The 57,671-nt window shown below is 62.6% G+C and carries 20 protein-coding genes (2 of these 20 only partly in view); 11 read left to right on the forward strand and 9 right to left on the reverse strand.

Annotated features, from left to right (window positions below):
* Nucleotides 1–1,109, reverse strand: partial view of a cupin-like domain-containing protein gene (locus tag LOY38_RS10050; RefSeq protein ID WP_258699887.1) — the 5' portion only. It extends 25 nt beyond the left edge of the window; 1,109 of the gene's 1,134 nt are visible here — the first part of the coding sequence; the start codon lies at nucleotides 1,107–1,109; its stop codon lies beyond the left edge, outside the window.
* A 141-nt stretch (nucleotides 1,110–1,250) separates the two neighbouring features.
* Between LOY38_RS10050 and LOY38_RS10055 the strand changes: the two genes are divergently transcribed.
* The 5 genes from LOY38_RS10055 to LOY38_RS10075 all read left to right on the forward strand — a co-directional run bounded on the left by LOY38_RS10055 (nucleotide 1,251) and on the right by LOY38_RS10075 (nucleotide 34,258).
* The gene (locus LOY38_RS10055) at nucleotides 1,251–1,988 is read left to right on the forward strand and encodes a thioesterase II family protein (RefSeq protein ID WP_258699888.1); all 738 of its coding nucleotides are present in this window, start codon (nucleotides 1,251–1,253) and stop codon (nucleotides 1,986–1,988) included.
* 319 nt (nucleotides 1,989–2,307) lie between these two features.
* Nucleotides 2,308–14,688, forward strand: a complete 12,381-nt coding sequence (locus tag LOY38_RS10060) for a non-ribosomal peptide synthetase (protein ID WP_258699889.1) — start codon at nucleotides 2,308–2,310, stop codon at nucleotides 14,686–14,688.
* A complete protein-coding gene (locus LOY38_RS10065; protein ID WP_258699890.1) occupies nucleotides 14,688–28,205 on the forward strand; it encodes a non-ribosomal peptide synthase/polyketide synthase in 13,518 nt (4,505 codons plus the stop codon). Before LOY38_RS10060 ends, LOY38_RS10065 begins: the two co-directional genes overlap by 1 nt.
* Nucleotides 28,202–31,435, forward strand: a complete 3,234-nt coding sequence (locus LOY38_RS10070) for an amino acid adenylation domain-containing protein (RefSeq protein WP_258699891.1) — start codon at nucleotides 28,202–28,204, stop codon at nucleotides 31,433–31,435. The genes LOY38_RS10065 and LOY38_RS10070 overlap by 4 nt, the downstream gene beginning before the upstream one ends.
* Before the next feature lie 342 nt (nucleotides 31,436–31,777).
* Nucleotides 31,778–34,258, forward strand: a complete 2,481-nt coding sequence (locus LOY38_RS10075; RefSeq protein WP_258699892.1) for a TonB-dependent siderophore receptor — start codon at nucleotides 31,778–31,780, stop codon at nucleotides 34,256–34,258.
* Nucleotides 34,259–34,427: 169 nt separating this feature from the next.
* On the opposite strand, the gene LOY38_RS10080 is transcribed toward LOY38_RS10075, so the two are convergent.
* From LOY38_RS10080 to pvdM, 5 genes are all read right to left on the reverse strand, one after another.
* A complete protein-coding gene (locus LOY38_RS10080) occupies nucleotides 34,428–38,603 on the reverse strand; it encodes a non-ribosomal peptide synthetase (RefSeq protein ID WP_258700692.1) in 4,176 nt (1,391 codons plus the stop codon).
* Nucleotides 38,604–38,739: 136 nt separating this feature from the next.
* Nucleotides 38,740–40,398, reverse strand: coding sequence for a cyclic peptide export ABC transporter (locus tag LOY38_RS10085; RefSeq protein WP_258699893.1), 1,659 nt, complete (start codon nucleotides 40,396–40,398; stop codon nucleotides 38,740–38,742).
* Nucleotides 40,399–40,529: 131 nt separating this feature from the next.
* The gene (locus tag LOY38_RS10090) at nucleotides 40,530–41,417 is read right to left on the reverse strand and encodes a formylglycine-generating enzyme family protein (RefSeq protein WP_258699894.1); all 888 of its coding nucleotides are present in this window, start codon (nucleotides 41,415–41,417) and stop codon (nucleotides 40,530–40,532) included.
* Between the two features lie 161 nt (nucleotides 41,418–41,578).
* Nucleotides 41,579–42,859, reverse strand: coding sequence for an aminotransferase class V-fold PLP-dependent enzyme (locus LOY38_RS10100; RefSeq protein ID WP_258699895.1), 1,281 nt, complete (start codon nucleotides 42,857–42,859; stop codon nucleotides 41,579–41,581).
* Nucleotides 42,856–44,226, reverse strand: a complete 1,371-nt coding sequence (gene pvdM, locus LOY38_RS10105; RefSeq protein WP_258699896.1) for a pyoverdine-tailoring dipeptidase-like protein PvdM — start codon at nucleotides 44,224–44,226, stop codon at nucleotides 42,856–42,858. Before pvdM ends, LOY38_RS10100 begins: the two co-directional genes overlap by 4 nt.
* Before the next feature lie 327 nt (nucleotides 44,227–44,553).
* Between pvdM and LOY38_RS10110 the strand changes: the two genes are divergently transcribed.
* Nucleotides 44,554–46,182: a PvdJ/PvdD/PvdP-like protein gene (locus tag LOY38_RS10110; protein WP_258699897.1), complete on the forward strand. Its 1,629-nt coding sequence runs from the start codon at nucleotides 44,554–44,556 to the stop codon at nucleotides 46,180–46,182.
* A 187-nt stretch (nucleotides 46,183–46,369) separates the two neighbouring features.
* Here LOY38_RS10110 and LOY38_RS10115 read toward each other — a convergent pair whose 3' ends face one another.
* From LOY38_RS10115 to LOY38_RS10125, 3 genes are read right to left on the reverse strand one after another with little or no spacing between them, the layout of a single operon-like run.
* Complete coding sequence (locus LOY38_RS10115; RefSeq protein WP_258699898.1) at nucleotides 46,370–47,764, reverse strand: efflux transporter outer membrane subunit; 1,395 nt, start codon at nucleotides 47,762–47,764, stop codon at nucleotides 46,370–46,372.
* A 7-nt stretch (nucleotides 47,765–47,771) separates the two neighbouring features.
* Nucleotides 47,772–49,745 carry a MacB family efflux pump subunit gene (locus LOY38_RS10120; RefSeq protein ID WP_258699899.1) on the reverse strand — a complete coding sequence of 658 codons (1,974 nt, stop codon included), beginning with the start codon at nucleotides 49,743–49,745 and terminating at the stop codon, nucleotides 47,772–47,774.
* Complete coding sequence (locus LOY38_RS10125) at nucleotides 49,746–50,918, reverse strand: efflux RND transporter periplasmic adaptor subunit (protein WP_258699900.1); 1,173 nt, start codon at nucleotides 50,916–50,918, stop codon at nucleotides 49,746–49,748.
* Nucleotides 50,919–51,251: 333 nt separating this feature from the next.
* Here LOY38_RS10125 and LOY38_RS10130 point away from each other — a divergent pair, with 333 nt between their 5' ends.
* The 5 genes from LOY38_RS10130 to LOY38_RS10150 form a co-directional block, all read left to right on the forward strand.
* The gene (locus tag LOY38_RS10130) at nucleotides 51,252–51,734 is read left to right on the forward strand and encodes a sigma-70 family RNA polymerase sigma factor (protein WP_309475868.1); all 483 of its coding nucleotides are present in this window, start codon (nucleotides 51,252–51,254) and stop codon (nucleotides 51,732–51,734) included.
* 130 nt (nucleotides 51,735–51,864) lie between these two features.
* A complete protein-coding gene (locus LOY38_RS10135) occupies nucleotides 51,865–53,202 on the forward strand; it encodes a lysine N(6)-hydroxylase/L-ornithine N(5)-oxygenase family protein (RefSeq protein ID WP_258699901.1) in 1,338 nt (445 codons plus the stop codon).
* Nucleotides 53,203–53,726: 524 nt separating this feature from the next.
* Nucleotides 53,727–56,444 (forward strand): magnesium-translocating P-type ATPase, encoded by a 2,718-nt coding sequence (gene mgtA, locus LOY38_RS10140; RefSeq protein WP_258699902.1) that lies wholly within the window; start codon nucleotides 53,727–53,729, stop codon nucleotides 56,442–56,444.
* A 221-nt stretch (nucleotides 56,445–56,665) separates the two neighbouring features.
* Nucleotides 56,666–57,118, forward strand: a complete 453-nt coding sequence (locus LOY38_RS10145) for a response regulator (protein ID WP_258699903.1) — start codon at nucleotides 56,666–56,668, stop codon at nucleotides 57,116–57,118.
* 153 nt (nucleotides 57,119–57,271) lie between these two features.
* Nucleotides 57,272–57,671: the 5' portion of a response regulator transcription factor gene (locus LOY38_RS10150; RefSeq protein ID WP_258699904.1), read on the forward strand. Its footprint extends 221 nt past the window's final position; the window shows 400 of its 621 coding nt (coding positions 1–400); the start codon lies at nucleotides 57,272–57,274; its stop codon lies beyond the right edge, outside the window.

A 57,671-nucleotide genomic window follows, 5' to 3' on the forward strand; every position in this document is an offset into this window, starting at 1 on the left:
CAGAAATTCACCGACAACGACGTCGAGACCGACTCCACCTGATGGAACCAGCCTTCGGGTAGAAACAGCAGGTCGCCGGCCTCCAGGGTCACCCGCAGAAACGTCACGTCTTGCGCGCCGGGGAAGCGCTGGTAATCCGGCGCATCCGGGTTGAAATCACAACCGTCGAGCCCGCCCTGGGGGGCCGTCGACCAGGTGCCGAGGGCTTCGCGGTGATGGGGCGCGGCGAGGGTGAAGGTTTTCTGGCCCCAGACTTGAGCGAACAGGTTGTCGGTATCGTCGCGATGCAGCGGTGTCAGCGTGCCTTTGGGGCCGATCCAGATGCGTGGCGGGATGAACAGCGCTTGATCGAAATAGGGCGGGTACTTGATCTGCTCCATCAACTGCGCGGGCAGGATGTTGTTGCCCATGTAAGCCGGTGGTTCGCCATCGGCGCTTTTAACCGCCGGGGTGTCCAGGGAGGCGATGAACTCGGCCATGGAGGTGGAGCGGAAATCCCGTTCAGTAGAGAAGGTTTTCTTCACGTAATCGCCGTGGCGGGTGATGCCTTGCAGTTCGGCGAAATGCACCAGTGACTCTTCGCGGCCGAGCTTGAACAGGGGCCAGTCTTGCAGGGCATCGCTGATCACCAGCGGAATGCCGTGGGGCAGATAGCGCGTCTCGAACTCCAGCACCGACAGCTCGCTGCGTGGCCGGCGCTCCACCGCGCGTTGGGGCGGCAGGCTCGCAGAGACCTTTTCGCTGAAACGCGGCGGGGTCGGGTAGCGCTTGTTCATGTCGACCTTTTCCACCACGCCGCCACCATGGCGGGCGTGATCGATGATCTGCGGCAGCATCGTCGCCAGGCCCATGTTGCCGCCGATTTTCAGGCGGCCGCTGGCGAACAGCTCCTCGACGTTGGCGATGCCGCCCATGATCCCGAGAAAATCCTTTTCCGCGACTTCGATGGTCACGTCGGGGCTGGCATGACGGCCGGCTGCGGTGCGGCTGCTGGCCTTGACCTCGGACCAGTACGCCTGGTGCGGGCCGAACACGAATTGAAAAACCCCTTCGATGCCGACGGCACCGGCATTGGCAAACAGTTTGCCCAGGATGGTCTGCAGGTCCACGGCGATGCCCCTTGTTGGTCGGTCTGAGCTATTTTTAGTCTGAACAAGGGACGAGCACCTGCAACGGAAATTTAACCGGCGCTGACTAATTTTCGCCGCTTGCGGGCCGTCCTCCCTTACAGACGACTTTTTGAGGTAAACGTGGTGACCAAGCTGACCCTGCTGTGCCTGCCGTATTCTGGCGCCAGTGCCATGGTCTACAGCCGCTGGCGGCGCAAATTGCCGCAGTGGTTGCAGTTGCAGCTGGTAGAGCTGCCGGGGCGGGGCGCACGGTTCGGCGAACCGCTGCACACCGACATGCGCGCACTGGCGATGCAATTGGCCAGGGAGCTGAGTTCGACGCTCAAGGCGCCCTACGCCTTGTTTGGTCATAGCCTGGGGGCCTTGCTGGCATGCGAGATGGCCCACGCCTTTCGTGAGCTGGGCTGCCCGGAACCGGTGGCCCTGTTTGCCTCGGGAACGGCGGCGCCCACGATGCGGGCCGACTACGACCGTGGCTTTGCCGAACCGAAAACCGATGCGCAGTTGATCGAGCAGCTGCGAACACTCAATGGCACCCGCGAAGAGGTGCTGGCCAATGAAGAGCTGATGAGCCTGACACTGCCGATTCTGCGCGCGGACTTTCTGCTGTGCGGACGTTTTCAGCCGGTGCAGCGGCCATTGCTCAAGTGCCCGGTGCACGTGCTGGGTGGCAAGTCCGACAAGGCCACCACCGAGCAGTTGATCGGCTGGAGCAAGGAAACCCATGGCAGCTTTTCGGTGGACATGCTGGCCGGCGGGCACTTCTTCATTCATGAGCATGAAGCCAAGGTGCTGCGGGTGATCAAGGATCAGCTGGAGGTTCACCATCGGCGGCATGCCTTGGCGGCTGTCGGTTAACACGATGCTTCAGTTTGGTGATCTCTGTGGCGAGGGAGCTTGCTCCCGCTCGGCTGCGCAGCAGTCGTAAACCAGCGAATGCGGTATTCCTGATACAGCGAGGTCGCAGGTTTTAGGGTCGCTTCGCAACCCAGCGGGAGCAAGCTCCCTCGCCACAGGTCTGTGTCCGGCCTTCATTCCTTCGCTACACCGCCGATTCCAGCCGCTTCGACCTCCCTTCCTGATACTTGTTCTCAAACGCTAATTTTTCCGGTCTGCATTCGTTTTATAGGGACGACGTGCCTTTGTGCTTCCTGCCTACTGATCCGGATGCTAAGAAATGAATGCTGAAGACTCCTTGAAACTTGCTCGCCGGTTTATCGGGTTGCCCCTGGAAAAGCGCCAGATGTTCCTTGCGGCCTTGCACAAGGAGGGCGTGGACTTCGCCCGTTTTCCGATTCCGCAAGGGGTCGAGGCCCAGGACCGGCAAGCGCTGTCCTACGCCCAGCAACGCATGTGGTTTCTCTGGCAGCTGGACCCGCACAGCGGCGCCTACAACTTGCCGGGCGCGGTACGCCTGACCGGGCGGTTGAACCTGCCGGCCCTGGAGCAGGCGTTCGCCAGCCTGGTGGCGCGTCATGAAACCCTGCGCACGGTGTTCCAGCGTCAGGCCGACGAGACTCTGCAACAAGCGCCGACCCGTGCGCCGCTGGTGATCGAGCAGGTCGATTTCAGCGCGCTGCCAGCCCTTGAGCGCGAGCAGGCCGTGGCCGAGGCCGCCCAGCAGCAATCGTTGCTGCCGTTCGACCTGGCCGTCGGGCCGCTGCTGCGGGTCAAGCTGCTCAAGCTCGCCGAGCAGGAGCACGTGCTGCTGCTGACCCTGCACCACATCGTTTCCGATGGCTGGTCGATGAACGTGTTGATCGATGAGTTCATCCGCTGCTACGACGCCCATGATGCAGGCGCGCTACCGCAGCTCGCACCGCTGCCGATTCAGTACAGCGACTATGCCTTGTGGCAACGCCGCTGGCTGGAAGCCGGGGAGCAGGCGCGGCAACTGGAATACTGGCAAGCCCAATTGGGCGACGAGCACCCGGTGCTGGAGTTGCCCACCGATCGCCCGCGCCCGGCGATGCCCAGCTATCGCGGCACGCGTTATGAGTTCGGCGTTGATGGCCAACTGGCCGAGCAACTGCGAGCCACCGCGCAGAAGCACAACATCACCTTGTTCATGCTGTTGCTTGGCGCTTTCAACGCCTTGCTGCACCGTTACACCGGGCAGACCGACATCCGCGTCGGCGTGCCGATCGCCAATCGCAACCGTGGTGAAATCGAAGGCTTGATCGGTTTCTTCGTCAACACCCAAGTGCTGCGCACCCGGCTCGACGGCCAGACCCGCGTGGCGGATTTGCTCAGTGACATCAAGGAAACCGCCCTCGACGCCCAGGCCCATCAGGACTTGCCGTTCGAGCGGCTGGTGGAAGCGTTGAAGCTGGAGCGCAGCCTCAGCCACACGCCGTTGTTCCAGGTGATGTACAACCATCAGCCACAGGTGGCGGACATTTCCACGGTGACCACCGCCTCGGGCCTGGAATTGGGCGTGATCGAATGGGAAGGGCGCACCACCCAGTTCGACCTGACCCTGGACACCTATGAAAAGGCCGGCACACTGCACGCCGCGCTGACCTATGCCAATGACTTGTTCGACGCGCCGACCATCGCCCGTATGGCTCGGCACTGGACCCATCTGCTGCACGGTATGGTCAACGACAGCCAGCAGCGCATCAGCGATTTGCCGCTGCTTGAAGCTGCGCAATACCAGCGCATCGTCCATGACTGGAACCGCGCGGACCCAGGCTTCGCCGATGATCTGTGTATTCATCAGTTGATCGACCGCCAAGTCGCCGCCCAACCGGACGCGCTGGCGGTCACCTTCGCCAGCCAACAGCTGACTTACGCCGAACTCGATAGCCGCGCCAACCGTCTCGCCCACAAGCTGATCGAGTTGGGCGTGGGCCCGGAAGTGCGGGTCGGCGTGGCGATGCAGCGTTCCGACAGCTTGCTGGTGGCGCTGCTGGCGGTACTCAAGGCCGGCGGCGCCTACGTGCCGTTGGACCCGGACTACCCGACCGACCGCGTGGCCTACATGCTTGAAGACAGCCGCGCTTTGGTGCTGCTGACCGAGCAGGCCGTTGCGGCAATCTTGAACGTGGCGGTAGGCACCCAAGTGCTGCTGATGGACACCGCCGAGCCGTGGCTGGCCGCTTACTCGAGCCGTGCGCCGGTGACCCGCGTCACGCCGGATAACCTGGCTTACGTGATCTACACCTCCGGCTCCACCGGCAAACCCAAAGGCGTGGCCATCGCCCATCGCAACGTGCTGGCGCTGATCGACTGGTCGCAGTCGGTGTACAGCCGCGACGATATTCAAGGTGTGCTGGCGTCGACCTCGGTGTGCTTCGACCTGTCGGTGTGGGAGCTGTTTGTCACCCTGGCCAACGGCGGTTCGCTGATCATCGCCCGCAACGCCCTGGAGCTGCCGCAGCTGCCGGCCCGCGATCAAGTGCGCCTGATCAACACCGTGCCCTCGGCGATCAATGCGTTGCAGCGCGACGGGCAGATCCCGCCGAGCGTGCGCATCATCAACCTCGCCGGTGAGCCGCTGAAGCAGAGCCTGGTGGAGGCGCTGTATCAGCAGCCGACTATCGAGCACGTCTACGACCTCTACGGTCCGTCGGAAGACACCACGTATTCCACCTGGGCTCGCCGCCAGGCCGGCGGCAGCGCCAACATCGGTCGACCGCTCAAACACACCGCCAGCTATTTGCTCGACGCCGATCTGCAACCGGTGCCGCAGGGCGTATCGGCCGAGCTGTACCTGGCCGGCGCAGGCATCACTCGGGGTTACCTGGCGCAGCCGGGCATGACCGCCGAGAAGTACGTGCCGAACCCGTTTGCCAGCAACGGCGAGCGCCTGTATCGCACCGGTGACCTGACCCGCTATCAGGCAGACGGCGCGCTGCAATACGTCGGTCGCATCGACCACCAGGTCAAGGTTCGTGGTTTCCGGATCGAGCTGGGTGAAATCGAAGCGCGGCTGTTGCAGCAGGACGCGGTACGCGAACTGGCGGTGCTGGCTCAGGATGGCGTTAGCGGCCAGCAACTGATCGCCTATATCGTGCCGACCGATGCCGCGGTGTTGGCGGGCAATGCCGATGCTCAAGCGAACCTGCGCGATACCCTGAAAGCCGCGCTGCGCCAACATTTGCCGGACTACATGGTCCCGGCTTATCTGCTGTTCCTCGAACAATTGCCGTTGACCCCCAACGGCAAGCTCGACCGCAAGGCCTTGCCTGCGGTCGACGGCACCCGGCAGCAACGCGAGCACGTGGCGCCACGCACGGCCCTGGAAAAGTCGCTGGCGGCGATTTGGCAGGACGTCCTGGCCATCGACAACGTCGGCCTGGAAGACAACTTCTTCGAGCTGGGCGGCGATTCCATTGTGTCGATGCAAGTGGTCAGTCGCGCGCGTCAGGCGGGCATCCTGTTGAGCCCCAAAGACCTGTTCCAGCACCAGACCATCCGCAGCCTGGCGCAAGTGGCCCGCAGCGGCGAGCAGAACCTGATCGATCAAGGTCCGGCGGTTGGCGCAGTGGCCCTGGCACCGGTGCAGCACTGGTTCTTCGATCAAACCATTGCGCAGCGTCATCACTGGAACCAGTCGCTGCTGCTGGTCCCGCGCGAAGCGCTGGATGCCGGGGCGCTGGATCAAGCGTTGGCGCAGTTGCTCACGCATCACGACGGTTTGCGTCTGCGTTATGAAAAAACCGACGCCGGTTGGCAGCAGGCTTATGGCGCAGCGTCCGTTGAGTCGGTGTTGTGGCAACGCTCGGCGCAATCGCTCGAAGAACTGAATGCGTTATGCGACGAAGCCCAGCGCAGTCTTGATCTAAACAACGGCCCATTGCTGCGAGCGTTGTCGGTGGACATGGCCGATGGCACCCAACGGCTGCTGCTGGTCATTCACCACTTGGCGGTGGACGGTGTGTCGTGGCGGGTATTGCTGGAGGATCTGCAGCAGTTCTATCGCCAGGCACGCGACGGCTCGACGCTGATGACGGCGGCGAAAACCAGTGCCTACCAACGCTGGGTGGCGCGTCTGCAAAGCCACCTGCCAACGTTCCACAACAGTGTCGATTATTGGCAGGCCGAATTGCGCGATGCGCCGCAAAACGATTTGCCGTGCGACCGCCCTGACGGCGCACTGCAAAACCGTTTCGAGCAGAAAGTCGAACTGACCTTCGATGCCGAACAAACCCGCAAACTGCTGCAACAGGCGCCGGCGGCTTATCGCACTCAGGTCAATGATCTGCTGCTGACCGCATTGGCGCGGGCCGTGTGCCGCTGGACCGGGCAGGGCAGCACGCTGATCCAGCTCGAAGGGCATGGCCGCGAAGACCTGTTCGACGACATTGATTTGACCCGTACCGTCGGCTGGTTCACCAGCCTGTTCCCGGTCAACCTGATCCCGGCCGGCGATCTCGGCGCATCGATCAAGACGGTCAAGGAGCAACTGCGCGCGGTGCCGGACAAAGGCCTGGGCTACGGCGTGCTGCGCTACTTGGCCGATTCGCAAACGAGCACCGCGTTGGCGGCCCTGCCGCAACCGCGCATCACCTTCAACTACCTGGGGCAGTTCGACCGCCAGTTCGACGAAGCGGCGTTGTTTGTGCCGTCCAGCGAAGGCAGCGGCGCGGCCCAGGATCCGTCGGCGCCGTTGGCCAACTGGCTGACGGTCGAAGGCCAGGTGTACGGCGGTGAGCTGTCGATGAGCTGGGGCTTCAGCCGTGAGATGTTCGACACGGCGACCATTGAGCAGTTGGTTGATCAATACGCTGTCGAACTCAACGGGTTGATCGAGCATTGCTGCACCCTCGAGGCCCCACAGGCCACGCCGTCGGACTTCCCGCTGGCGCGCATCACCCAGGCGCAACTCGATGCACTGCCGGTGGCCGTCGGCCAACTCGACGACCTCTATCCACTGTCGCCGATGCAGCAGGGGCTGTTGTTCCACACCCTGTACGAGCAGGCGGCGGGCGAGTACATCAATCAGCTGCGGGTGGATGTGCAAGGCCTCGAGCCCGAGCGTTTCCGCGCGGCCTGGCAGGCCACGGTCGATGCTCAAGACATTCTGCGCACAGGTTTTGTCTGGCAGGGCGAACTGGAACAACCGGTGCAGATCGTCCACAAACAGGTGCAGTTGCCGTTCACCGTGCTCGACTGGCGTGAGCGTGGCGATCAGGTTCAGGCCCTGAGTGAACGGGCCGATGCTGAACGCCAACAAGGGTTCGACCTGAGCCAGGCGCCGTTGCTGCGACTGGTGCTGGTGCAAACCGCCTCTGATAGTTGGCACCTGATTTACACCCACCACCACATCCTGATGGACGGCTGGAGCAACTCGCAGTTGCTCGGCGAAGTGTTGCAGCGTTACTGCGGTCGCGCGCCGATGGCCACCGGCGGGCGCTATCGCGATTACATCGGTTGGTTGCAGCGTCAGGATGCGCAATCGAGCCAGGACTTCTGGCGTGAGCCGTTGGCCTCCTTGCAAGAGCCGACCCGACTGGCGCGGGTGGTGTTCGGCAACGAAACCCTGAGCGGGCATGGCGACCACTTCCAGACCCTGGACGTCAGTCGCACCCAAGGCCTTGAAACCTTTGCCCGGCAACAGAAAGTCACCCTCAACACCCTGGTGCAAGCCGCGTGGCTGCTGTTGCTGCAACGCTACACCGGTCACGAAACCGTGGCCTTCGGCGCCACGGTGGCCGGGCGCCCGGCAGACTTGCCCGGCATCGAGCAAGCTGTCGGCTTGTTCATCAACACTTTGCCGGTGATCGGCGCGCCGCGTCCGGACCAGAGCGTCGGCCACTGGTTGCAAGCGGTACAGGCGCAAAACCTCAGCCTGCGCGAGTTCGAACACACGCCGCTGGCGGACATTCAGCGTTGGGCCGGGCAGGGTGGCGAAGCGCTGTTCGACAACATTCTGGTGTTCGAGAACTACCCGATTGCCCAGGCGCTGCAACAGGGCGCGGAGCAAGGCGTGGTGTTCGGTGAAGTCGCCAACCTTGAGCAAACCCATTATCCGTTGAGCGTCGCCGTGACATTGGGCCAGACCCTGGCGCTGCATTACAGCTTCGACCGGGCGCATTTTTCCATGCCGGCGATCGAACGCATCAGTGCGCACCTGCTGCAACTGCTGGAGCAGTTCGCCGAGTCGGCCGCACGCAACCTCGGTGAAATCGCCCTGGCCAGCGCCGCCGAACTCGCGCAGCAACAGGCCGATAACCAGCCGCAACCGTACCCGGTGAATGTCGCCGTGCACCAGCGCATCGCCGAACTCGCCGCCCAGCGCCCGGAGCGCACGGCGGTGATCTTCGCTGGCCAGCGGTTCAGCTATGGCGACATCGACCAACGCGCTAATCAATTGGCCCACGCCCTGATCGCGCGGGGTGTCGGCCCGGAAAGCCGGGTCGGCGTGGCCTTGCCGCGCAGCGAAGGGGTGATTGTCGCGCTGCTGGCGGTGCTCAAGGCCGGCGGCGCTTACGTGCCGCTGGACACCAGCTACCCGCGCGAGCGCCTAGCCTATCTGATCGAGGATTCGGGGCTGGCGTTGTTGCTCACCGATTCGTCTGTTTCTGCGCAGTTGCCGGTGGAGGACTCGGTCCCGGTGCTGGAACTCGACCGTCTCGATCTGCGCAGCCAATCCCTCACTGCGCCCAAGGTGCCGCTCGATCCGCAGAACCTCGCTTACGTCATTTACACCTCCGGTTCCACCGGTAACCCCAAAGGCGTGAGCGTTGCCCATGGCCCGCTGGCGATGCATTGCCAGGCCATCGGCGAGCGCTATGAAATGCGCGACAGCGACTGCGAATTCCACTTCATGTCCTTCGCCTTCGACGGCGCCCACGAGCGTTGGCTCACCAGCCTGACCCACGGCGCCTCGCTGCTGATTCGCGACGACAGCCTGTGGACGCCGGAACAGACCTGTAACGCCATGCGCGAACACGGCGTGACGGTGGTGGCGTTCCCGCCGGTCTACCTGCAACAACTGGCCGAACACGCCGAGCGTGAAGGCCACCCGCCGAAGGTGCGGATCTACTGCTTCGGCGGCGATGCCGTGCCCAACGCCAGTTTCGAGCGGGTCAAACGCGCGCTCGATCCGGACTACATCATCAACGGCTACGGCCCGACCGAAACCGTGGTCACGCCGTTGATCTGGAAGGCCGGGCGCGACGTGCAGTGCGGCGCGGCCTATGCGCCGATCGGCAGTCGCATCGGTGACCGCAGCGCTTACGTGCTGGACGCCGACCTGAACCTGCTGCCCCAAGGCATGGCCGGTGAGCTGTACCTGGGCGGCACCGGCCTGGCCCGGGGTTACCTGAACCGTCCCGGGCTGACGGCAGAACGCTTTGTCGCCGATCCGTTCAGCGCGGTCGGTGGCTTGCTGTACCGCACCGGCGACCTGGTGCGGCAGCGTGCCAATGGCACGTTCGATTACCTGGATCGCATCGACAACCAGGTGAAAATTCGCGGTTTCCGTATTGAACTGGGGGAAATCGAAGCGCGCCTGCAAGCCCTCGACGGGGTACGCGAAGCGGTGGTGGTCGCCCAGGAAGGCACCGCCGGCAGCGGCAAGCGCCTGGTGGCTTATGTGGTCGCCGATGCGCTCAATGCCGAACGGGCTGATTTCGCCGACAGCCTGCGCGAGCAACTTAAAGCCGCGCTGCCGGCGCACATGGTCCCGGCGTATTTGCTGCTGCTTGAGCGCCTGCCGTTGACCCCCAACGGCAAACTCGACCGCAAGAACCTGCCCAAGCCGGACGTCAGCCAATTGCAGCAAGCCTACATGGCGCCGCAAAGCGCGCTGGAGCAGCAACTGGCGACGATCTGGCAGGACGTGCTGAAGCTCGATCAGGTCGGTTTGAGCGACAACTTCTTTGAGTTGGGCGGCGATTCGATCATCTCGATTCAAGTGGTCAGCCGCGCCCGACAGGCCGGTATCCGCTTCACGCCCAAAGACCTGTTCCAGCACCAGACCATTCAGGCACTGGCCACGGTGGCGCGGCTTGGCGAACAGGCTCAGGTCATTGATCAAGGGCCGGTGACTGGCGAACTGGCGTTGTTGCCAGTGCAACAGGTGTTCTTCGGACAGGCCATCCCCGAGCGCCAGCACTGGAACCAGGCGGTGATGCTCAAGCCGACGCAAACTCTGGAGGCTGCGCTGCTTGAGCAGGCGTTGGGCGCGCTGGTTACGCACCACGATGGCTTGCGCTTGAGCTTCGTCGAGCAGGCCGAGGGCTGGCAGGCGCAATACCGCGCGCCGGGCAGCCAGACCGAGGCGTTGGTCTGGGCGGTCGACGTCGCCGACGCCACGGCACTGGAAGCGGTGGCCAACGAAGCGCAACGCAGCCTGAACCTGCAACACGGGCCGCTGCTGCGCGCAGTGCTGGCGAACCTTGATGACGGCACTGCGCGACTGTTGCTGGTGATCCACCATTTGGTGGTGGACGGCGTGTCGTGGCGGATTCTGTTTGACGATCTGCAAACCGCTTACCGTCAGCTGTTGACCGGCGAGCCCCTGCAATTGCCGGCCAAAACCAGTGCGGCCAAAGTCTGGGCCGAGCACCTGCAAACCTACGCCCGCCGTGCGGAACTGCGCAGCGAACTGGCCTGGTGGCAACAGCAATTGCAAGGCGCCGACGTGGCGTTGCCGGCGGATAACCCCGAAGGCGGGCAACAGAACAAGCACGCACTGACGGTGCGCACGCAACTTAACAAGGCACTGACCCGGCAACTGCTGCAAGAAGCCCCGGCGGCTTATCGCACCCAGGTCAACGACCTGCTGCTCACCGCTCTGGCCCGGGTCATGGTGCGCTGGACCGGCACCGAAAGCGCGTTGATCCAGCTCGAAGGCCATGGCCGTGAAGAGCTGTTCGACGGCGTTGACCTGACCCGCACCGTCGGCTGGTTCACCAGCCTGTACCCGGCAAAACTGACGCCGGTCGCGGACCTCGGCGGTTCGCTGAAACAGATCAAGGAACAGCTGCGCGCGATCCCGAACAAGGGCCTCGGTTTTGGTGCCCTGGCCCATCTGGGAGACGACGCCGCACGTCAAACCCTCAGCCAATTGCCGGTCCCGTGCCTGACCTTCAACTACCTGGGCCAGTTCGACGGCAGCTTCAGCGCAGCCGACGGCGCCTTGTTCGTACCGTGCAGTGACGCGGCCGGCGATGAACTGGACGCCCGTGCGCCATTGGCCAACCAGTTGGCCCTCAATGGTCAGGTGTATGGCGGCGAACTGAACCTGGGCTGGACCTTCAGCCGCGAACGGTTCAATGAGGCGACCATTCAAGCGCTGGCCGATGATTACGCGCAGGAACTGCAAGCGCTGATCGCCCATTGCTGCGAGGCCGGGCAGCACGGCGTTACCCCGTCGGACTTCCCGCTGGCGCGCTTGAGCCAGGCACAGCTGGACGGCTTGCCGCTGGCGCCGCAGTCGATCGAAGACCTGTATCCGCTGTCGCCGATGCAGCAGGGCATGTTGTTCCATGCCGTGTACGAAGAAACCACCGGCGATTACATCAACCAGATACGCCTGGACGTCGACGGGCTCGACCCCGAGCGTTTCCATCAGGCCTGGCAAGCGGCGGTGGATGCCCACGACATTCTGCGCACGCGTTTTGTCTGGCAGGGCGAACTGGAAAACCCGGTGCAAGTGGTCAGCAAACACGCGCAGTTGCCTTACAGCCTGCATGATGTGCGCAGGCATCCGCAGCGCGATCAGGCCTTGCAGACGCTTGCCGACTCTGAACGCCAAAGCCTGAACTTGAACGCGTCGACCTTGTTGCGGCTGGTGATTGCGCGCATCGACGACCACCGTCATCACCTGATCTACACCAACCATCACATCCTGATGGATGGCTGGAGCAACTCGCAGTTGCTCGGCGAAGTGCTGCAGCGTTACAGCGGCCAGTTCAACGCCGCTCACAGCGGACGTTACCGCGATTACATCGCCTGGCTGCAACGCCAGGACTCAGCCGCCAGCGAAGCGTTCTGGACCCCGGCGCTGCAGGCGCTGGAGGAGCCGACGCGCCTGGCCCAGACAGTCGCGAAGCCTCAAGCGTCTATCGAAGCCCAAGGTTATGGCGATCATTTCCAGGTGCTGGAGGCCGATCAAACCTTGCGTCTGGGCGAGTTCGCCCGGGCCGCGAAAGTCACCGTCAACACGCTGGTGCAGGCGGCCTGGTTGCTGCTGCTGCAACGCTACACCGGTAAGAGCACCGTGGCCTTCGGCGCGACAGTCGCCGGTCGTCCGGCGGACTTGCCCGGTGTCGAGCAACAGATCGGGCTGTTCATCAACACCTTGCCGGTGATCGCCAGCCCTCGGGCCGAGCAATCGCTCAATAGCTGGCTGCAAGCGGTGCAGGCGCAAAACCTGGCCTTGCGCGAGTTCGAACACACTGCGCTGTTCGATATTCAGCGCTGGGCCGGGCAGGGCGGTGAAGCGCTGTTCGACAACATTATGGTGTTCGAGAACTACCCGATTGCCCAGGCCCTGGAGCAGGGCGCCCCGCAAGGGTTGCGCTTTGGTCCGGTGGCCAGTGTCGAGCAGACCAACTATCCACTGACCCTGCTGGTGAGCCTCGACACCCAACTGTCGATGCACTTCAGCTATCAGCGCGGCAGTTTTGCATCGGCGACGGTGGCGCAATTGGCGGCTCATTTGCAGCACTTGTTGAGCCAGATGATCGACACCGGTGAACGCTGCCTCGGCGAGTTGGTGCTGTTGGATGAGACCGAACAGCAACAGGTCTTGCTGGACTGGAACCGTGCTGACGAAGATTTCGCTCAAGACCTGTGCATTCATCAGTTGATCGACCGCCAAGTCGCCGCCCAACCGGACGCGCTGGCGGTCACCTTCGCCAGCCAACAGCTGACTTACGCCGAACTCGATAGCCGCGCCAACCGTCTCGCCCACAAGCTGATCGAATTGGGCGTGGGCCCGGAAGTGCGGGTCGGCGTGGCGATGCAGCGTTCCGACAGCCTGCTGGTCGCGCTGCTCGCGGTGCTCAAGGCCGGCGGTGCCTACGTGCCGTTGGACCCGGATTACCCGGTCGACCGCGTGGCCTACATGCTCGAAGACAGCCGCGCCCTGGTGCTGCTGACCGAGCAGGCCGTTGCGGCAACATTAAACGTGGCGGCGCACACCCAAGTGCTGCTGATGGAGCGGATCGAGGCACAACTGGCGGATTATCCGCGCAGCGCCCCGGTCACCCGCGTCACACCGGATAACCTGGCCTACGTGATCTACACCTCCGGCTCCACCGGCAAGCCCAAAGGCGTGGCCATCGCCCATCGCAACGTGCTGGCGCTGATCGACTGGTCGCAATCGGTGTACAGCCGCGACGACATTCAAGGGGTATTGGCCTCGACCTCGGTGTGCTTCGACCTGTCGGTGTGGGAGCTGTTTGTCACCCTGGCCAACGGCGGCTCGCTGATCATCGCCCGCAACGCCATGGAATTGCCGCAATTGCCGGCGCGGGATCAGGTGCGCCTGATCAACAGCGTGCCGTCGGCGATCAATGCGCTGCACAGTGCCGGGCAGATTCCGCCGAGCGTGCGCATCATCAACCTCGCCGGTGAGCCGCTCAAGCAGTCGCTGGTCGACGCACTTTATGGGCAAGCGACCGTGGCGCATGTCTACGACCTTTACGGCCCGTCGGAAGACACCACCTATTCCACCTGGACCCGTCGCGAGGCGGGTGGCACGGCGAACATTGGCCGGCCGCTCAAGCACACCGCCAGTTACCTGCTGGATGCCGATTTGCAACCGGTGCCCCTGGGCGTGTCCGCCGAGCTGTACCTGGCCGGCGCCGGCATCACCCGTGGTTACCTGGGGCGGCCGGGCATGACCGCCGAGAAGTACGTGCCGAACCCGTTTGCCAGCCATGGCGAGCGCCTGTACCGCACCGGCGATCTGATCCGTTATCAGGCCGATGGTGTGATCGAGTACCGAGGGCGAATCGACCATCAAGTGAAAATCCGTGGTTTCCGCATCGAACTGGGCGAAATCGAAGCGCGCCTGCTAGCGCAGCCAGCGGTCCGCGAAGTGGCGGTGCTGGCGCAGGAAGCCCTGGGCAATCAGCAACTGGTGGCTTATGTGGTCGCACCACAGCTGGACCTCGATGCCGCCGACGATCAGCAATCTTTGCGCGATGAACTCAAGGCACGGCTTAGGGAGTCCCTGCCGGAATTCATGGTCCCGGCGCACCTGTTGTTCCTTGAACAATTGCCGCTGACGCCCAACGGCAAACTCGACCGCAAGGCGTTGCCGACGGTGGAGGGCGGTCATTTGCAGGTGCGTTATGTCGCCCCGCAGAGCGAGCGGGAGCAGCAGGTCGCGGCGATCTGGCAGCACGTACTGCAAGTCGAGCGTGTCGGCTTGCTGGATAACTTTTTCGAACTGGGCGGCCACTCGTTGCTGGCCGTCAATGTGGTTTCACGCCTGCAACTGGAACTGGGCCTGAAACTGACCCCACAACTGATTTTTCAACACCCCGTACTCACGGATTTCGTCAGCAGTCTGGCAACCGCAGGTGAGCAGGTCGATACGTTGAAACTGAGCAAGCTGGACGCCCTGCTTGACGAAATGGAGGAAGCTTGATGGATACCAATGTCGCTTTGAAGATCGCCCGGCGCTTCATTACTTTGCCGCGCGACAAGCGCAGGGTCTATCTGCAGAAGATGCTCGAGGAAGGTGTTTCGCCGGCGAACCTGCCGATTCCCGAAACACAGTCGCAGTTCGATCCGGTGCCGCTGTCTTTTGCTCAGGAGCGCCAGTGGTTCCTCTGGCAGATGGACCCCGACAGCGCCGCCTACAACATCCCCAGTGCCATGCACTTGCAGGGCGAGCTTGACATCGCGGCGCTCGAACGCGGTTTCAATGCGCTGATTGCCCGTCATCAAAGCCTGCGCACCACGTTCCGGCAGCAGGATGAGCAAGCGGTGCAGGTGATTCATCCGCACATGAACCTGACCGTCGCCGTGCATGAACTGGATGAACGCCCCGATGCCCTGTCGCCAGAGGCACAGATACAAGCGTTCGTCGCCGAACAGACTGGGCAGCCGTTCGACCTGGTCAACGGGCCGCTGTTGCGTGTCAGCCTGCTGCGCCTTGGCGCGCAGGAGCACGTGCTGACCCTGACCCAGCACCACATCGCCTCGGATGGCGCCTCGATGCGGGTCATGGTCGACGAATTGCTGCAACTGTATGGCGCCTACCGCCAGGGCCAGGAACTCAGTTTGCCGGCGCTGTCGATCCAGTACGCCGACTATGGCATCTGGCAGCGGCACTGGATGGAAGCCGGGGAGCGCGAGCGGCAGCTGGAGTATTGGCAGACGCACTTGGGCAGCGAGCATCCGGTGCTGGAGTTGCCCACCGATTACCCGCGCCCGGCGGTGCAGAGCCTGCGTGGCGCCCGTCATGAGCTGGCGTTGCCGCCGGCTCTGGGCGAGCGCCTGAGGGCGTTGGCCAAAAGCGAAAACGTCACGCTGTTCATGCTGTTGCTGGCGTCGTTCCAGACCTTGTTGCATCGCTACAGTGGCCAGGCCGACATCCGCGTCGGCGTGCCCACCGCTAACCGCAACCGGGTCGAGACCGAGCGGCTGATCGGCTTCTTCGTCAACACCCAGGTGCTCAAGACCGAGTTCGATGCTCAGGCCACGTTCAGCACGCTGCTGGCCCAGGTCCAACAGACCGCGATGGCCGCCCAGGCGCATCAGGACCTGCCTTTCGAGCAACTGGTCGAGGCTTTGCAACCGGAACGCAGCCTGAGCTACAGCCCGCTGTTCCAGGTCATGTACAACCACCAGAGCACCGGCGCCAGCCAAAGTCGGCAGGGCACGGGCGAGTCAGCGCTGACGATCCGCCACTTGCATCAACCATCGCGCACCGCGCAATTCGACCTGACCCTGGAAACGTTCGACGGCCCCGAGGGCCTCGGCGCACAGCTGACCTACGCCACCGACCTGTTTGACGGCGCGACCATCGAGCGTCTGGCACGGCATTGGCAAAACCTGCTGGGCAGCGTCGTTGCCGATCCGCAGCAGCGGGTGGGCGAACTGGCCCTGCTCGACGAAACCGAACAACAGCAGGTGCTGGTCGACTGGAACCGCAGCGCCGCCGAATACCCGACTGACCGCTGCATCCATCAGTTGATCGAAGCCCAGGCCCTGCGCACGCCAGAGGACACCGCGCTGGTGTTCGACGGGCAATCACTGAGCTATGCACAACTCAATCGCCAGGCCAACCAGTTGGCGCACCGGCTGATCGAACTGGGTGTCGGCCCGGATCAGTTGGTCGGTATCGCCATCGACCGCAGCCTGGAAATGCTGATCGGGCTGTTGGCGATTCTCAAGGCGGGCGGTGCCTACGTGCCGCTCGACCCGCAATACCCCGAAGACCGTCTGGCGCACATGATCGAAGACAGCGGCCTGCAACTGCTGCTGACCCAGGCTCATCTGACCGGGCAACTACCGATTCCGGCTGGCGTGCAGACCCTGTTGCTCGACCCGCAAGGCGAGCACGCTCGCGGTTACAGCGAAGCCGATCCGCAGGTATCGATCAACGGTGAACACCTCGCGTATGCGATTTACACCTCCGGTTCCACCGGCAAACCCAAAGGGGTAATGGTGCGCCATCAGGCGCTGGTGAACTTCGTGGTGAGCATGGTCAAGGCGCCGGGCATCGAGGCCCAGGACCGCATGCTGTCGCTGACCACGTTCTCGTTCGATATTTTCGGCCTGGAAATCTACGGCCCGCTGCTCAGCGGTGCCCGTGTGGTGCTGGTGGACAAGCAAACCGCCCAGGATCCGCAAGCGTTGCTGGAGATGATCCGGCAACAGGAAGTCACCGTGGTGCAAGCCACGCCGTCGACTTGGCGTATGTTGCTCGACCACGAACAGGCGCCCATCCTCCAGGGCTGTAAATTCCTCTGCGGCGGCGAAGCGCTGGCCGATGACCTGGCCCAGCGCATGCTCGGCCTGGCGGGGCAGGTCTGGAACCTTTATGGCCCGACTGAAACCACCATCTGGTCGGCGGCCTGGCAACTGACCCGCGAGCAGCGCCAGCCGTACCTCGGCAAACCGATTGCCAACACCACGCTGTACATTTTGGGTGACGATCTGGCGCCAAACCCCGCAGGCTCGATTGGTGAACTGCTGATTGGCGGCGACGGCCTGGCCCGCGGGTATCACGACCGTGCGGCGATGACCGCCGAGCGCTTCCTGCCCGACCCGTTCGGCAACGGCGCGCGGCTGTACCGCACCGGCGACCTGGCGCGCCATCGGCACGACGGCGTGCTCGAATACAGGGGGCGCATCGACCACCAAGTGAAGATCCGCGGTTTCCGCATCGAACTGGGTGAAATCGAAGCGCGTCTGCTGGAGCAGCCAGCGGTCCGCGAAGTGGCGGTGCTGGCGCAGGAAGCCCTGGGCAGCCAGCAACTGGTGGCCTATGTGGTCGCGCCACAACTGGACCTCGATGCCGCCGATGATCAACTGCGTCTGCGCGATGAACTCAAGGCGCGGCTCAAGGAATGCCTGCCGGAATTCATGGTCCCGGCGCATGTGCTGTTCCTCGCCAGCCTGCCGCTGACGCCCAATGGCAAGCTCAATCGCAAGGCGTTGCCGGCGGTGGACGCCAGCCAGTTGCAGACGCGTTATGTCGCCCCGCAGAGCAAACGGCAGCAGCAAGTCGCCGCGATCTGGCAGGACGTGCTGAAACTGGACCGCGTGGGCCTGACCGACAACTTCTTCGAGCTGGGCGGGCACTCCCTGCTGGTGACCCAAGTGGTGTCGCGGGTGCGGCGGGTGCTGGACATCCAGGTGCCGTTGCGCAGCTTGTTCGAGCACAGCACCCTGGAGGATTTCGTCCAGGCACTGGGCGCCGAACCGGGCGAGCAGTCACCGCCGATGACCCGGGTCGACCGTGACCAACCGCTGGTGCTGTCCTTTGCCCAGGAGCGCCAATGGTTCCTGTGGAAAATGGACCCCGACAGCGCCGCCTACAACATCCCGACCGCGCTACGGCTGCGTGGCGAGCTGGACAAAAATGCCCTGCAACGCAGCTTCGAGGCATTGGTGGAGCGCCACGAAAGCCTGCGTACGGCGTTCGTCGAGGAAGATGGCCGCACCTGGCAGGTGATCCGCCCGCAAGGTCGCGTGAGCTTTGTCGAACAGCGGCTGGCCGTCAGCGATGAGGCGAGCATCAAGGCCTTCGTCGAACAGGAGACGCAACGTCCGTTCGATGTGCTCGACGGTTCGTTGGTGCGCTTCGTCCTGCTGCAGGTTGGCGAACAGGATCACGTGCTGGTGCTGACCCTGCACCACATCGTCTCCGACGCCTGGTCGTTGCAGGTGATGATCGATGATTTGATGGCCCTGTATGCAGCGATCAGCCAGGGCCGGCCGGCCGAACTGCCACCATTGCCGGTGCAGTACGCCGACTACGCGGTGTGGCAGCGTCAATGGATGGCCGCCGGCGAGCGGGACCGGCAATTGGCCTACTGGCGCGAAAAACTGGGCAGCGAACAGCCGCTGCTGGAGTTGCCACTGGATCATCCGCGTCCGGCGCAGCAAAGTTTTCGCGGGGCGCGTCTGCCGATCACCCTCGACGAATCCCTGAGCAATGCCCTGAAGGCGCTGGCCCTGCGCGAAAACGTCACGCTGTTCATGCTGTTGCTCGGTTCGTTCCAGACCTTGCTGCATCGCTACAGCGGCCAGGCGGATATCCGCGTCGGCGTGCCGATTGCCAACCGCAACCGCTTGGAAACCGAGCGGCTGATCGGCTTTTTCGTCAACACCCAGGTGCTGCGTACCGAGTTCGACGGCCAACTGACGGGCGCTCAACTGCTGCAACAGGTGAAGCAGGCGGCCATGGCGGCGCAGATGCATCAGGACCTGCCGTTCGAGCAACTGGTCGATGCGCTGCAACCGCAACGCAACCTGAGCCATAGCCCGCTGTTCCAGGCAATGTTCAACCATCGCAGCGAAGCGACCTCAACGCTGGCCGAATCCTTGCCGGGCATCGAGCTTGCAAAGCTCAGTTGGGAACACCGCACCGCGCAGTTCGACCTGACCCTGGACACCAGTGATAACCCGCAAGGCCTGCACGCGTCGCTGACCTACGCCACTGATTTGTTCGAGCCATCGACCATCGAGCGCATGGGCCGGCACTGGCTGAATCTGTTGCAAGGCCTGGTCGAGGACATTCACCGTCCGGTGGGGCAATTGCCATTGCTCGATGACCGGGAGCGTCAACTGACGGTCGTCGACTGGAACGCCACCGCCGTCGACTACCCGTTGCATCGCAGCGTGCAGGCGCTGATCGAAGAACAGGTCGGTAAAACCCCGCAGGCGTGTGCGCTGGTGTTTGCCGAACAACGCTTGAGCTACGCCGAGCTCAATGGCCGCGCCAACCAATTGGCTCACGCGCTGATCGAGCAGGGCGTCGGCCCGGATGTGCTGGTGGGCATCGCGGTCGAGCGGTCGGTGGAAATGGTCGTGGGCTTGCTGGCGATTCTCAAGGCCGGCGGTGCTTATTTGCCGCTGGACCCGCAATACCCGCAGGAACGTTTGGCCTACATGTTTGAAGACAGTGGCATTCAGCTGTTGCTGACCCAGAGCCACTTGCTTGAGCAATTGCCGATCCCGACAGGCATTCGCAGCCTGGTGCTGGATCAGGACGGCGACTGGCTGGAAGGCCGCAGCGATGCCAACCCTGGCATTGACCTCGACGGCGAAAACCTTGCCTATGTGATCTACACCTCGGGTTCCACCGGTAAACCGAAAGGCGCGGGCAACCGTCATTCGGCGCTGGTCAATCGCCTGTGCTGGATGCAACAGGCCTATCGGCTCGACGCCACGGACAGCGTGCTGCAAAAAACGCCGTTCAGTTTCGACGTGTCGGTCTGGGAGTTCTTCTGGCCGCTGTTGGCCGGCTCGACACTGGTAGTGGCCGCGCCGGGCATTCATCGTGATCCGGCGCAGTTGATCGAGTTGATCACCGCGCAACGCATCACCACGCTGCACTTCGTGCCTTCGATGTTGCAGGCGTTCCTGCAAGACCCTTCGGTGGGCGAGTGCACCAGCCTGACCCGGATCGTGTGCAGTGGCGAAGCCCTGCAAGTGGATGCGCAGCAGCAAGTGTTTGCCAAGCTGCCCAACGCCGGGCTGTACAACCTCTACGGCCCGACCGAAGCGGCCATCGACGTCACGCACTGGACGTGCATCGAGGAAGGGCGCGACAGCGTGCCAATCGGCCAGCCGATCGCCAACCTGGGGACTTACATTCTCGATCACGAGTTGTCGCCGGTACCGGTGGGTGTGATCGGCGAGTTGTACCTGGGCGGCGAGGGCCTGGCCCGGGGTTATCACCGTCGCCCTTCGCTGACGGCGGAGCGATTCGCGACCAGCCCGTTCGGTGACGGCCAGCGCCTGTACCGCACCGGCGACCTGGCGCGTTATCGCGCCGACGGGGTGATCGAATACGCCGGGCGCATGGACCATCAGGTGAAAATCCGTGGCCTGCGCATTGAGTTGGGCGAGATCGAAGCGCGCCTGGCCGAACACGACGAAGTCCGTGAAACGGTGGTGATCGCCCAGGACGGCACGCTGTTGGTGGCGTATGTGGTGCCAGCGCGCGGCGCATTGCTGCACGCCGACGATGACGTTCGCAGTGCTTTGCAGCGTAGCCTCAAGGAACACCTGAGCCAGACATTGCCGGACTACATGGTCCCGCAGCATTGGCTGTGGCTGGAAAAAATGCCGGTCAGCCCCAACGGCAAACTGGAACGCAAGGCGTTGCCCAAGGCCGACACCACGGCCAGCAGCAAGGCTTACACCGCCCCGACCAGCACCACCGAACAGGCGCTGGTGGCGATCTGGCAAAGCGTGCTGGGGCGGCCGCAGGTGGGGATCAGCGACAACTTCTTCGAGCTGGGCGGCGATTCGATCATCTCGATCCAGGTGGTCAGCCGGGCGCGTCAGGCAGGGATCCATTTCAGCCCCAAAGACCTGTTCCTGCACCAGAACGTGCAAAGCCTCGCGGCGGTGGCGACCGTCGGCGACAGCGGCTTGAGCACCGACCAGGGCCCGGTCACTGGCGACACGCCGTTGCTGCCATTCCAGCAGTTGTTCTTTGAACGCGAGATGGCCGAGCCGCACCACTGGAACCAGTCGGTGCTGCTCAAGTCCGCCAAACCGCTGCACGCCCGACACCTGGAGCGTGCGTTGCAGGCGCTGGTCAGCCATCACGACGCGTTGCGCCTGGCCTTCACCCGCCAGGGCGACAACTGGACCGCGCAGCATCGTTCCCTGGCCGAGCAGCAGGCGCTCTGGCAACAGTCGCCGCTGCTGTGGACCGCCGAGGTCGCCGATGCCGAGGCACTCGAACAATTGGGCGAACAGGCACAGCGCAGCCTCGAACTGGCGAACGGTAATCTGCTGCGCGCGGTGCTGGCGAACATGGCCGATGGCAGCCAGCGACTGTTGCTGGTGATCCATCACCTGGTGGTCGACGGCGTGTCCTGGCGCATTCTGCTCGAAGACCTGCAACAGGCCTACGAGCAGTTGCAGGCTGGCCAAACGCTCAAATTGCCGGCCAAGACCAGCGCCACCCAGGCCTGGGCGCGACGCTTGCAACAGCATGCCGACAGCCCGGCGATGCAGGCTCAGCTGACGTTCTGGCAAGGGCAATTGCAGGGTTCACGCAATGACTTGCCCTGCGATCGACCCCAGGGCGAGTTGCACAACCGCCACGCCTTGCATGTGCACACCCGTCTGGACAAACAGCAAACCCGCAAGTTGTTGCAGGAGGCACCGGCGGCCTATCGCACACAGGTCAACGACCTGCTGCTGACGGCGCTGGCGCGGGTGATCGCCGACTGGACGGGCGACGCATCGACCCTGATCCAGCTCGAAGGCCATGGCCGCGAGGCGCTGTTCGAAGAGCTCGATTTGAGCCGCAGCGTGGGCTGGTTCACCAGCCTGTTCCCGGTCAGGCTGACCCCGGCGATCACGCCGCAGGACTCGATCAAGACGATCAAAGAACAGTTGCGGGCGATCCCTGATAAAGGCCTGGGCTTTGGCACGCTGCGCTATCTGGGCAATGACAATACCCGGCATGCGCTGCAAGCCTTGCCCGTGCCGCGCATTACCTTCAACTACCTGGGCCAGTTCGATGCCGGATTCGGCGACGAGGCGGGCGCACTGTTCACCCCGGCCAGCGAATCGGCGGGCGCGGAGCAAAGTCCGCTGGCGCCGCTGGACAATTGGCTGACCCTCAACGGCCGGGTGTATGGCGGCGAATTGAGTATCGGCTGGACGTTCAGCGGGCAGATGTTCGATCAGTCGACCATCGCCCGATTGGCGCAGGCTTATGCGCGGGAACTGGGGCGCTTGATCGAGCACTGCTGTGAGGCTCGGCATCAGGGGCTGACACCGTCGGACTTCCCGTTGGCCGGGTTGACGCAACGCCAGCTCGATGGGTTGCCCGTGACGCCACGCCAGGTCGAAGACATTTACCCGCTGTCACCGATGCAGCAAGGCATGCTGTTCCACACCCTCTACGAGCAGCAGGCCGGCGATTACATCAATCAGCTGTGCGTGGACGTTGAGGGGTTGCAGGTCGAGCGTTTCCGCGAGGCCTGGCAAGCGGCGCTGGATGCGCACGATGTGCTGCGCAGCGGCTTTGTCTGGGACGGTGAGTTCAAGCGTCCGTTGCAGGTGATTCACAAGCAACTGGCCGTGCCGTTCACCTTCCATGACTGGCGCGCCCGGAGCGATGTGGCCCTGGCACTCAGCGAACTGGCGGCCGCGCAGCGCCAGCAGGGTTTTGACCTTGCCGCCGCACCGTTGCTGAACCTGACGGTGGTGCGTCTCGACGCCGCGCGTTTTCACCTGATCTACACCAGCCATCACATCTTGATGGACGGCTGGAGCAATTCGCAGCTGCTAGGGGAAGTGCTGCAACGCTACAGCGGCCAGGTGCCGGCGAACACGGCGGGGCGTTATCGCGACTACATCGAATGGCTGACGCAACAGGACGCGCAGGTCACCGAAGGTTTCTGGAAGGGCCAGTTGGCCGCGTTCGATGAGCCGACCCGGTTGGCCAAGGCGCTGGTGTGGACCGGCAGCGATGCGGCCAACACCGCTCAAGGCGAGCACTATCTGACGTTGGACCAGGCGCAGACCGCCGGGCTCAATACGTTTGCACGGGAACAGAAAGTCACCCTCAACACCCTGGTGCAAGCAGCCTGGCTGTTGCTGTTGCAACGCTATACCGGGCTGGACACGGTCAGCTTCGGTGCCACGGTGTCCGGACGTCCGGCGCAACTGACCGGGGTCGAACAGCAGATCGGTCTGTTCATCAACACCTTGCCGGTGGTCGCCAGCCCACGGGCCGAACAGCCGCTGGCGCAGTGGCTGCAACAGGTGCAGGCGCAGAACCTGGCCTTGCGTGAGCAAGAACACACCGCGCTGTTCGACATCCAGCGTTGGGCCGGGCAGGGCGGCGAAGCCCTGTTCGACAACATTCTGGTGTTCGAGAACTACCCGATCTCCGAAGCCCTGCAACAGGGCGCACCGCAAGATCTGCGCTTCGGCGAAGTGGGTAACTTCGAGCAAACCAATTACCCGTTGACCCTGGCGGTCAACCTCGGCGCCGAGTTGTCGTTTCAACTGAGTTTCGATCGTCAGCAGTTCGATGACGCCGCGATTGAACAACTGGCCGGGCATCTCGCGCACCTGCTGTTGCAGATGGTCGAGGCACCTGCAGCCAGTGCCGTGGGCGATCTGGCCCTGGTCTCGACCGCTGTGCGCGAGCCGCTGGCGCTGCCGGTCGATGACGTGTGCGTGCAGCGCTTGTTTGAACGGCAAGCCGAGCGCACACCGCAAGCGCTGGCGCTGATTTTCGACGAGCAACGCCTGAGCTATGCCCAGCTCAATGCCCAGGCCAACCAATTGGCCCGCGTGCTGCTGCAACATGGCGTCGGCCCCGAAGTGCTGGTGGGCATTGCGGTCGAGCGTTCGACGCAGATGATCATCAGCCTGCTGGCGGTGCTCAAGGCCGGGGGCGCCTACGTGCCGTTGGACCCGGAATACCCGGCCGAGCGACTGGGTGCGATGATCGAGGACAGCGGTCTGCGTGTGTTGTTGACCCAAAGTCACCTCGCGGCGGCGTTGCCAGAAGCTGCGGACGTGACCGTCCTGAGCCTGGATCAACTGGATTATCCGACCCAGGCCGACAATCTGCCGGAGCGCAGCGGCCCGCCAAACCTGGCGTATGTGATGTTCACCTCGGGCTCCACCGGGCGCCCGAAAGGGGTCGGCATCACCCACTCGGCGCTGACCCGTCATGCCCGGGTGGCCCTGGATTTCCTCGGCCTCACGCCGCAGGACCGCTCGCTGCAATTTGCCACGTTCAACTTCGATGCCTTTGTCGAGCAGCTTTACCCGGCGCTGATTTGCGGTGCCTCGGTGGTGCTGCGCGGGCCGGACATCTGGGACAGCGAGACCTGGTATCGCGAATTGCTCGACAAGCAGTTCAGCATCAGCGACCTGACCACTGCCTACTGGAATATGTTGGCCAAGGACCTCGCGGCGGCGGGTCATCGTGACTATGGCGCGTTGCGCCAGGTGATCGTCGGTGGCGAAGCCATGCCGCCGGAAGGTGTTGCCGCCTGGGGCCAGGCCGGGCTGGGCCATGTGCGCCTGCTGAACACCTACGGCCCGACCGAAGCGACGGTCAGCGCCACGGTGCTCGATTGCAGCGACTACGTGTCCGGCCGCAGCCCGTTGCCGGTGACCATGCCGATTGGCCGGGCGTTGGGCGGCCGGGCGATTCATGTGCTCGACACCCAGGGCCAACCGGCGCCGGTGGGTGTGGTCGGTGAACTGGTGATTGGCGGTGAGCTGCTCGCACGGGGCTACTTCCGGCGCCCGGAATTGACCGCCGAGCGCTTCATTCCCGACCCGTTCGATCCACTGGGCGGTGGCCGCGTGTACCGCACCGGCGACCTCGCGCGTTATCGCGCCGACGGCGTGATGGAGTACATCGGGCGGGTCGATCATCAAGTGAAGATTCGTGGTTTGCGCATCGAGCTCGGTGAAATTGAAACCCATCTGCTGAAGGTTCCTGCGGTGCGTCAGGCACTGGTGGTGGCGCAACCGGGTGCCATCGGTCAGCAATTGGTGGCGTACGTGGTGTTCGACGATCCGGCGCACGTCAGTGCCGATTCATCCACGCTGGCGGCGTTGCGCGATGACGTCAAGGCACGCCTGAAGGCCAGCCTGCCGGATTACATGGTTCCGGCCCATGTGTTGTTCCTCGAAGGCCTGCCCCTGAGCCCGAATGGCAAGATCGATCGCAAGGCCTTGCCGGGCGTCGATGCCCGTCTGGTGGCGTTGGACTTTGTCGCGCCTGAAGGTGCATTGGAGCAGCAGATCGCTAAGGTCTGGCAGGACGTGCTGGAACTGGATCAGGTCGGTCGCGACGATCACTTTTTTGAACTGGGCGGGCATTCCCTGCTCGCGACGCAAGCGGTGTCGCGCCTGCGCAAACTCACGGCCTGTACGTTGAGCCTGCGCGACCTGTTCAGCCATCCGCGACTCAAGGACCTGGCGGCGTGGATCGCGCAGCAGCAGGGCACAGCTGAGCCGAACGGCCACGGTGTGGTGCTCAAGGCCCATGGCACCCGGCACAGCGCACCGTTGTCGCTGGTGCAGCGTCGCTTGTGGATCGCCGAGCAATTGTCCGGCGGTTCCGCGGCCTATGGCATGCCGATGGCCTTGCGTTTGCGCGGTGAGTTGTCGGTGGAACGGCTGATCAGCAGTTTCGCCGAGGTGGTGCGCCGCCATGAAGTGCTGCGCACCGCGTATACCCAGGACGATGAAGGTGACCCGATTGCCGTGATCGCCGAGCAGGTTGAACTGGATTTCCCGGTGATCGATTTGTCCGGTCTGTCCCGCAGTGCCCAGGAAGAGCGGGTGGCACAAGCGGCACTGGAAAACGCGCGCACGCCGATTGATATGGAACACGCACCGCTGTTGCGTGGACGGATCCTGCACCTGGGGCCGACCGAGCATGTGATGCTTTATGCGATGCACCACATCATTTCCGACGGCTGGTCGATGGGCTTGCTGGTCAACGAACTGGTGCAGATTTACCACCGCATCAAGGCCGGTGACCTGACCCCGTTGCCGGCGCTGGACGTGCAGTATTCCGACTTCGCGCTGTGGCAGCAGGCACTGGAGCAGCAAGGCGTGCTGGCGCGTCAGGCCGAGTACTGGAAAGCGCGGCTCGCAGGCTATGACGGGCAACTGAAGTTGCCATCGGACAACCCCCGTGGTTTGACACCGTCCTATGCGGGTGACGCGGTGCAGTTCCAGCTCACCACGCCACTCAGCACGGCCTTGCGCAAGTTGTCCATGGACGCGGGCGTCACGCTGTACAGCACGCTGCTGGCGTCGTTCCAGGTGTTGTTGCACCAGGTCAGCGGCGTTGCGGATGTGTTGGTCGGTGCCGACGTGGCCGGGCGTGAACAGCCGGAGCTTGAGCGGTTGATCGGCTTCTTCGTCAACGTCTTGCCATTGCGTTCGCAGTTCGACGCCGCCACGCCGTTCGCCCGATTCCTGGGCCAGACCCAGGAATCCCTGCTCGGTGCCATGGAGCATCAGGACCTGCCGTTCGACATGATCGTCGACGCCTCGGACGTGCCGCGGCACAAGGGCATGAACCCGCTGGTGCAAGTGTTGTTCGTGATGAACAACCTGCCGGGACGCACCCAGGCCATGGGCGGTTTGAGCGTGGAATCGCTGCCGGCGCTGGAGACCCATTCTAAATTCGACATGGCGTTGTTCGTTGACGATGAAGCAGGGCAATTGCTGGGTACTTGGCAATTCGCCACAACCTTGTTCGGACACGAGCGCATTCAGCACCTGGTGAAGGCCTGGATAGCCCTGTTGGAACAGATCGTCGCTGATCAGGACATTCTATTGGGAGCTATCAGCATGCCAGTCGACAATTTAGCGGTGGCCGCCAAGCCTGCCATCCCCGGACCCAAGGCCGACAAACTCGGCAAGTTCCTCAAGCGCGGTGCCGCCCCGGCGGCCAAGGCCCGACCGGCACCGATACGCGAATCGCTGATCGCCGCGCCACAGCCGTTCCCGCTGCTGCTGGAACCGAACGAGCCGCATTTGGACTTGATCGAGTGGATCAACAACAACCGGCCGTTGATCGAAGAAAAACTCGTCAAGCATGCCGGGATTCTGTTCCGTGGTTTTGAGCTGGATGGCATTCAGGGCTTCGAGGCGTTTGCCGAAGCGATCCAGCCAGGGCTTTACGGCCATTACGGCGATCTGCCGAAGAAAGAGGGCGGCAAGAACACCTACCGCTCCACGCCGTACCCGGAACGCAAGATGATCCTGTTCCACAACGAGAGCTCCCATCAGGACCGCTGGCCGCGCAAGCAGATGTTCTATTGCGAGCAAGCCGCGCCCATTGGCGGTGCGACTCCGGTGGTGGATTGTCGGTTGATGTACGAAAAACTGCCGGCGGACCTGCGCGACAAGTTCGAGGAAAAAGGCCTGCTCTACGTGCGTACCTTCACCGACAACCTCGACGTGTCCTGGCAGCATTTCTTCAAGACTCAAGACCGTGCCGAAGTCGAGGCCCGTTGCCGGGCCGGTGGCATCGAATGGCGCTGGCTCGACAACAACGAATTGCAAACCCGCACCCCAGGCCCGGCCATCATTCGTCACCCGGTGACCGGCGCCAAATCGTTCTTCAACCAGGTGCAACTGCATCACATCTATTGGCTGGAGCCGGACGTGCGGGAAGACCTGTTGTCGATGTTCGGCCTGGACCGCATGCCGCGCCATGTGTTCTACGGCGACGGCACGCCGATCGAAGACGAAGTGATGCAACGCATCGGTGACTTGTACGAAGAATGCGCAGTGCGTTTCGACTGGCAAAAAGGCGACGCCATCCTGCTCGACAACATGCTGGTGGCCCACGCCCGTGATCCGTTCGAAGGCCCGCGCAAGATTGTCGTGGCCATGGGCGACATGTTCGACCGCAGCGCCCTTGAACGCGTAATGAACACCGAGGAAACCGGAGCATGAACGAGGTATCGATGGACCAGCAGGACCTGGGTTACGCCTTGACGCCTGAACAGCAACGGTTGCTGGAGCAGTTGCCCAAGGCCCCGGCCTGTGGCGATGCGCTGCATTTCCTGGAGATCGAGATCAGCGGCGCCCTCGATCCGCAGCAGGTGCAAAACGCACTGGATCGGGTGCTGGCGCAACAGCCAATGCTGGTCGCGCGGCTGGGCAAGGCGCCGGGTTTCCATGGTGTCCGGCAGTTCGTCGGGGGGGCGGAGCGCTTCCCGCTGAGCGTGCAGGCGCGGGTCGATACCCCGGCCGGTATTCAGGCTCAGCTCACCGAATGGGCGGAACGTTCTTTTGTCGTCGGTGAGTTCGAGGGCGCGCAAGCGGTGCTCTATCGCCTGGCCGATGATCAATGGAAATTGGTGTTGGGCCTGGCCCGGCACAGCCTCGATGAAAGCGGCGTGCGGTTGCTGTATCGGCAATTGGTGCGGGCCTATGGGCAACAGTCGGCGGCGGACGATGAAGAGACCGGTGAATTCACCCAGTACCTGGAATGGCGCAGTGAAGTGGTGCTCGACGAAGACGCGGCCGATGCACGTACTTACTGGCAGGAACACCTGCAAGGCGCCGATCCCGATTTGAGTACTCCGTGGCTGGCCTATCGCAACGGGAATCCTGGATTGTCGTCGACCACTGAATTGCTGGCGCTCACGCTCGATCCGGCACTGCGCAGCGGTTTGCAGCAAGTGGCCGGGTCGCTGGAGCAATCGCCGAGTGTGGTGCTGCAAGCGGCCTGGTGGCTGTTGCTGGGTCGACTCAGCGGGCATGAACAGGTGCTGGTCGGTGTGCGGCATGACAGTCGCGAAGATTACGAATACTTCAGCGATGCCGTGGGCGTGTTCGAGAAAACCCTGCCGCTGAACCTGCTACTGACGACGAATGCAGCGTTCAGCACCTGGGTGGCGGAGTTGGCGGCGCGTCTGGGTGAGCACCGTACGTGGCAGGAATACTGGTCGCCTGAACTGGCGCCGACGGCGGCTCGCCCGGCGTATGGTTTTGCTGTTTGCCGGGCCACGCAAGCCGCGACGTCCGCTGATTTGCAATGGACTCCGCGTTCGACAGTGCGCGAAGCACTGTTTGAATTAATGCTTGAACTGGAAACGGACGAGGCGGGCAACGCCCACGCGTTCCACCTGCATTACAACCCGTCCCGCTACTCGGTCCAGGCGATGGAAGGGTTGCTGGCGCAGTTGCGCGTATTGCTCGAAAACATCGTTGCCAATCTTCACGCCGAATTCGGTCAACTGAACGTGTTGGAAGCCGCCGAACAACAGCGCTTGCTGTCGATCAACCCGCCAGCGCGAGCACTGGTCGATAACCGGTTCTTGCCGCAGCGCATTGCCGACTGGGCCCGGACCACGCCGCAAGCCATCGCCCTGACTGACGGCGATCGACGCCTGAGTTACGGGCAGTTGCAGGCGAAGGTCGAGGTGTTGGCCCAGGCATTGAAAGCCCAGGGCATGGCGCCGGGAGCTATCGTCGCGCTGGCCTTGCCACGCTCGGCGGAGCTGGTGATCGCCATGCTCGCGGCGTGGCGCATCGGCGCGGCGTACCTGCCGCTGGACCCGCAATGGCCGCAAGCCCGTCAAGCATTGATGCTGGAACAGGCCGGCGCTGCGTTGCTGCTGGTCGACGCCGGGCACATCGCGCAATGGCACGATTATCCGTTGCCTCTGGCGACCGTGGACCGGGTGCTGCAATCGGCCCCGGCGAGCACGTCGGCCATCAGCCTCGACACACAGGGCGATCAGGCCGCGTACGTGCTGTTCACCTCCGGCTCCACCGGTATGCCGAAAGGCGTGGTCATCGAGCACCGGCAATTGCTCAATTACACCGCTCACGTCAGCCAGGCCCTGGGGCTGGAGCAGTGCCAGCAGTTCGGTTTCACCTCCACGGTGGCGGCGGACCTGGGCAACACGGCGCTGTTCGGCGCCTTGTTCAACGGCGCCTCGCTGCATGTGGCCAGCGATGAGCAGATGCAGGACGGCAATTTGTTTGCCGATTTCCTGCAACGGCAAGCCATCGATTGCCTGAAGATCGTTCCGTCGCACCTGGCTGCGCTGCTCGACAGCGAACGCGCGCAACTGCCACGCACGCTGGTGCTGGGCGGCGAGCCGATTGCCCAGGCATTGGTGCAACGGATCGCCGGTTTGCGCAGTGATTGCCGGGTGTTCAATCACTACGGCCCGACCGAGGCCACGGTCGGTGTGCTGGTTCATCCGCTGGATCTGGAGGCGGCGGTGCCTGACGCCGGCGTTCTGTCCCGGGTGTTGGGCAACAATCAGGTGTTTGTACTCGACGATAACCTGCAACTGGCGCCGGTCGGCGTGCTGGGCGAGTTGTACCTCGGCGGCGCGCAGTTGTGTCGCGGCTACGTGAATGTCGAGGCCGATTCGCAAGTGTTTATCCAGAGCCCGTTCAATCCGCAGGAGCGCCTGTACCGCACCGGCGACCTGGCCCGTTATCGCCCGGATCTGTCGATTGCGTTGCACGGTCGGCGCGATCAGCAAATCAAGGTGCGGGGTTTTCGCATCGAACTGGCAGAGATCGAAGTCGAGTTACTGCGTGTGCCGCAGGTCGCGCAAGCACTGGTGTTGCCGGGGCCGTCCGCGCAAGACGGGATGCTCGCTTTCATCGTGCCGCATCAGGCGCCTTCGGCGACTTTGCTCGATGCCGTTCGCGACGAACTGGCGTTGCGCCTGCCCAGTGTGATGCTGCCGCAGCACTTGCAGTTGATCGACAGCTTCCCGCGACTGGCCAACGGCAAGGTTGACCGCAAGGCCTTGCAACAACTCGCGTCCACCTCGGCTGACGATGGAGGCATGCAGCCCCGCGATGCTCTTGAGCAATTGCTGGTGACGCGCATGGCGCAGTTGCTGGGGGGTGAGCGTCTGGGCATCGACCGGGACTTTTTCGCCGCCGGGGGCCATTCCTTGCTGGTGATCAAACTGGTGGCCGGTATTCGCAAGTTGTTGCAGTGCGAAATCCAGCCGGGCGTGGTGTTTGACCATCCGACCGTGGCGGGTCTGGCGGCGGCGTTGCGCTCCCGGGAGAGCAGTCCGGGTCAGTTGGAGAAGATGGCCCAGGCGAGGCTGCGTCTGGACAACATGAGCCCCGAAGAAAAAGCGTTGCTCACCGAAAAAGCCCGGCAACTGCAAAACGCCAAGGCTGCACAAAACGGTTGAACTAGCAGAAAAAAAGGCCGACGCCCAATGCGTCGGTCTTTTTTTTGAATTTTTGCGCAAATGATAAATAAACTCATTCCGGTTTCTGCACGGTGCTGCGTCTTACTTACGTAAGCAGATAAATCGAGCCGGGCAGGGTAGCCACAGGGTTCAGTTTTTCCCAGCCGTACACATTTTTACCGCTGCCCGGACAAACGATCGAGCCCGGGGAGGGGCCGGTCATCGACTTGCGACGTGTTGCCCGAGATGGCAGCCGATCCAGGCGGTTCACAGGTCCAGGCAGCGGCAGGGCACTCGGTTGCCCATGGATCCTATCCATTTCAATTAAAAATAGAGAGCACGATGTCAGCAATTCATGAGTTGAAACCTCTGTTCAAGGCCTTGGTCATTGCCCGAACCCTGTGCTCGCGTCGCTCGTTGGCCGGTCTGGGCATGGCTTGCCTGCTGCCGCTCAGCGCGCAGGTCCACGCCGAAGACTTCACCCTCAACATTCCTGCCCAGCCTTTGCCTCAGGCGCTGCAGGCGTTTGGCACGCAGACCAATCAGCAGGTGATCTACAACGCCGATGACATGGCCGGCCTGCGCAGCACACGCGTCAGCGGCAAGTTGAGCAGCGAAGCGGCGATTGCCCAATTGCTCAAGGGCACGGGCGTGCACTACAGCTTTGAAGGCAACACGCTGATGCTGGTACGCGGCAGTTCGACCGAGGGTCTGGAACTGGGCGCCACCACCATCAACGCGCAACAGGTGGGCGCGACCACCGAAGGTTCGAATTCCTACACCTCGAATGCCGTGACCATCGGCAAGGGCACCCACACCCTCAAGGAAATCCCGCAGTCGGTCACGGTGATGACCCGCAAGCAAATGGATGATCAGGACATCGTCGATCTCAAGGACGCGGCCAACAAGACCACCGGACTGGTCGGTGCCCAAGGCGTTGGCAGAGGTTTGATCCTCTCTTCGCGCGGTTTCCAGATCGATGACTGGCAGTACGACGGTGTGCCGATCCCGCGCAACACTTACGCGCTGGGCAACTGGGCCACGCAGGACTTGATTTTCTTCGACCGCATGGAAGTGCTGCGCGGTGCGTCGGGCTTGCTGCAAGGCACCGGCAGCCCGGGTGGCGCGGTCAACCTGGTGCGCAAGCGCGGTCAGGCCACACCGACCGTGACCCTGACCGGCAAGGCCGGCTCCTGGGATCACTACGGTCTGCAACTGGACGCCGGTGGGCCGTTGAACCAGAACGGCACCATCCGTGGACGTTTCCTTGTCGACCAGGACGACACCCACACGTTCGTTGATTCCGAATGGTACAAGACCACCTCGCTGTACGGCGCGCTGGACTTCGATCTGAGCGAAGCCACTACCGTGGGCGTGGCGGTCAGCCAGTCCGACGGCGAATCGCGCTCGAATGTCCGCGGTTTCCCGCGTTACTCCGACAGTAAACCCATCGACCTGCCGCGCAGCACATACACCGGGGCGAAGTGGAACCATTCGGATATCGACGTCACCACGCTCTACACCGATCTGGAACACCGTTTCAACGACGACTGGGCCTTCAAGGTCGGCGCCGTGCGCATGACGGAAACCAACAAGGCGAAGAACCAGCGGGTGCAATCCTCCGGCGATGGCATCAATCCCGATGGCAGCGGCGTGCAATACGCTGACTTCGTGACGGACATGGACTCCACCAAAGTCGCTCTGGACATGAACCTCACCGGCAAGTTCGAAGCCTTGTCCATGCCGCAGGAAATCATGGTGGGCGGCAACTATTCCAAATACACCTCGGACGACAAATACGCCCGAACCTTCAATGACAGCTCCGACAATATCTTCGACATTGATCACAACCGTCCGCAGATCAGCTACGAAGGCTTGATCAATAGCCCCGGTGGTCGTGGGACTCCCAGCCAATACGACATCCGCCAGAAAGGCCTGTACGGCAGCTGGCGGGTCAAGCCTGTTGAAGACCTGACCCTGGTGCTCGGCTCGCGGGTCAGTTGGTACGACTACAATTACAAGTCTTCGACCCAGACCGCGACCGGCATTACAGACGATCCAAAAAGCACCGCCACCGAAACCGGGGAAGTCACGCCCTACGCCGGCATCATTTATGACCTGAGCCGTGAATGGGCGGTCTACGCCAGTTACACCGACGTATATACACCGCAAACCGAACGCGATACCGCCGGCTCGGTACTTAAACCGATTGTCGGCAGTAACTACGAGGTGGGTCTCAAGGGCGAGTTGATGGATGGCCGGATCAATACATCCGTGGCCCTGTTCCGTTACGACCAGGAAAACCGTGCCGTTCTCGATACGCAGGGTGCGCAAACCTGCGACGGTTGGTATTGCTCGACGGCATCGGGCAAAGTGCGCAGCCAAGGTCTGGACGCTGAAATCAGCGGCGAAGTGATCGACAATCTGCAACTGTTTGCCGGCTACACCTACAACACCACCCAATACCTCGACGACCCTGACAACGAAGGCAAAATCTTCAGCTGGTGGACGCCTAAACACATGCTGCGTGTGTGGGGCAATTATCAGTTGAGCGGCGACTGGAGCCGTGTGAGTACCGGCCTGGGCTTTACCGCACAAACCCACACGGTAGGTTTCGACCACTCCGTCAACGTTCCGGGTTATACCGTGTGGAATGCCCGTGTCGGCTACCAGCTCACCCCGGAAATCGAGCTGGCGATGAATGCCAACAACCTGTTTGACAAGACCTACTTCGCAGCGGCCTACAACCAGATTAACGGCAACAACAACTACGGTGATCCACGCAACGTGATGTTCAGCGTGAAGTACACGCCGGAGTTCTGAGTCCTTTGCACGAGCGTCAATGTTCCGGCCCGCGCCCTTTTATCAGGGGCGCGGGCTAATGCTTGTAGCAGCTGCCGAGTCCGCGAGGCTGCGATCTTTTTATCGATTACCTGAAGTACAAACAAAAACGCAGAAGCCATGGCTTCTGCGTTTTTTTGCCGTCGCCCGGTCAGCTACATGACTCACCCTGGCAGCCGAGGAACACTTCGGTAAACGACTCGAGTAGCGACTCGGCGTAGATCATGCTGCGGTGTGGCAGCGGTGAGTGGATTGAGGTGTGCAATTGGCCTGTCACGTTGTGGGCCCTGAGCAGTTGTTCCGAATGCAGCACTTGCTCCAGGGTTTTATGCGACAGCGACCACCAGCAACTGGCCTGGACCTTGAGCAGCGGCAGCGAGAACTCTTCGAACGCCGCCACCAGACGCTCATGTATCGCATAGGCTTGGGCGTTCATGATCTCCTGCTTGATACCTTCCAGGGTCGCGATCATTTCCTGTTCCCCGGTCGCCGTCTGTGCGCTGGCCCAGCGATAGAAGGCCTTGAGGTCGGCCGTCGGGTTCCGGGCGATGAAGTTCGCCGCCGCCGGTTCCAGATGCGCGAACATCAGGTTGAATACTTCGAGGGCCGCCAGCAGTTCGTTTTCCGCGCTGAGGTGGTTCGGGTTGTCTTCTTCCAGAGGCTTGCGCGGCAGATCCGCGGGCAAGTCATGTTCGGGCAATGTGGTGTCGACGAGGCCGAGGAAGGTCACTTCCTTGGCCTGGCGTTCCAGGTGAGCGGCGACGTCCATGGCGATCGCGCCACCCAATGACCAGCCCATCAATCGATAGGGACCGTGGGGCTGTTTTTCGACGATCTGTGCGCTGTAGTCGGCAATCATCTCGGCCCAGGTCTGTGGGTTCGAGTCTTTGTCGGCGAAGCCCTTGTGCATCACGCCGAAGGTCCGGGCATGGGCGCTGAGTTTTTTCGCCAGCGGCTGATAGCAGAACACGATACCGCCGCTGGGGTGCAGGCAGAACAGTGGCGGTGCCGACGCGGTCGAGGCATTGAGTTCGACCACGCACTGCGCATTCTGCTGATGTTCCAGGGCGATGAATCTGGCCAGCGCCTGGACATTGGGGTGAGCCAGCATTTGTTGCAGCGCCAGTTTGATGCCCAGGCGCGTGTTAAGGGTCGAGATGAATTGAATGGCCAGAATCGAGTGACCGCCCAGTTCGAAGAAATTGTCGTCCAGGCTGACACGGTCGACCTGCAACGCTTCTTGCCAAAGTTCGGCGAGCGCTTTTTCCAGCGGCGTGTCGGGCGCAATGAAGGGCCGCTGTGTCTGGCTGAGGTCGGGCAGCGGCAGGGCCTTGCGGTCCAGCTTGCCGTTGGGACTCAACGGCATGGCGGCCAGTATCAACAGATGACTGGGCACCATGTAGTCCGGCAGATTGACCTTGAGTTCAGTCTTGAGGGTTTCGCGCAGGTCGAGGTGTTGCTGCTCGTTCAGCGAGTCGCTTTGCGCCACGACATAGCCGGTCAACTGCAAACCCGCCGCGCCTTCCCGGGCAACCACCAACGCCTCACGGACCTGGGGCGATTGCAGCAGGCATGACTCGATTTCCCCGAGTTCGATGCGGAAACCGCGAATCTTCACCTGGTGATCCAACCGGCCTGCATACTCGATCACGCCGTCGGCGCGGTAGCGCGCCAGATCGCCGGTGCGATAGAGACGGCCGCCGCCCTGAGCATCGAACGGGTCGGGGATGAAGCGCTCGGCCGTGAGCTCAGGTCGCTTGAAGTAACCCCGTGCGAGCAGGTCGCCGGCAATCACCAGTTCACCCACGACGCCCACCGGCACCGGCTGGCCGCCGGCATCGAGCAGGTAAATCGCACGTCCGGCCAGAGGTTGGCCGATCGGCATGCTTTTAGGCAGGGCGATATGCCCCGTCACGTAGTCGCTGCAATCGAGCACCGTGGCGCTGACCGTCGTTTCCGTCGGCCCGTAGGTGTTCAGCAGCCGCACGTGCCCGAGCCCGGCCTTGCCCCAGGCCGCCACGCCCTCCGGTGGCATGGCTTCGCCACCGACGATCACTTGCCGCAATGCACCGTAGTCGCGCTGACCGGCTGCGGCGAAGTCCTTGGCCAGCATGTTCCAGTAGGTGGTGGTGAGGTCGCTGACGCTGAACTGTTTGTCGAGCAGTTCGCGGTACCAGGTTGCACTGTCCCAGATATCCGGCCCGCGCAGCACCACCGAGGCGCCGCAGATCAACGCCGGGTAAAGCTGCTCGACGAAGGCATCGAAGTTGAACGTGGCGAACTGCAGGGAACGGTCCTGTGCGGTCAGGCCAAGAAACGCCAGTGCCACCTGGGCGTGACGGGTCAACGCCGCCTGGGTGATGCCGACCCCTTTGGGGCGACCGGTGGAGCCGGACGTGAACATCACATAGGCGAGGTTCTTGCCAGTAGTGCGGCAAGGCGGGTTGGGGGCGGGCAGCGTCCCCCGGACATCGATGTCGTCGACGCACAGTCGCTGGACGCCAGGCAACGACGGCAGCCGATCAAGCAGCGAACGCTGGCTCAGCAACACACTCAGGCCACTGTCTTCAATCATCCAGGCCAGGCGTTCCCGCGGGTAGTCGGGGTCCAGCGGTACATAAGCGCCGCCGGCCTTGAGCACCGCCAGCAGGCTGATGATCATCTGCGCCGAACGCTCCACGGCAATGCCCACCAGCACTTCCGGTCCGACACCCTGTGCAATCAAGGAGTGGGCCAGGCCGTTGGCGGCGGCGTTGAGCTGGGCGTAGCTGAGCTGAAGATCGTCGCAGATCAGCGCCACCGCGTGCGGTGTGGCCAGCGCCTGGCGTTCGAACAATTGATGCACGCCTTCCTCGGGTTGGGCCGACACGGGCGGGTTCCACTGCTGCAACTGCACTTGTCGCTCATCCTCGCCCAGCAACGGCAGTTCGCCGAGCGCGCGATCAGGATCATCGACCAGTGCCTGTAGCAGATTCTGCCAGTGCCCGGCCAGACGCTCGATGGTCTCGGGGGTGTAGAGGTCGCGGCTGTATTCCAGGCTCGCCGCCAGGCCGTGTGGCGAGTACGCGACGTCCAGCGACAAATCGAACTTGGCCTGACCCGACCCCGCGTCAAGAAACTCCAACACCAGTCCGTCCAGATCGATGTGCGCAGGCTCCGCGCTGTCGGCCCGCCAGTTGAACAGCACCTGGAACAGCGGATTGGCTTGTGCGCTGGCCTGCAATTGCAGGGCATCGAAACTCAACTCCAGCGGGTAATCCGCATGGTCCAGCGCCGCCAGGGATTCGCGGCGCAGGCGCTGCAGGAAATCGCTGGCGGACAGCAACGGATCGAGGCGTACGCGGTACACCTGACTGCTGACAAAGAAGCCGACCAGCGCTTGGGTTTCGCTGCGATTGCGCGTGGCATTCGGCACGCCGACGGTAAAGTCCTGCTGACCGCTGTAGCGGCTCAACAACAGTTGCCAGGCCCCGAGCGCGACCACGAACGGCGTCAGGCCCTGTTGTTGGCAGAAGCGGTTCAGGGCAGCCGAAAGTGACCCCGGCAGTTCGAACTCATGCTTGCCGGCCGGATGGCGGTGTTGCGCGCTGCGGGGGAAATCCACCGGCATATCCAGGGTCGGCAACGGAGTGCCCAGGTAGTTTTGCCAGTAGTCGGCGCTGTTGGCGCAGGTCGCGCCATGCAGGTAGTCACCGCGTTGCCAGGCGGCGTAGTCGGCGTATTGAATCGCCGGACGTGGCAGCGGCGGGGCGTCTGCGTCGCTGGCCTGGGCGAAGGCACGGTTCAGGTCCTGCATCAGGATCGCGTTGGACCAGGCATCGGAGACGATGTGGTGCATGTTCATCAGCAACAGCTGTTCTTCGGTGCCGACCTTGAGCAAGGTCGCGCGCATCAGCGGCGCCTGGCGCAGGTCGAACGGCGTGCCCGCCTGGGACTCGATGCGCAGCGCTATCCGCCGGGCGCGGTCTTCGTCGGCCAGTGCGGTCAGGTCTTCCTGGCCGAGCACCAACTTCGCCTGATCATCGACCACCTGCATGGCCACGCCGTCGATCTCGCGGAACGCCGTGCGCAGGATGTCGTGGCGGTCAAGCACCCGGTTCAGCGCAATTTCCAGACGCTGAGCCTGCAGCGTGCCGGTGATGCGCATCACTCGCGGCAGGTTGTAAGCGGCACTCTGCGGTGACAGTTGCTGTACAAACCACAACCGTTGCTGGGCAAAGGAGAGTGGCGCCGGGGTTTGCCGTGCGCGGGCGGCGATGCCTTGGGGTTGATCACCGGCATCGGCCAGCAGCAGCGCCAGTACATCATCATCGATCATGTCGTTCATCGGTCTCTCTTCGTCGGCGGCCGCCTGGGCGCTGACGGCTTGGCCGGACGTTGCGCCCACACGGGTAAACATTCAGTGGGTAACGGCCGGAACGAGGGCGCTCCGGCGGATTGACAGGCGTTGGCAGAGAGCGTGATCAGACCGCCGCCAACGACGGCTTCTGCGCGACGACCCGTCCGCCCTCCATCCGCACCAATTGGTCGGCGACATCGAAGTAACGGTCGTCGTGGGAAATGACGATGATGGTCTTGCCCAGGTATTTGAGTTCCGGCAACAGCTCGGTGTAGAAGATGCGCCGGAAGGCCGGGTCCTGGTCGGCCGCCCACTCGTCGAACACCAGCACCGGGCGTTCTTCCAGCCAGGCGTTCAACAGGGCCAGGCGTTTGCGCTGGCCGGTGGACAGGTCGGTGGTGCTGAAGGCGCCATCGCGGATGCTGACCTTGTGCGAGATTTCCAGGCGTTCCAGGTAACGGTTGGCGTCTTCGGGAACGTTCTGTTCGCCTTGCACCAATTCGTCGAACAGGTAGTAGTCGGCGAAAATCGTGGTGAACAACTGGCGATAGTCGTCGCGGTCATGCGCCAGGACCGGCTTACCGTTAAGGATGATTTCCCCGCCCTGCGGCGCATACAGCCCCAGCAACAACTTGATCAGCGTGGTCTTGCCGCCGCCATTCTCGCCGACGATGAACACGATCTCGCCCTGGACGATGGACAGGTTGACCGGCCCGAGGGCGAAGGGCTTGCTGCCGTCCACCGCCGGGAAGGCGAAATGCACGTCGCGCAATTCAAGGTGTTCGACCACCGGTTTCGGCGCGTCTTTGTCACTGAGCAGCAGGTGCGGTTCCGGTGAAGAAAACTGCTCCGCCAGATCGGCGATGCGCTTGAACGCAATGTTGGCGCGGCTGACCACCGGCAGGGTGGTGACCAGGTATTCCATCGGGCCCTTCATGTACAGCAGCACCAGCACGAACCCGCTGAGCACCGCTTTATCAGTGCCCAGCCACAGCGATTGCAGAGCCAGCGCCAGGCCGATCACCACGAAAAACAGCATCGAGCCAAGGGTCTTGGCTACCACGAAGGTGTTGACCGCGCGGATGTGCGTGTTGCAGATGAAATCAGCGGTGCCTTCGATGCGTTGGCTGAACATGCGTTGGCGGCGTGGACGATGGATGCGCAGTTCCTTGGCGCCGGCGGCAATCGCGCTGTAGTGCTTTTGCAGTTCGTCCTCGGCCTCGCGAGCCGCCTGGAAACCCTTGATGCCCTTGGCCCGGGCCACGTATTGCAGCGCGGTGCCGATCACCAGGGCCACCAGCAGCAAGGCAAACATCGGCAACGACAGGTAGGCCAGGTAGCTCAGGCACCCGAGGGTGACGGTGAACGCAATGGCCAGCGGCGCGAAGGAAAAGGCGAAATCACTGACGGTGTCGACGTCATGGGTCAGCACCGGAATCAGCCGATAACTGCGGAAGCGCTCGATCTGTTCGATCGGTGCCAACAGGACTTTTTCCCCCAGGGATTTACGCAGCCCGGCAATGATGTGCTGCCCGACATGGTTGGTGCCAATGTCCGACAGGATCGACGTCAGCAACGCCACCGCGCACAGGCCGATAAACGTTGCCAACACCCGGGTTGACGGGGTGCCGGCGGCGTTCAGCGCGTCATTGATGGTCGCCAGTAACGCGGTGATGCTGAGGCCACCGAGCATGCCGAGCATGATCGACACCACAACGATGACCCGGAAAGGCCTGAGCAGGCCGAGGACTTCACTGAAGGCTCCGCGGGATTTTGAGGTCATGGAAGTTTCCGCTTCAAGTGCCGCTAAAGGGCAAAGGTTCAAGAGTTTGGCTGCTTAAAAGACGAAACCCGTGGGCGGCGATTTAGCCGCGCACGGGTTTGTTGCAGGTCATGCGACAGGAGGTGGGAGCCTCAAAGATCTCGCGCGACGCGAAAACCGATCCAGTCGCCACGGGTGTCGGGGTAGGTGGCATTACGGTTGCCCGAACGCGAGAACACCGGTGCTTCACCCCAGTCATTGCCGCGAATGCGCCGGGCTGTGCATTCGCCGGTCAACCACGCACTGCCATCGCTCGGTGCACCGACGTAGTTCTCGTTGTAGCAATCGGCGGTCCACTCATAGACGTTGCCGTGCATGTCGTACACACCGAAGGCGTTGGCCGGGAAGCTGCCCGCCGGTGAGGTGAAGTTGTAGCCATCGGCGGCGCCGTAGGTGTTGGCGTGTCTGGCGATGCTGTATTCCTTGCCTTCATCGAACGGGAAGGGGAACGGGCCGCTGCTGCCCGCGCGGGCGGCATACTCACGCAGCGATTCGCTGACCAATCGATAGTGTTTGCCGGTCTTCTTCGAGAGCCAGGCCACGTAGGCATTGACCTCGGGGAAGTCCATGCACACCGCCGGATGCCTGGCCGTGCGCTCATAGCGCGGCACGCCGGCCTTGCACTCGCGGCCCGGCCGGGTGTCGCCGTCGGGCATGACGTAACCGCTGTCGCGCAGGTAGGCGTCCCACTCGCCGGCCAGCACCTGAAAGCGGCTGATGGCCAGCGGTTTGGTAAAGGTCACCGGGTGCAACGGACCTTCGTCGGGTTCGCGCCCCACTTCATTGTCCGGGGTGCCCATGGTGAAGGTTCCGGTGGGCAGCACGACCATCTCCGGGCAGTCCTTGCAGTCCTTGAACACCTTTCCGGGCGGGGCGGGTGCGGCGGCCTGAGCGGCGCCCGGCAGCAGGCCGGCAACCACGGCGGCGAAGGCCAGTGCGGGGAGCGTCTTCAGGGAAAAGCTACGCAGCTCACTGTTCATCATTGCTCTCGATAAAAAGTTGAAAGGAAGGGCGCGAAACCTGTGGGAGCGAGCCTGCTCGCGAATGCGATGTGTCATTTAACGAAGATGTTGACTGACTGGGCGCCTTCGCGAGCAGGCTCGCTCCCACATGGATCGCGCTATTCATCATGGGGCTGGGATCAGAGCTGTTTGCCGAGCAACGCGATGAAGCGGTCGACTTCAGCTTCGGTGTTGAGCAGCCCCGGCGCCGTGCGGATCACCGGACCCACGTCGCGCTCCACGGCATCGGCGATCACGCGGTTTTGCATCAACCAGGCGGCGATCTTGTCGCTGTCCTGACCCTTGACCCGAAAGAAGCTGAAACCGGACGACAGTTCGGGGCTCAGGGGCGTGACCAGTTCGATCTGCGGGTGCGCTTGCAGGCGTTTTTTCATATAGCTGTTCAGGGCATGGATACGCGCCTGAACATCGGCCTTGCCCAATTGCAAATGCAGCTTGAAGGCTTCGTTCAGCGCCCAGCGGTGCTCGAACGAGTGGTAGCCGCCCGGCGTCATGGTGGTGGAGAACGCCGTGGCTTCGGAGAAGGTCGGAATGATCGGCGTGACGTATTTGACCTCCTCGCTGCGGCTGCACACGATGCCCGTGCCACGGGGGCCGAACATCCATTTGTGGGTGCCGGCGATGAAGAAGTCGCAGTTCATGGCCGGAAAACTCAGGTCCTCGACACCAAAACCGTGCACGCCGTCGACCAGGTAAATAATGCGGTCCTGCTCGGCGCGGTGGCGGTTGTGCTTGTCCACCAGCGCGCCGATTTGCGCGATCGGTAGTTTCACGCCGCTGCCAGAGTGCACCCAGGTCATGCCCAGTACGCGGGTTTCGGGGTTGATGTTCTGGTCGATCGCGGCAAGGATCTGCGCTTTGGAGGCCGTCTGCGGGTCCTTGAACAACCTGATCTTGCGCACCCGGGTGCCGTCCCGTTGGGTGCGCAGATCGAGGATGGTGTGGGTCGCGTAATGCTCGTGGGCCGTGGTGAGGATTTCCTGATCCGGGCGCACATGAACGCCACCGTAAATCATCGCCAGGCCTTCGGTGGTGCTGCCGGTCAAGGCGATCTGTTTGGCATTGGCTTGCAGGTAACGACCGGCCCAGACGCGCACCTCTTCTTCGCGCGGCTCGATCACACCCAGGTCCCAGTCCATCGCCAGCCCGGGGTTTTTGTCGAGGGCGGCACGGTGCATCTCGATCGCTTCACGTACCGGTTTGGGGTGCGAGGTGATCAGGAAATTGGAGAAATGCAGGTAGTCCGGATCCTGGTCGAACAGCTGCCGCAGCTGCGCCCATTTGTCCCCAGGCTGCGAGGGCTGTGGCGTGGCGCTGGCGACGTTGTCCAGGCCGGCCGTCAAGGGCAGGCCGGCGGCGAGGATCCCGGCCTGTTTCAGAAAGGTGCGACGATCGCTCATGGTTTGCTCGTGCCTTGTTGTGAAATCAGCGCCGGCTTGGCGGCTTTCTGCACCTGATCCCAGACCCGCAGGAAGTTGCCGCCCCAGAGCTTGGCGATGTCCGCCTCGGAGTAGCCACGGGAGATCAGTTCCGCCGTGACATTGCGAATGTCACCGACGTTTTCCCAGCCTTTGACGCCGCCCCCTTCGTTGAAGTCGGAGCTGATGCCGACATGGTCGATGCCGATTTTTCGCACTGTGTAATCGATGGCGTCACCGAGGTCCTTGAGGCTGGCTTTGGGTTCTTCTTCAAGAATCGCGTAGAGACGGCTGGCGTACTGGCCGAATTTTTTCTCCGGCCAGGCCGCGATGACCGGATCGCCCGGCATCAATGCCACGGCGAGGTTCGGCAGGGGCGGCAGGTCGAACTCTTTGCGCAATTCGTTGAGTTTGTCCTGGGTGGTCTGGGTCAGCGGGCGCAGGTATTGGGAGAAACCGACCACTTGCACCACGCCGCCGCTGTTCTTGATCAGCTGCATTTCCTTGTCGCTGAGATTGCGCGGGATATCGACCATTGCCCGTGGCGCCGAGTGCGAAGCGACCATGGGTGTACGGCTCAATTGCGCGACTTGTTCCAGGGCCTTGGTCGACATTTGCGACACGTCGATGATCACGCCCAGGTCGTTCAAGCGATGCACCGCTTGCTTGCCCAGGTCGGAGAGGCCGTCGAGGGCGTCTGGCGAATCGTTGAAAAACGGTAGGGGGCGCGAAGAGTCGGCCCAGTCGTTATTGCCGATGTAGCTGAAGCCGAACATGCGCATGCCGCGTGCCGTCCACAGGTCCAGCAGGTTCAGGTCATGGCCCAGCGGGTAGGCATTGAGCATGCTGATGAAAATCGCGAACTTGCCTTCACCGTGCAAGCGACGGAAATCATCGGGGGTGTAGGCGATGGCGACCTGGTTGGGGAAGTCGCGGACCATGCCGGAAATAATCTTGTAGCGGATCTCTTGCTGGTTGCGTGCCTCTTCGACGAAACCGGCGGTGGGCCTGTGCGGCGCGTTGGCGCCATTCCACAGTTCCGGCCAGCCGAAAATCGTCAGGGCCGCGCCAGACAGCTGTCCACGGTTGGCCTTGACCAGGTCGAACTGGCCCTTGCCGTCCTTGTCGGCTTCGTTGCCCTGGGTGCCGAAGTTCTGCATCAGGCTGATGTGGCTGTCGAAGGAGAGCATGCGCTCGTGCAACTCGTCGGCCTGTTTCATGACCTTGATCGGGTAGCCGGGGTTGTCCTTGAACCCGTAATACCAGACCGCCAAGCCTGCGCCGGCGCTGATCGCCAAGGCCAGCGGCAGGCCGATGTAAAGAGCCTTTTTCGAACGTGGTTTTGTCATTGCCATCTCTGTCAGGTTCGCCGCCCCGGTGCAGGCGCAGGGGCCTTTGCTATCTGGGAGGAACGAGTGGCTGGCAGAAAAAATTAGGAGACAGCGAGATACCTTGTGGCGAGGGAGCTTGCTCCCGTTGGACTGCGAAGCAGTCCTGAAACCTGCAACCTCGTTCTGCCAGGCACACCGCATGCGCCGGATTTACGTCTGCTTCGCAGCCGAGCGGGAGCAAGCTCCCTCGCCACAGGGGATTGTGTTTGGCACGCTTAAATTTCCCCGCGCAACAAACGTTCTAGCTTGGATAAAGCCTGCTTCATGGCTGACACAGGTAGGGCAATGACGATTTCTCGACGATGGTTCATGGCAGGCCTGGCGCTGACGGGCGCTGCCGTGCCTGCGGCTTATTATGGGCATCGCGAATGGACGAAACCCGACCCCACGATCACCCCTGGCGAAGCGACGGTCGACCTGGCGGACACTGCGGGTCAGCAGTTGGCCAACTCGCTGCGAGGGATCTGGGATATCCGCTTTGAAGGATCCCGGGCAGGCCTCGACGGTTTACCGCAGAGCGGGCTGGAGCTGTTTATCGACATCGCCCAGCGTGGCCGTGGCCTGCGTGGCTGCCTCGATACCGCGCAGCAGTTACGCAGCGAAGCCGAACCACGTTACCGGGTGATCGGCGATCTGGTGTCGCCTGACGCCAGCCAGTTGTACTGGCGCCTGGTCGACACACAATCGGCCAACGGCGCGCCGGCCTATGAGCTGGCGGTCATGCTCGATGAGGTCTGGGCTGATTTCGGCAATGCCGGCAGTGGCACGCTCAGCGGGCGGATTCTGCGTCTGGATCACCCGCTCGGTTTGCCGGAACTGGACAATCGATTTGTCGCGCGCAAACGACTGTTTCCCGAAGCCCGGGAGCGGGTCGGTCTGAATCCGCCGTTGCTGGCGTGGCTGATTTCCGCCGAACACCGCTTGTTCCACCAGCTCTGGCACGCCACGCGGGACAAATGGCACAAACTCTCCGAAGCCCAGCGCGGTGCCTTGCGGGGTATCGGCTGGCAGCCGGGCCCGCGAGGCAATGAGCGCGATGCCCGGGGGCCGCGCAAGGACCGTAATGGTTCGGGGGTCGACTTTTTCTTCATGCACCGGCACATGCTCGGCACGGCGCGTTCGATGCAGGACCTGCCGTCCTGGTCGAGCTTTCCGATGCCGCAGCCGGAGCTTGAACGCGACCGTCAGGGCTTCGCCCGCTATTTCGACAATCACGATGGCACGGCGCTGCCGCCCACCTGGCTGGCCGCCGAAGACACCGAGTACACCCGGTGGGTCAGCGACATCAAGACCGCCGAGACCTACCACAGCAATTTTCAGGTCTGGGAGTCCCGTTATCGCGACCCGCGTTATCTGTCGAAGATGACCCTGGGGCAGTTCGGTTCAGAGGTCGAGCTGGGCCTGCACGACTGGCTGCACATGCGCTGGGCCTCGGTGCCGCGCGATCCGTCCAACGGTCAGCCGGTGCCTTTCGCCCGGGATCCGGCGGACTTTTCCGCGCGTTGGTATGCGCCGGAAAACGACTTCCTCGGTGACCCGTTTTCATCCCACGTGAACCCTGTGTTCTGGCACTTTCACGGTTGGATCGACGATCGTCTGGAAGACTGGTTCCGCGCCCACGAACGTTTCCATCCGGGGGAGGTCAGTCGGCTTGAGGTCAATGGCGTGCGCTGGTTCGCGCCGGGGCGCTGGGTTGAAGTCGATGATCCGTGGCTTGGTCCGAGCACCCACGGTTGCAGCACCACGCCGGGATTGCAGGTCGGCAAGTCGGTGGAAATGGACCCGGAAACCATGAAGCTGGCGCTGCGCATCACCTTCGGCACTGATGAAAAGAAACTGGCGGATTTGTTCCGGCGGGTGCCGCAACGGCCGTGGTATGCGCGGAATCTGAAGGTCAAGCCGCTGAGGTCGTAAGCCAGGCACTTGTGGCGAGGGAGCTTGCTCCCGCTGGGCCGCGAAGCGGCCCTAAAATCTGAAATCACATAGTGTCAGGCACACCGAATGCACAGGTTTTACGACTGCTGCGCAATCGAACGGGAGCAAGCTCCCTCGCCACAAAGATATTGTTCGGATCGAGGTTTTGGGTGACAGATAACCTCGATCAAAGCAGCTGCCACCCCCCACCCAGCGCCTTGTACAACGCAATGCTCGCCTGCAACCGCGACAACCGCAGCTGCACATTCGAATCCTGCGCCGCGTACAGCGTGCGCTGGGTTTCCAGCACCGTCAGCAAATCCTCGGCCCCGGCCTGATAGCGGCTTTGCGCAATGTTGAACGCGGTCTGTGCCTGGTTCAGCTCTTCGCGTTGCCACTCCCGCTGCTCATCCAGGCCGCGAATGCTGTTGAGGGCTTTTTCGACGTCGGCAAACCCATTGATGATCGCGCCCCGATAGGTTTCCAGCAGTTCTTGTTGACGGGCCGTGGCCTTGTCGCGCTCGGCGCCGAGGCGGCCGTTGTTGAAGATCGGCGCGACCAGCCCGGCGGTGAGGTTGTAGAAAGGGCTGCGCAGAATATCGTTGGCGGTGTTGGCGCCCGAGCCGATGCTGGCGCTCAGGGTCACGGCGGGCAGCATGGCGGCGCGAGCGACCGTGACGTTGGCCTGGGCGGCGGCCAGTTGCGCTTCGGCGCGGGCGATGTCCGGGCGGCGGCTGAGCAGTTCGCTGGGCAGCCCGGCACCGATGGCGGGCCACTGCAGTTGATCGAAGGACTCCTGGCCAGGCGGCAGTTGCTGGACCGGCCGGCCAAGCAGGGCGGCGAGGCTGATCCGTACCTCTTCGGCTTGCTGACGAATCAGCGGCAGTTGCCGTTGTTGCGCCGCCACCAGGCTTTTCTGTTGCGCCAGTTCCAGTGCGGTGGCCGAGCCTGAGTCGAAACGGGTCTGCACCAGTTTCAAAACGTTCTGTGCATTGGCCAGGTTCAGTTCGGCAATGCGACTTTGTTCACCCAGCGACAAGGCTTGCGCGTAGCTGTTGGCCACCCCGCTGAGCAAGGTCAATTCAACCGTGGCCTGATCGAACTCGCTGGCTCGCAGCCCATAGTGCGCGCTGTCCCGGGACGCGCGTTTGCCGCCCCAGAAGTCGAGTTCGTAACTGGCGCTGAAGTTGGCGTCAAAGTAGTCCACGGCTTTGTTGCTGCTATTGGCATCGAGTTGGCTGTAGCCGTTGCCGCGCAGCAGTTTCTGCCGGTTGGCGTTCATGCCGGCCTTGACCTCCGGCAGCTGCGAGCCGCCGGCAATCACCGTGTCGGCCTGGGCCTGGCGCACGCGAGCGATGGCGGCGGCCAGGTCATAGCTGCCGACGCGGGCCTGTTCGATCAAGCGATCAAGCTGCGGGCTGCCAAACTGCCTCCACCATTGCCGGCTCGTCCGGGAAGCACTTTCGCGGTGCGGCGATTGCCAGGCCAGCGGGGGTTGAATGCCGCTGTCCGGGCGCGGGGCAGGGTGGCCACACGCGCCGAGTAACAGGCAAAGGGTCAACAGGCTCAGTTGCGGTTTCATAGATCGATCATTCACTGGTAAGGGCCGTGACCGGGTCGAGCCGGGCAGCTTTGCGGGCCGGCATGAAGCCGAAGACAACGCCGGTGATCAGTGCGCAGGCGAAGGCGCCGATGACGGCCGCCAGGGAAAAGGCGACCGCGACTTCGCTGAGCACCAATACCCCGCCGACGATCAGCGCCAGGGCGATGCCGGCGATTCCGCCGACCACCGAGAGCATCACCGCTTCAGTGAGGAACTGGCGCAGGATATCGCGCTGACGGGCACCGGTGGCCATACGGATACCGATCTCCCGGGTCCGTTCGCGCACGGTCATGAGCATGATGTTCATCACGCCGATCCCGCCCACCAGCAGCGAAATCGCCGCAATCGAACCGAGCATCAGCGACAGGGTATTCTGCGTGCGCGCCTCGGCTTGAATCATCGCGGCATTGTTGGTGAGTTCGAAATCGTGTTTGCCGTTGTGCAGGCGCAGCATCAACTGTTCGATGGCCTTTTCGGTCTCTTTGACCTTGCGCGCATCGGCCGCGGCAATGGCCACGTATTCGGGGTTGTGGGTGCCGAACAGCCGGACACTGGCGGCCGAGTAGGGCACGGCGATCCGGTTGTCGCTGTCGGAGTCGCCGGAACTGGCGCCTTTTTCAGCGAGCACACCGACGACCTGAAAGGGCACGTTTTCGATCAGGATGTATTGGCCGATGGGGTTGGCGACATCCTTGAGCAATTTACTGCGCACCTTGTGGCCGATCACCGCGACCGCGGCCGCGTTGCGTTCATCGGCCTCGGTGAAGTAGCTGCCCTCGACCACTGGCCAGTTGAAAATCGCCGGGAAATGAGTGTCGTTGCCGCCGACGTAGCTCAGGTGGTCGAGGTTGCCGAAACGTACCCCGGCTTCCGCTCCGTTGACCGGCATGATCCGCATGACCTGCGGCAGGCTGGCCAGCGCCGCGACGTCATCGAGGGTCACGATGCCCGGCGGGGTACGCGGGTTGGGGGCGGAGCCACTGAGGTAAATGATGTTCGAGCCGAAGGCGCCCATCTGCGCCATGACCTGACGCTTGCTGCCTTCACCGACGGCCAGCATCACCACCACCGAGGCCACGCCAATGATGATCCCCAGCAGTGTCAGGGCGGTGCGGAAGCGGTTGATCCACATCACCCGCCAGGCCGCGTGTACGGCATCCACCAGTTCACCTTTCCAGGCACCGGTGGCCTCGCTGCCTTCGCTCAGCCGCTTGCGCAAATCCACCGCTTGCAGCGCACCGGGATTGGCCGAGGTCTGGGCGGCAGGGTTGTCGCGGGCGCTGTCGCTGATGATCAGGCCATCGCGAATTTCGATCACGCGTTTGGCCCGGGCCGCGACGTCGCGGTCGTGGGTGATGAGGATCACCACATGGCCTTGGCTCGCCAGTTCGTCGAGCAGTGCCATGACCTCGGCGCCGCTGTGGCTGTCGAGGGCGCCGGTGGGTTCGTCGGCGAGAATGATGTGGCCGCCGTTCATCAAGGCGCGAGCGATGGACACCCGTTGCTGCTGCCCGCCGGAGAGCTGGTGCGGACGGTTGCCGGTGCGCTCGGCCAGGCCCAGGCGGTCGAGCAGGGCGGCGGCGCGGGCGTGGCGCTCGGTCGCTGGGGTGCCAGCGTAGATCGCTGGCATCTCGACGTTTTCCTGGGCCGAGCCGGAGGGAATCAGGTGGTAACCCTGAAACACGAAACCGAACGCCTCGCGGCGCAGCCAGGCCAGTTCATCGCTGTCGAGTCGGGCGACGTTTTCGCCGGCGAACAGATACTCGCCGGACGTTGGCCGGTCGAGGCAACCGAGGATGTTCATCAGCGTTGACTTGCCGGAGCCGGAAGCGCCGACGATCGCCACAAACTCCCCGGCGTGGATCGACAGGTCGATGCCGCGCAAGACGTGGACGTGCGGCGCGTCACCGCCACCATAGGATTTACGAATGTCCTGCAGGTCGATCAGGGGCGTTTGCATTCAGCCTCCGCTGCCGTCGACGGGGCCGATCAACAGGTGATCGCCTTCGTCCAGTCCGTCGAGGATCTGCACCTTCAGGCGATCGCTGATGCCGGTGCGCACCGTCCGTTGTTCGATGGCACCGTTTTGGGCGACCACCCGAGTCGTTTGACGGTCTGCCTGCGGGCCGCCCTGCAACGCCGCGACCGGCGCGGTCAGGACGTTTTTGGCCTGGTGGGAGACGAAGAACACTTGGGTGGTCATTTCCGCCATCAGCGCGTTGTCGGTGTTGTCGACGTCCAGCAGCACCGTATACAGCACCACGCGACCGGTGCCGCTTTTATTGGAACTGGCCGGGCTGCCGCCGCCCTGGCTGGCCTGGTCCAGCGGTTTGGGTGGTATCGGCAAGATCTGCCGTACCGTGCTGCTCCAGCGCCGGTTGCCGCCGCTGAGTGTGGTGAACCAGGCGGTCATGCCGGGTTTGACGTGACCGATATCAGCCTCCGAGACCTCGGCCCAGACCGTCATGGGCGACAGTTTGGCGATGCGCAGGATCAGCGGCGTTTGTTGCTGGGCGTTGAGGGTCTGGCCTTCCCGGGCATCGAGGGCGACGACCGTTCCGCTCATCGGTGCGTAAATGCGCGTATAGCCGAGTTCGGCCTGATCGCTGCGCAGGTTGGCCTGGGCCTGGCGGATCTGCGCCTCGAACATGTCGATGCGGGCCTGGGTGGTGCGCAGTTCGGCCTGGGCCGTTTGCACATCTTCGTCCCGTGTGGCGCCGCCGGCGGCGAGGTGCTGTTGGCGTTGATATTTCTGCCGGGCCAGGTCGTGTTGTGCCCGTTGCTCCTGAAGCTGTGCCTTGAGGTTGTCGATGGAAAAGCGTCCGGCGTCGAGTTTGGCCTGTTGGGTGGAGGGGTCTATTTCCACCAGCAACTGGCCTTCCTTGACCACGTCACCGACCTCCACATGGATCTTGTGAATCTGCCCCGAGGCCTGGGCACCGACATCGACATAACGTCGCGGTTGCAGGGTCCCCAACGCCGTGACGCTGCTTTCAATGTCGCCGCGAGCGACCTGGACCGTGGCGAACCGATCACGGCCGGGAGGCAGAAACTGCCAGGCCGCGACGGCGATAACGGGGATCAGACAAAGGGCTACAAGCAGGGCGCGTCGGGTGTGACGGGGACGTTTCATGCAGGGTTCCGGCCAATAGGATTCGGCCCGTCGCTCAGCCGATAGGCAACATCTGCCGACAGCTGGACGCTGTCGGAGGGCCGACAGACACGGGGAGCTGTCCTGTAAACGATGGAGGAGGCGCGGAATTTAAGCGTGGACGCATAGCGTGACAGGCAAGGGTTACAGGTATAGGACAGCACTATTTATCAGGCAAATGGAAACAGCGCTTTAAATCTATATGAGAATTACTATAAATTACACACTCGAAATCGCCAGCATCGTGCCGCTGCCTACCTGGCGGTCGCGGATCTGGCTCAAGGATAGAAACCGCACCCTCTGCGGCCGGGAGTCATGTTGGAAAACTACTATCGCGAGCTGGTGTGTTTCCTGAACGCCAAGCTAGGCAACCGTCAGGTGGCCGAAGATGTGGTGCATGACGCTTATCTGCGGGTACTGGAGCGTTCCAGCGACACGCCGATCGAGCAACCCCGGGCGTTCCTTTATCGCACCGCGCTCAACCTGGTGATCGACGACCACCGCCGCAATGCCTTGCGTCAGGTCGAATCCCTGGACGTGCTCGACAGCGAAGAGCGCTACTTCATCCCCTCGCCCCACAACAGCCTCGATCACGGTCAGCGCCTGGACATGCTCCAGCGCGCGCTGGCGGAGTTGCCACGGCTGTGTCGCGAGAGTTTTCTGTTGCGCAAGATCGAAGGCTTGTCGCACCCGCAAATCGCCGAGCACCTGGGGATTTCCCGGGCGCTGGTGGAAAAGCACATCGTCAATGCCATGAAGCATTGCCGGGTGCGCATGCGCCAGTGGGATGCTCCTTAATCAGGCCGCGTTAAATTTTTTTTCATTGTCCTCGTTCCTATTCAACAGACGATCTGCTGCCGCCAAAGGCCGGTCAGGTCACCCAGGCTTTATCCCCGCTGCTCCGGGGTTTATCCAGAGGACACTGGAAATGACACAGGCAATTGCATCGCCCATCGTTCACGACCTGATCGGCGTCGGTTTCGGCCCTTCGAACCTGGCCCTGGCCATCGCCCTGCAAGAGCGCGGGCCGAGCCAGGGCGAGCTGGATGTGCTGTTTCTCGACAAGCAGGCGGACTACCGCTGGCACGGCAACACCCTGGTCACCCAGAGCGAACTGCAGATTTCCTTTCTCAAGGATCTGGTGACGCTGCGTAACCCGACCAGCCCGTATTCCTTCGTCAACTACCTCAAGCACCACGGTCGTCTGGTGGACTTCATCAACCTTGGCACCTTCTATCCGTGCCGCATGGAGTACAACGACTACCTGCGTTGGGTCGCCGGGCAATTTACCGAGCAGAGCCGCTACGGCGAGGAAGTGCTGGCTATCGAGCCGGTGTTGCATAACCAGCAGGTCGAGGCACTGCGGGTGATTTCTCGCGATACCCAGGGTTTGCAGCAGGTGCGCACCACCCGTTCGGTGGTGGTCAGTGCTGGCGGTACACCGCGCATTCCCGAAGCGTTCAAGGCGCTCAAGGATGACGCTCGGGTGTTCCACCACTCCCAGTACCTGGAGCGCATGGCCAGGCAGCCATGCGTGAACAACCAACCGATGAGCATCGCGATCATCGGCGGCGGGCAGAGCGCGGCGGAAGCCTTCATCGACCTCAACGACAGCTTCCCGTCGGTGCAGGTGGACATGATCCTGCGTGGCTCGGCCCTGAAGCCGGCCGATGACAGCCCTTTCGTCAACGAAGTGTTCTCGCCGGAGTTCACCGACCTGGTGTTCCAGCAGGCCAGCAGTGAGCGCGAGCGTCTGGTCAACGAGTACCACAACACCAACTATTCGGTGGTGGACATCGACCTGATCGAGCGCATCTATGGCATTTTCTACCGGCAGAAAGTCTCGGGCATCGCGCGCCATGCGTTCCGTACCCTGACCACCGTTGAAAAAGCCACCGCCACCGAGCGCGGTATCGAGCTGGCGGTGCGCAACAACGCCACCGGTGAAATCACGGTTCGCCATTACGACGCTGTGGTGCTGGCCACCGGTTACGAGCGCCAGATGCACCGCAAACTGCTGGCGCCTCTGGAACAGTACCTGGGCGATTTCGAGGTCGATCGCAACTACAAGCTGATCACTGACGAGCGTTGCAAGGCCGGCATCTACATGCAGGGCTTCTGCCAGGCCAGCCACGGCTTGAGCGACACCTTGCTGTCGATCCTGCCGATCCGTGCCGATGAAATTGCCGGCTCGCTGTATGACCATGGCAGGTCGCGTGGGCAGGGGCGGTCGGTGATGGATGTGTTGTTGGCGACTGCCAGCTGAGATTTGTTGCGGCTGTAAGGGCCGCCATCGCGAGCAGGCTCGCTCCCACATTTGATCGTTGTCTTACACAAACTCTGTGTTCACTGAAGATCCACTGTGGGAGCGAGCCTGCTCGCGAAGGAGCCCGAAAGAGTCCCACAAATCTTGAATCCTGAACACTTCCTGAAGAACCCCGCGATTCCCCCATCACACGCCTTTGCAGCGTTTACTCTCTAGAAATCGCGGCGTAAGCTTCGCGCGTTTTCATCAATAGCGGAGACCCACAGTGGGTACTTGTTCGAGTGACAGTTGTCGGCCGGTCTCGGTAACCGGCATTTTCCCGGCAAGATAACGCGCAGCCTTTTGTGCCGTTATCTCGCCGGAAAGCGAGTAGCGGCATCCCGATCGTGGCCGGTTTTCGGCCCGACTCCCGACGTCCCTCTCATCGACGCTCAACCGCGTGTAATGTTCGACTCCGTGTCGTCATCGCAGCGCCTCGACACGCCTGCTCGACGGTTTCCCGGCTGACCCTGGGGGGCACTGCCATGAACCTTACCTTGCTCAAAGAATTCTTCGCCGGATTCCTGCGTACCCGCCATATCGGCAGGCACTTCCGCCGGTTGGCGTTGCTGGAAAGCTTCACTGACACCACGGTCAGTCGTGAAGTCCCGCCGACGCTTGCGCAAACCCTGGTCGTCGCCGCCAACAGCGACACCGGCCAATTGCTGGACACCCTCGGCAGCCACCCTGACGGCCTGAGTGAACCCGAGGCCGATGCGCTGCGCGAACAATACGGCCTCAATGAAGTCGAGCACGAGCAACCGCTGCCGTGGTGGACGCACCTGTGGCACTGCTACAAAAATCCGTTCAACCTGCTGCTGACCTTGCTGGCGGTCATCTCCTGGCTGACCGAAGACCTGAAAGCCGCCATCGTGATTTTCTCGATGGTGGTGCTCTCGACCTTGCTGCGTTTCTGGCAGGAAACCAAATCCAACCAGGCCGCCGACGCCCTCAAGGCGATGGTCAGCAACACCGCCACGGTGATGCGTCGGGAGGTGGCGGACAACGGTGCGCAACGCCTCGAACTGCCGATCAAACAACTGGTGCCGGGCGACCTGATCGTGCTCTCGGCCGGTGACATGATTCCCGCCGATTGCCGGGTACTCAACGCCAAGGACCTGTTCGTCAGCCAGGCTGCGATGACCGGTGAATCGATGCCGGTGGAGAAATTTCCCCGCCAGCAGGACAACGACACCCACAACCCGCTGGACCTCGACAACATTCTGTTCATGGGCACCAACGTGGTGTCCGGCACAGCGATGGCGCTGATTCTCACCACTGGCAACAACACCTATTTCGGTGCGCTGGCGCAACGGGTCGGTGCCACCGATCGCGCGCCGACCTCGTTCCAGACCGGGGTCAACAAAGTCAGCTGGTTGCTGATCCGCTTCATGTTCGTCATGGCGCCGCTGGTGCTGTTCATCAACGGCTTCACCAAGGGTGACTGGACCGAAGCGTTGCTGTTCGCGCTGTCGATCGCCGTGGGCCTGCCCCCGGAAATGCTGCCGATGATTGTCACCTCGACCCTGGCCAAGGGCGCGGTGTTCCTGTCGCGCAAAAAAGTCATCGTCAAACGCCTCGACGCGATCCAGAACTTCGGCGCCATGGACGTGCTGTGCACCGACAAGACCGGCACGCTGACCCAGGACAAAATCTTCCTCGCCCGCAACGTCGATGTCTGGGGCAACGATTCCGATGACGTGCTGGAAATGGCCTACCTCAACAGCTACTACCAGACCGGCTTGAAAAACCTGCTGGACGTGGCGGTGCTGGAGCACGTGGAAATCCACCGTGAGCTGAAAGTCGGCACGGCGTTTCGCAAGGTCGACGAGATTCCATTTGATTTCACCCGTCGGCGCATGTCGGTGGTGGTGGCCGAGCGTGACCAGCCGCACCTGCTGATCTGCAAAGGCGCGGTGGATGAAGTGCTGGCGGTGTGCACCCGAGTGCGCCACGGCGATGCCGACGAGGCGCTGAGCGATGAATTGCTGGCGCGGATTCGTCAGGTCACTGCCACCTTCAATGCCGAAGGTCTGCGTGTCGTTGCCGTTGCAGCGCGGCCGATGATCGCGGGGCGCGACACTTACAGCCTGGCCGATGAACAGGCACTGACGTTGATCGGCTACGTGGCTTTCCTCGACCCACCGAAGGAAAGCACCGCGCCAGCGCTCAAGGCCTTGGCCGCCCACGGTGTGGCAGTGAAAGTGCTGACCGGCGACAACGAACTGGTGACCGCGAAAATCTGCCGCGAAGTCGGGCTGGAGCAGCAAGGCCTGCTGATGGGCAACGACATCGAACGCATGAGCGACGCCGAACTGGCGGTGGCGGTGGAGGCCACCAACGTCTTCGCCAAACTCACGCCGTCGCACAAGGAACGTATCGTCCGTCTGCTCAAGGGTAACGGCCATGTGGTCGGCTTCATGGGCGACGGCATCAACGATGCACCGGCGTTGCGCACTGCTGACATCGGTATTTCGGTGGACAGCGCGGTGGACATCGCCAAGGAAGCGGCGGATATCATCCTTCTGGAAAAGAGCCTGATGGTGCTGGAGGAGGGCGTGCTGGAAGGGCGACGGACCTTCGCCAACATGCTCAAGTACATCAAAATGACCGCCAGCTCGAACTTCGGCAACGTGTTCTCGGTGCTGGTGGCCAGTGCGTTCATTCCGTTTCTGCCAATGCTGCCGATGCACCTGCTGGTGCAGAACCTGCTCTACGACATTTCGCAGATTGCCATCCCGTTCGATAACGTCGATGAAGAAATGCTGAAACAACCACAACGCTGGCAGCCGGCGGACGTCGGGCGCTTCATGCTGTTTTTCGGCCCGATCAGTTCGATCTTCGACATCAGCACCTTTGCCTTGATGTGGTACGTGTTCGATGCCAATACCCCGGACCACCAGACCCTGTTCCAGTCCGGCTGGTTCGTGGTCGGGCTGCTGACCCAGACGCTGATCGTGCACATGATCCGCACGCCGAAGGTCCCGTTCCTGCAAAGCCGCGCTGCCATGCCGTTGCTGGTGATGACCGGCGTGATCATGGCCGTGGGCATCTTCCTGCCGATGGGGCCGCTGGCGCATTACTTCAAACTGCAGGCGTTGCCGTCGCTGTATTTCGTGTTCCTGCCGGTGATTCTGCTGGCGTACATGGCGCTGACCCAAGCGGTGAAAGGGTTCTACATCCGGCGGTTTGGTTGGCAGTAATGCTGCCAAACGCAGGAGCTGCCGAAGGCTGCGATCTCTTGATCTTGCTTTAATAAAAATCAAAAGATCGCAGGCTGCGCCAGCTCCTACACAGGCTGTGATCTTTTGATCGTCAAGTCGAACAGAGGCACTCATTTTTTAGGAAAAGTCCTACAGAAAGCACGACAAGTCTTCCGTAGCCTTGCCCCACCACGAATCTGTCACCCTTCAGGGGCCCCACTTTGCCGAACAAAGCCTTGCGTATCCTGATCGCCGACGAGCAGCATTTTCACCGGATGAAAACCGAGCGGTTGTTCAACCAGCTCGGTTATCACCGGGTGGCTCCGGTGCAAAGCCTTGTGGAAATGCTGACCCTGGTCGAATACGGTTGCGAACCGTTCGATCTGGTGCTCATCAATGCCTCGTTGGCGGGTGGGGCGCTGGACCTGTTCGGGTTCTTCCTCGATAACCGTCAGGTTCATCACGCCTTGATCTACGATGGCCGGCGGGCACAGTTGCCGCCGGTTTCTGCCGCCGCCGGTTTTCCACAGAAGGTTCAGCAGAGGGTTCAGGTAAGCCACGCAGCGCAGCCGGATCTTGCGTCCATTCAACGGCTGATGGCGCTCATCGATTCGCCTGTATGTGAAGCCGCACCGTCCCCGGATCACGAGTGGAATCGACAACGGATCGGTTGATTCCGGGGCTACCGTTCGTCTGAACTGTCATTTCTGACAGGTATATTCTTCCTGCCTCCCATGCCACAGTCGTTGGGTAGCCGTTGCGTCCGGTCCGTCGTTATCCGGAGCGTATTCGTGCGCAATCGTCGAGTCTTTGCACAGGGAGTTGTCATGAAGTCAGTGCTGATTGTGGACGATCATCCGGTGGTACGCGCCGCAGTCAAAATCGTACTGGAGAAGGAGGGTTTCAAACGAATTTACGAGGCCTCCAGCGGTAGCGAGGTGTTGTCGATGCTCCGTGAGCATTCACCCGATCTGGTGGTGCTGGATCTGGTCATGCCCGAAGGTGACGGGCTGGATGTGCTGGAGCGGATCAAGGCCAGTGACTTGCCGTGCCTGGTGCTGGTGTTCACGTCGCTGGACCCGCAGTTTTTTCAGGATCGTTGCATGCGCGCCGGGGCCATGGCGTATGTCGCCAAGAGCAACGTCCTGAGTCAGTTGCAAAAAGCCGTGCATGCGGTCATGACCGGCTACACCTTTTTCGCCCGGCTGCCTTCGGGATCGCAAGACC

It is taken from the genome of Pseudomonas sp. B21-015, assembly GCF_024749285.1.
GTDB lineage: Bacteria > Pseudomonadota > Gammaproteobacteria > Pseudomonadales > Pseudomonadaceae > Aquipseudomonas.

Bases quoted from the DNA above. Each gene is read 5' to 3' on its own strand.
- LOY38_RS10060 (WP_258699889.1), top strand. From the start codon at position 2,308: ATGAATGCTGAAGACTCCTTGAAACTTGCTCGCCGGTTTATCGGGTTG.
- LOY38_RS10065 (WP_258699890.1), top strand. From the start codon at position 14,688: ATGGATACCAATGTCGCTTTGAAGATCGCCCGGCGCTTCATTACTTTG.
- LOY38_RS10070 (WP_258699891.1), top strand. From the start codon at position 28,202: ATGAACGAGGTATCGATGGACCAGCAGGACCTGGGTTACGCCTTGACG.
- LOY38_RS10075 (WP_258699892.1), top strand. From the start codon at position 31,778: ATGTCAGCAATTCATGAGTTGAAACCTCTGTTCAAGGCCTTGGTCATT.
- LOY38_RS10080 (WP_258700692.1), bottom strand. From the start codon at position 38,603: ATGAACGACATGATCGATGATGATGTACTGGCGCTGCTGCTGGCCGAT.
- LOY38_RS10085 (WP_258699893.1), bottom strand. From the start codon at position 40,398: ATGACCTCAAAATCCCGCGGAGCCTTCAGTGAAGTCCTCGGCCTGCTC.
- LOY38_RS10090 (WP_258699894.1), bottom strand. From the start codon at position 41,417: ATGAACAGTGAGCTGCGTAGCTTTTCCCTGAAGACGCTCCCCGCACTG.
- LOY38_RS10100 (WP_258699895.1), bottom strand. From the start codon at position 42,859: ATGAGCGATCGTCGCACCTTTCTGAAACAGGCCGGGATCCTCGCCGCC.
- pvdM (WP_258699896.1), bottom strand. From the start codon at position 44,226: ATGACAAAACCACGTTCGAAAAAGGCTCTTTACATCGGCCTGCCGCTG.
- LOY38_RS10110 (WP_258699897.1), top strand. From the start codon at position 44,554: ATGACGATTTCTCGACGATGGTTCATGGCAGGCCTGGCGCTGACGGGC.
- LOY38_RS10115 (WP_258699898.1), bottom strand. From the start codon at position 47,764: ATGAAACCGCAACTGAGCCTGTTGACCCTTTGCCTGTTACTCGGCGCG.
- LOY38_RS10120 (WP_258699899.1), bottom strand. From the start codon at position 49,745: ATGCAAACGCCCCTGATCGACCTGCAGGACATTCGTAAATCCTATGGT.
- LOY38_RS10125 (WP_258699900.1), bottom strand. From the start codon at position 50,918: ATGAAACGTCCCCGTCACACCCGACGCGCCCTGCTTGTAGCCCTTTGT.
- LOY38_RS10130 (WP_309475868.1), top strand. From the start codon at position 51,252: ATGTTGGAAAACTACTATCGCGAGCTGGTGTGTTTCCTGAACGCCAAG.
- LOY38_RS10135 (WP_258699901.1), top strand. From the start codon at position 51,865: ATGACACAGGCAATTGCATCGCCCATCGTTCACGACCTGATCGGCGTC.
- mgtA (WP_258699902.1), top strand. From the start codon at position 53,727: ATGAACCTTACCTTGCTCAAAGAATTCTTCGCCGGATTCCTGCGTACC.